32 protein-coding genes (1 of these 32 running past the window's edge) are annotated in these 57,671 nt (G+C 73.3%); 11 read left to right on the top strand and 21 right to left on the bottom strand.

Annotation, left to right across the window (positions count from 1 at the left end; translation table 11 throughout):
- The 6 genes from ACL03H_RS15600 to ACL03H_RS15575 form a co-directional block, all read left to right on the top strand.
- Nucleotides 1-4,346, top strand: partial view of an amino acid adenylation domain-containing protein gene (locus tag ACL03H_RS15600; RefSeq protein ID WP_412811955.1) — the 3' portion only. The gene continues 2,680 nt to the left of window position 1, outside the view; the window shows 4,346 of its 7,026 coding nt (coding positions 2,681-7,026); its start codon lies beyond the left edge, outside the window; the stop codon is at nt 4,344-4,346.
- Nucleotides 4,346-20,236, top strand: a complete 15,891-nt coding sequence (locus ACL03H_RS15595) for an amino acid adenylation domain-containing protein (RefSeq protein WP_412811954.1) — start codon at nt 4,346-4,348, stop codon at nt 20,234-20,236. The genes ACL03H_RS15600 and ACL03H_RS15595 overlap by 1 nt, the downstream gene beginning before the upstream one ends.
- Nucleotides 20,233-21,132, top strand: a complete 900-nt coding sequence (locus ACL03H_RS15590; RefSeq protein ID WP_412811953.1) for a proline iminopeptidase-family hydrolase — start codon at nt 20,233-20,235, stop codon at nt 21,130-21,132. Before ACL03H_RS15595 ends, ACL03H_RS15590 begins: the two co-directional genes overlap by 4 nt.
- 11 nt (nt 21,133-21,143) lie before the next feature.
- Complete coding sequence (locus ACL03H_RS15585; protein ID WP_412811952.1) at nt 21,144-22,355, top strand: MFS transporter; 1,212 nt, start codon at nt 21,144-21,146, stop codon at nt 22,353-22,355.
- A gap of 86 nt (nt 22,356-22,441) precedes the next feature.
- Entirely contained in the window at nt 22,442-23,413 is a 972-nt protein-coding gene (locus tag ACL03H_RS15580; protein WP_412811951.1) for a diiron oxygenase, read from the top strand.
- Nucleotides 23,413-24,339 (top strand): SAM-dependent methyltransferase, encoded by a 927-nt coding sequence (locus ACL03H_RS15575; RefSeq protein ID WP_412811950.1) that lies wholly within the window; start codon nt 23,413-23,415, stop codon nt 24,337-24,339. Before ACL03H_RS15580 ends, ACL03H_RS15575 begins: the two co-directional genes overlap by 1 nt.
- Before the next feature lie 72 nt (nt 24,340-24,411).
- Here ACL03H_RS15575 and ACL03H_RS15570 read toward each other — a convergent pair whose 3' ends face one another.
- From ACL03H_RS15570 to ACL03H_RS15520, 11 genes are all read right to left on the bottom strand, one after another.
- Entirely contained in the window at nt 24,412-24,897 is a 486-nt protein-coding gene (locus ACL03H_RS15570; RefSeq protein WP_412811949.1) for a hypothetical protein, read from the bottom strand.
- Between the two features lie 104 nt (nt 24,898-25,001).
- Nucleotides 25,002-25,676: an ATP-binding cassette domain-containing protein gene (locus ACL03H_RS15565; RefSeq protein WP_412811948.1), complete on the bottom strand. Its 675-nt coding sequence runs from the start codon at nt 25,674-25,676 to the stop codon at nt 25,002-25,004.
- Nucleotides 25,677-25,971: 295 nt separating this feature from the next.
- On the bottom strand, nt 25,972-27,078 hold the full coding sequence (locus ACL03H_RS15560) for a cytochrome P450 (protein ID WP_412811947.1): 1,107 nt from the start codon (nt 27,076-27,078) through the stop codon (nt 25,972-25,974).
- Nucleotides 27,075-32,186: an amino acid adenylation domain-containing protein gene (locus tag ACL03H_RS15555; protein ID WP_412811946.1), complete on the bottom strand. Its 5,112-nt coding sequence runs from the start codon at nt 32,184-32,186 to the stop codon at nt 27,075-27,077. The genes ACL03H_RS15560 and ACL03H_RS15555 overlap by 4 nt, the downstream gene beginning before the upstream one ends.
- Nucleotides 32,187-32,253: 67 nt before the next feature.
- The gene (locus ACL03H_RS15550; RefSeq protein ID WP_412811945.1) at nt 32,254-33,063 is read right to left on the bottom strand and encodes a hypothetical protein; all 810 of its coding nucleotides are present in this window, start codon (nt 33,061-33,063) and stop codon (nt 32,254-32,256) included.
- Nucleotides 33,063-34,298, bottom strand: a complete 1,236-nt coding sequence (locus ACL03H_RS15545; RefSeq protein WP_412811944.1) for a class I SAM-dependent methyltransferase — start codon at nt 34,296-34,298, stop codon at nt 33,063-33,065. Before ACL03H_RS15545 ends, ACL03H_RS15550 begins: the two co-directional genes overlap by 1 nt.
- The gene (locus ACL03H_RS15540; RefSeq protein WP_412811943.1) at nt 34,295-36,754 is read right to left on the bottom strand and encodes a non-ribosomal peptide synthetase; all 2,460 of its coding nucleotides are present in this window, start codon (nt 36,752-36,754) and stop codon (nt 34,295-34,297) included. The genes ACL03H_RS15545 and ACL03H_RS15540 overlap by 4 nt, the downstream gene beginning before the upstream one ends.
- Nucleotides 36,751-38,079, bottom strand: coding sequence for a serine hydroxymethyltransferase (locus tag ACL03H_RS15535; protein WP_412811942.1), 1,329 nt, complete (start codon nt 38,077-38,079; stop codon nt 36,751-36,753). The genes ACL03H_RS15540 and ACL03H_RS15535 overlap by 4 nt, the downstream gene beginning before the upstream one ends.
- Nucleotides 38,073-38,345 carry a phosphopantetheine-binding protein gene (locus ACL03H_RS15530; RefSeq protein WP_412811941.1) on the bottom strand — a complete coding sequence of 91 codons (273 nt, stop codon included), beginning with the start codon at nt 38,343-38,345 and terminating at the stop codon, nt 38,073-38,075. The genes ACL03H_RS15535 and ACL03H_RS15530 overlap by 7 nt, the downstream gene beginning before the upstream one ends.
- Complete coding sequence (locus ACL03H_RS15525; protein WP_412811940.1) at nt 38,342-39,154, bottom strand: hypothetical protein; 813 nt, start codon at nt 39,152-39,154, stop codon at nt 38,342-38,344. The genes ACL03H_RS15530 and ACL03H_RS15525 overlap by 4 nt, the downstream gene beginning before the upstream one ends.
- Nucleotides 39,151-39,678, bottom strand: coding sequence for an isochorismatase family protein (locus ACL03H_RS15520; RefSeq protein ID WP_412811939.1), 528 nt, complete (start codon nt 39,676-39,678; stop codon nt 39,151-39,153). The genes ACL03H_RS15525 and ACL03H_RS15520 overlap by 4 nt, the downstream gene beginning before the upstream one ends.
- A gap of 263 nt (nt 39,679-39,941) precedes the next feature.
- On the opposite strand from ACL03H_RS15520, the gene ACL03H_RS15515 reads away from it, so the two are divergent.
- Nucleotides 39,942-40,973, top strand: a complete 1,032-nt coding sequence (locus ACL03H_RS15515) for a 3-oxoacyl-ACP synthase III family protein (protein WP_412811938.1) — start codon at nt 39,942-39,944, stop codon at nt 40,971-40,973.
- Nucleotides 40,974-41,244: 271 nt separating this feature from the next.
- Here the strand turns inward: ACL03H_RS15515 and ACL03H_RS15510 are convergent, their stop codons facing one another.
- The 7 genes from ACL03H_RS15510 to ACL03H_RS15480 all read right to left on the bottom strand — a co-directional run bounded on the left by ACL03H_RS15510 (nt 41,245) and on the right by ACL03H_RS15480 (nt 47,842).
- Nucleotides 41,245-42,927, bottom strand: a complete 1,683-nt coding sequence (locus ACL03H_RS15510; RefSeq protein WP_412811937.1) for a CotH kinase family protein — start codon at nt 42,925-42,927, stop codon at nt 41,245-41,247.
- 1 nt (nt 42,928) lies between these two features.
- On the bottom strand, nt 42,929-43,615 hold the full coding sequence (locus ACL03H_RS15505; protein WP_412811936.1) for a DUF4956 domain-containing protein: 687 nt from the start codon (nt 43,613-43,615) through the stop codon (nt 42,929-42,931).
- The gene (locus ACL03H_RS15500; RefSeq protein WP_412811935.1) at nt 43,612-44,535 is read right to left on the bottom strand and encodes a polyphosphate polymerase domain-containing protein; all 924 of its coding nucleotides are present in this window, start codon (nt 44,533-44,535) and stop codon (nt 43,612-43,614) included. Before ACL03H_RS15500 ends, ACL03H_RS15505 begins: the two co-directional genes overlap by 4 nt.
- 242 nt (nt 44,536-44,777) lie before the next feature.
- Nucleotides 44,778-45,821: an NAD-dependent epimerase/dehydratase family protein gene (locus ACL03H_RS15495; protein WP_412811934.1), complete on the bottom strand. Its 1,044-nt coding sequence runs from the start codon at nt 45,819-45,821 to the stop codon at nt 44,778-44,780.
- A gap of 70 nt (nt 45,822-45,891) precedes the next feature.
- A complete protein-coding gene (locus tag ACL03H_RS15490) occupies nt 45,892-46,506 on the bottom strand; it encodes a class I SAM-dependent methyltransferase (RefSeq protein ID WP_412811933.1) in 615 nt (204 codons plus the stop codon).
- Nucleotides 46,503-47,183 (bottom strand): TIGR04282 family arsenosugar biosynthesis glycosyltransferase, encoded by a 681-nt coding sequence (locus ACL03H_RS15485; protein WP_412811932.1) that lies wholly within the window; start codon nt 47,181-47,183, stop codon nt 46,503-46,505. The genes ACL03H_RS15490 and ACL03H_RS15485 overlap by 4 nt, the downstream gene beginning before the upstream one ends.
- On the bottom strand, nt 47,180-47,842 hold the full coding sequence (locus ACL03H_RS15480) for a glycosyltransferase family 2 protein (RefSeq protein WP_412811931.1): 663 nt from the start codon (nt 47,840-47,842) through the stop codon (nt 47,180-47,182). Before ACL03H_RS15480 ends, ACL03H_RS15485 begins: the two co-directional genes overlap by 4 nt.
- A 199-nt stretch (nt 47,843-48,041) precedes the next feature.
- Between ACL03H_RS15480 and ACL03H_RS15475 the strand changes: the two genes are divergently transcribed.
- From ACL03H_RS15475 to ACL03H_RS15460, 4 genes are all read left to right on the top strand, one after another.
- Nucleotides 48,042-49,292: a molybdopterin-dependent oxidoreductase gene (locus ACL03H_RS15475; RefSeq protein WP_412811930.1), complete on the top strand. Its 1,251-nt coding sequence runs from the start codon at nt 48,042-48,044 to the stop codon at nt 49,290-49,292.
- A 3-nt stretch (nt 49,293-49,295) separates the two neighbouring features.
- Nucleotides 49,296-49,754 carry a hypothetical protein gene (locus tag ACL03H_RS15470; RefSeq protein WP_412811929.1) on the top strand — a complete coding sequence of 153 codons (459 nt, stop codon included), beginning with the start codon at nt 49,296-49,298 and terminating at the stop codon, nt 49,752-49,754.
- 64 nt (nt 49,755-49,818) lie between these two features.
- On the top strand, nt 49,819-53,043 hold the full coding sequence (locus ACL03H_RS15465) for an arabinosyltransferase domain-containing protein (RefSeq protein WP_412811928.1): 3,225 nt from the start codon (nt 49,819-49,821) through the stop codon (nt 53,041-53,043).
- On the top strand, nt 53,040-53,279 hold the full coding sequence (locus ACL03H_RS15460; protein ID WP_412811927.1) for a hypothetical protein: 240 nt from the start codon (nt 53,040-53,042) through the stop codon (nt 53,277-53,279). The genes ACL03H_RS15465 and ACL03H_RS15460 overlap by 4 nt, the downstream gene beginning before the upstream one ends.
- A gap of 103 nt (nt 53,280-53,382) precedes the next feature.
- On the opposite strand, the gene ACL03H_RS15455 is transcribed toward ACL03H_RS15460, so the two are convergent.
- From ACL03H_RS15455 to ilvD, 3 genes are all read right to left on the bottom strand, one after another.
- The gene (locus tag ACL03H_RS15455; protein WP_412811926.1) at nt 53,383-53,694 is read right to left on the bottom strand and encodes a helix-turn-helix domain-containing protein; all 312 of its coding nucleotides are present in this window, start codon (nt 53,692-53,694) and stop codon (nt 53,383-53,385) included.
- Nucleotides 53,695-54,257: 563 nt separating this feature from the next.
- The gene (locus ACL03H_RS15450; RefSeq protein ID WP_412811925.1) at nt 54,258-55,193 is read right to left on the bottom strand and encodes a DMT family transporter; all 936 of its coding nucleotides are present in this window, start codon (nt 55,191-55,193) and stop codon (nt 54,258-54,260) included.
- A 446-nt stretch (nt 55,194-55,639) separates the two neighbouring features.
- Nucleotides 55,640-57,508 carry a dihydroxy-acid dehydratase gene (gene ilvD, locus ACL03H_RS15445; RefSeq protein ID WP_412811924.1) on the bottom strand — a complete coding sequence of 623 codons (1,869 nt, stop codon included), beginning with the start codon at nt 57,506-57,508 and terminating at the stop codon, nt 55,640-55,642.
- Nucleotides 57,509-57,671: the final 163 nt, after the last annotated feature.

Genomic DNA, 57,671 nt, shown 5'->3' with positions numbered 1-57,671 from the left:
TCCTGCTGGTCAACCGGATCAACAGCGTGCTGGGGACCGATCTGAAGATCCGGGACCTGTTCCGGGAGAAGTCGGTGCGCGGACTGGTCCCGCTGGTCCGCTCGGGGGCGGGCGAGTTCGCCTACCGGGACTTCGTGATCGAGGGCGTGGACCGGGCGAACCTGCACGAACCGTTCCCGCTGACCAACGTGCAGCAGACCTACTACCTGGGCCGGTTCCACAACTTCGAGCTCAGCGACCTCTCCACGCACGTCTACACCGAGTTCAAGTACGCGGAGCTGGACGTGGCGCGGCTGGAGGAGGCGTTCAACGGCCTGCTGCTGCGCCACCACGCGCTGCGGACCGTCTTCGAGGACGGCGAGCAGCGGTTCCTGCCCGAGGTTCCCCGATACCGCGTGGAGCACCACGAGTTCCACGATCCGGAGCAGCTCGCGGAGCTGCGCGGCAGGTTGTCGCACAAGACCTACGACCCGCAGCGGTACCCGCTGTTCGACGTCGTGGTCAGCACGCTGCACGGCGTGCACCGGCTGCACGTCAGCTTCGACGCGATCGTCGTGGACATGACCAGCTTCGGCGTGCTGTTCGGCGAATGGGCGCGCCGTTACCGGGAGCCCGCCCTGGAGCTGCCCGAGCTGGGCGTCAGCTACCGCGACTACGTGCTGGGTTACGAGCGGGTGCGGGAGAGCGAGCTCCTCGGGGAGGCGCAGGAGTACTGGGAGGGCAAGCTCGCCGACTACCGGATCGACCTGAACCTGCCCGTCCGGATGCGCCCCTCCGAGGTGGGCAAGCCGCACTTCCGGCGGAAGAGCGCGGTGATCGCCGCGCCGGTGTGGCGGGAGTTGTCCGGCAAGTGCCGACGCTTCGGGATCAGCCCCACCGCCCTGGTCCTGGAGGTCTACGGGCGCGTCCTGGGCACGTGGAGCGGGCAGGACCGGCTGTGCGTGAACCTGACCCTGTTCAACCGGTTGCCGCTGCACCCGGAGGTGCCCGACCTGGTCGGGGACTTCACGGTGCTGGGCTTGTTCGACCACCGCACGAGCGCGGAGCTGAGCGTCGCGGCGAAGTTGCGGGGGGTGCACGACGAACTGCTCCGGGACATCGACCACAACCTGTTCGACGGCGTGGACGTGCAGCGGCTGCTGAAGACCACCCGGGGGCTGCCGGTCGACCAGGTCGTCGCGCCCGCGGTGCTCACCAGCACGCTCGGGACGGGTGATTCGGCGAACCTGTTCGAGCTGGTGCTCGACGACGGGTACCTGGGCGTGGACTACTCGATCTCGCAGACCTCGCAGGTGTGGCTGGACAACAAGGCCTACGAGACGGCCGAGGGGTTCGTCGCCGAGTGGGACTACGTCGAGCAGCTCTTCGACGAGCGGGTGGTCGAGGACATGCACGCGGCGTACTGCTGGTCGCTGGAGCGGCTGGCGGAGCTGGACTGGGAGGCGGATTCCTTCCCGGTGCCGCCGCTGCCCTCCGCCGACCTCGCGCTGATCGCGGGGGCCAACGACCAGGACCGCCCCCGCAGCGCGGAGACCCTGGTGTCGCTGTGCGAGCGCTGGAAGGACGATCCGGACCACGCCCGCCGGACCGCGGTGGTCGACGCGGCCCGCGGCGAGCGCTTCGGTCACGCCGAGCTGCACCGCGACTCGCACCTGGTGGCGGCCGGGCTGGCGGAGGGCGCCGAGGGGGCGCTGATCGGCTTGCTCGCCGAGAAGGGCTACGCGCAGGTGGTCGGCACCCTCGGCATCATGAGCGCGGGCGGGGCCTACGTGCCGATGAGCGCGGAGTGGCCCGCCGGCCGGATCGGGGAGGTGCTGGCGCAGGCCGGGGTGCGGACGTTGCTGGTCTCCCGCGAGCAGCGCCTGCGAGCGGACGTCGGCGCGCTGGACGACGTCGAGCTGGTGGTGATCGAGGACCTGCTGGCGGCCACCCCGGACCCGGCGGTGCGCCTGCCCGAGATCACCCCGGACGACACCGCGTACGTGATCTTCACGTCGGGTTCGACCGGTGCCCCCAAGGGCGTCACGATCAGCCATCGGGGCGCGGTGAACACGATCCTGGCGGTCAACGACCGCTTCGCCGTGGGGCCGGAGGACAGCGTGCTCGCGCTCTCCGAGCTGAGCTTCGACCTCTCGGTCTACGACCTCTTCGGGATGCTCGGTGCCGGTGGCACCGTCGTCTTCCCGGCTCAGGAGGACACCCGGGATCCGGCCCGGTGGGCCGAGCTGGTGCGGCGGCACGGGGTGACGGTGTGGAACAGCGTTCCGCAGCTCGCCGGCCTGCTCGCCGATCAGGTCGCGGAGAACCCGGAAGCCCTCGCGTCGCTGCGGTTGTTCCTGCTCAGCGGCGACTGGATCCCCACCTCGCTGCCCGACGAGCTCCGCCGCGTCGCACCCGGCTCGCTGGTGGTGAGTCTGGGGGGTGCGACGGAGGGCAGCATCTGGTCGGTGTGGTTCGAGGTCGGCGAGGTCGATCCGGGCTGGGTGAGCGTCCCCTACGGCGTGGCGATGCCCGGGCAGCGCATGTACGTCCTGGATCCGTGGGGCGGGCACTGCCCCGCGGGGGTCGCCGGTGAGATTCACATCGGTGGCGCTGGCGTGGCGCTGGGCTACTGGGGCGACCCGGGGTTGTCGGCGGAGCGGTTCGTGGAGCATCCGGTGCTGGGTCGGTTGTACCGGACCGGGGACGTGGGGCGGTGGTCGCGCTCGGGGTGGATGGAGTTCCTGGGGCGCACGGATTTCCAGGTGAAGCTCAACGGCTACCGCGTCGAGCTGGAGGAGATCACCGCGAAGCTGTCCCGCCTCCCCGGCGTGGACCGCGCGGTGGTCACCGTCCAGGACGACGCGGACGGCAAGCGGCTCGTCGGGCACCTGGTCGCCGCCGAACGGCGGCTCGGCGAGGGCGGGGACCCGGAGGTCGACCGCGCGGGCTTCCTGCTGGCCGGGCACGGGGTGCTGCACGACGCCGAACCGGTGCACCGGCTCGGCCACGCGCCCGATCCCGAGGTGCACGCCGCGGCCAAGAGCTACCGCCGCTTCCTGGACGAGGAGGTGGATCCCGGCCTGCTCCGCAAGTGGCACGACGAGGTCCGGGACTCGGTCCCGGCGATCCGCGAGCACGCCCGGCTCGACGCCCCGGGCTGGGGCGCGGTGCTGGGGAGCTGCACCGCGGTGGAGCTGCCCGGCCGGGCGACGCCGAAGTACCGCTACCCGTCCGCCGGTGGGACCTACGGGGTGCGCGTGTTCGCCGGCATCACGGAGCCGAGCTTGCGCGGTGCGCACTACCACCATCCGCTGACCGGGGAACTCCGCGCGCATCCGCTGGCCGGGCGGGTGCTCGGGGGCGGGGACGAGATCGCGCTGGTGGCGCACTGGCCGGCGATCGTCCCGCTGCAGGGGGAGCGGTCCCGCGAGTTCGCCGTGCTGGAGGCCGGGCACCTGCTGGGCCTGCTCACCGCCGAGCTCGAAGCTCGCGGAGTGCCCTGCGAGGTGGAGATCACCGACGAGCGGATCGGTGAGCAGGACACCGTGCTGTGCCGCGTGCGCCCCGGATCCGGGGCAGGCGGCTTCGCGCCCGAGCCGCTGCGGATGGCCGCGTTCGCGCGCACCGGTGCCGACGAGTACACCGAGCAGGACGGCACCCGCCGCCTGGACCTCGCCGAGTTCGGCGTGTTCGACCGCGTCACCGACGCGCACGCGGTCCTGCGCGCCGGGCGGTCCGTGGTCACCTGGGAAGGCGAGGACACCGACGCGGCCCGGCTGTCCGCGGGGTTCCTGTTCCAGCGGTTGCGCGACCGGCTGCACGCCGAGGGCATCGGAACCTGCGCGCTGGGGTTCCACCCGACCGAGCGCGGGGTGCACACGATGGTCGCCGGCCGGGTCCCGGCCGAGGATCTCTCCGCGCCGAGCAGCCGGGCGGACCTCCACGAGCTCGTCGACGTCGTCACCGCCGAGCTCGCCGACGCCCTGCCCGCCTACATGCTGCCCGGTGGCTACGCGGTGCTCGGCGAACTCCCGTTGAGCGCCAACGGGAAGGTCGCCATCGACCGCTTGCCCGCGGTGCGGGTCACGTCGGCTCACGTCGAGCCCGACGGCCCGGCGCAGTGGGCGCTCGCGCGGGCCTGGGCGCGCGTCCTGCACCGCGCGCCGGAGGAGCTGAGCGCGGCGGAGAGCTTCTTCGCGCTCGGCGGCACTTCGCTGGCGGCGATGCGTCTGGTCCGGGTTCTCCAGCAGGAGCTGGGCTACGAGATGTCGCTGCGCGATCTGTACGAGGTGAACACCATCGCCGGTCTGGCCACGCGGTTCGGGGCCGACACCGAGGCGGACCGGGAAGAGGGAGAGCTGTGATGCGTGAGCTGGAGCTGCTGCACGAACTCCGCGCGGCGCGCGTGCTGGTCTGGCGCAAGGACAACGGCCGGCTCGGGTTCTCCCACGACAAGGACGGGGGTTTCCCGCCGGAACTGCGGGACCGGGTGGTCGAGGCCAAGGACGAACTGCTGGAGCTGCTGCGCGTCAACCGGATCGATTCGGCGGAGCGAGCGCGAACGACCGCGGTGTGCAAGGTCCCGGAACACCGCCGCGATCGGCGGTTGACCTCCGTCCAGCGCGGAATGTACCTGCAGAGCCGGATCGACGCGCTCGGCTGCACCTACACGATTCCGCTGTTCGTGGACCTCCCGCGAGCCGAACCGGAGTTCGCGCGGCAGGCGGTGCGGGCGCTGCTGGAGCGCGAACCGATCCTGCGGACCCGGGTGCGCGACGACCTCGGCTGGGACCCGCTGCCCGTCGAATCGTTCGAGATCGGCACCGCCCGCGTTCCGTCGGCGGAGCTGGCGGCGTTGCGCGACGACCGCGCGCGCACCGAGTTCCCGCTCGACGGCGGAGCGCTGGTGCTGCCGGAGGTGGTGGAGCTGACCGATCGCGGTGGTGTCGTCGTCGGGCTCACCCACCACCACATGCTCTCCGACGCCCCCTCCGCAGAGGTCTTGGCGGGGAAGCTGGCCGAGCTGCACGACGTCTTCGCCCGCGGTGACACCCCGGCCCCGCGCACCGATCTGGACCGGGAACCGGACTTCGCCGACCACGCGGCGCACCAGGAGGTCGAGGCCCGCACCCCGGAGCATCGCGCCGCCCGCGCGGAGCTCGCCCGGCGGCTGGCCGGTGCCGAGGAACTGGCCCTCGGCGACGTCGCGGACCCGGCGGCCGACAACAGCGCGGTCACCACGACCAGGAGCCTCGGGCCCCGGTTGCACCGCTCGGTGCTGGACTTCGCCCACGAGCACCGGATCAGCACCTTCGCGGTCCTGTTCACCGCCCTGCACCACGTGCTGACCGCCTTCGCCGGCGGCCGCTCGGGATTCCCGGTGGCCACCGCGATCGGCAACCGCCCCGCGGGCTTCGAATCGGCGGTCGGGCCGTTCATCGCGACCGCGCCGGTGCTCGCCGAGCACCGCTCGGGCGAGTCGTTCGCGGCGAACGCGCGCCGGGTGCACGAGGAGGTGCTGTGGCTCAACGAGCACCAGCAGCTCAACCTGGAGGAGCTCACCGACGAGCTTCCCGGCGGCGGCGCCGATCTCGCCGAGCTGGTCCGGGTGCTGTTCACCTACCACAACTTCCGGGCGGTGCCGGGGGGATCCGGAACCGAGCACCGCGTGCTGCCTTACGCGGACGTGGCGGAGAAGTTCGGCATCTCGGTCATCGCCAAGGACGAGGGCGACGACACCTCGCTGACCGCCACCTGCGCCGCGGCGCGCTACGAGCCGGAACTCGTGGCGGAGCTGCTGGACTCCTACCTGGTGTGCCTGGCCTCGGCGATGAATTCCGATGTGGACGCCCCGCTGTCCTCGCTGCGGCTGGTCGCCGCGGAGCGGTTGCGAGCGCTGGAGGCGGGCAACGCGACCGCGGTGGACCACGGGGGCCCGGACGACGCGGTCGGCGTGTTCGAGCAGCAGGTGCGCCGCACGCCGGACGGGATCGCCGTGGTGTTCGGGGATCGCGTCCTGACCTACCGCGAGCTGGACGAGCGGGCGAACCGCCTCGCGCGGGTGCTGCGGGACCAGCACGCGGTCGAGCGGCAGAGCCTGGTGTGCCTGCTGCTCGACCGCAGCGAGCACCTGCTGGTCGCCGTGCTCGGCGTGCTCAAGGCGGGATGCGCCTACGTCCCGATGGATCCCGAGTGGCCGGCGGAGCGGGTGCGGTTCGTCCTCGACGACACCGCGACCCCGGTGGTGCTCACCGATCAGGAGCGAGCCGGGTCGTGGGCCGGAGAGGTGGCGGCGCTGGCCGTCGACGATCCCGAGCTGGGACGAGGACTTCCCTCCGACCCGACCGGAATTCCCGTGCGCGGTCGCGATCTGGCGTACGCCATCTACACCTCGGGAACCACCGGCCGGCCGAAGGGCGTGCTCTGCGAGCACCGGGGGCTGGTGAACCGGATCCGGTGGATGAACCGGCGCTTCCCGCTCGGTCCCGCCGACCGGGTGGTGCAGAAGACGCCCTACACCTTCGACGTGTCGGTGTGGGAGTTGTTGTGGGCCAACTGGTTCGGCGCGGCCGTCGTGCTCGCCGAACCGGGCGCGCACAAGGACCCGGAGCGGCTCGTCCGGTTGATCGAGCGCGAGCGGGTCACGGTGGTGCACTTCGTGCCGTCCATGCTCGCCGCCTTCACCGACTCGTTGCGGTCGCCCGGCGGACCCGATCCGGCGGCGCTGCGCGGCCTGCGGCTGTTGTTCTGCAGCGGTGAGGAGCTCAAGCTCGGGCAGGTGCGCGCGGTGCACGAGCTGCTGCCGGGCGTGCGGGTGAACAACCTGTACGGGCCGACCGAAGCGTCCATCGACGTGCTGCACCACGATTGCAGCGATCACCGGCTGGAGCGGGTGCGGCTCGGCGCGCCGATCGACAACATGCGCGTCCACGTGCTCGCGGAGGCGGGGATCCCGCTGCCGGCGCACGCGATCGGGGAGCTCCACCTGGGCGGGGTGGGCCTCGCGCGGGGGTACCTGAACCTGCCGGAGCTGACCGACGAGCGGTTCGTCCCCGATCCGGCGGTGCCGGGGGAGCGGTTGTACCGCACCGGCGACCTGGTGCGGCGGTTGACCGATGGCGACGTCGTGTTCGTCGGGCGCGCCGATTCCCAGGTGAAGGTGCGGGGTTTCCGCATCGAGCTCGGTGAGATCGAGGCCGCGCTCGAACGCCACCCCGAGGTGCGCCGCGGTGCCGCCGTCGTCCGCGATGAGCGGCTGGTGGGGTACTACGTGTCCGGCCGGGAACTCGACGACGAGCTGGACTCCCTGCTGCGCGCGGTGCTGCCGGAACACGCGGTGCCCGCCGCGCTGGTGCGGCTGGACGACGTTCCGGTGACCGCCAACGGCAAGCTCGACCGGGCCGCGCTGCCCGAGCCGACGGTGCTGCGCTCGGCGGAGTTCACCGAGCCGCGCGACGAGCGGGAGGCGCGGATCCGCGAGCTGTGCGCGGCCGCGCTCGGCCTCCGGCCGCAGGACCTCAGCACGCGCGCCGACCTGTCGCGGCTGGGGCTGGACAGCCTCGTCGCGATCCGGCTCACCGGCTGGCTCCGCCAGCACCTCGACTCCGCGATCACCGTCCGCGAGGTCTTCTCCCACCGCACCGTCGAGCGGATGCGCGAGCGCGTCGACGGCCCCGCCGAACGGCCCGCCGCCGAGACACCGGTGCTCCGCGAGCAGGGCCTTCCGGTGGGGCCAGCGGACCTGCTGCCCGTCCAGTCCTGGTTCCTCGGCCTGCCGCTGTCCCGCCCGCACCACTGGAACCAGGCGTTCCAGGTGCGCACCCCCGAGCTGGAGCCGTCCCGGCTCGACGCCGCGCTGCGGGAGCTGACCGCCCACCACGACGCGTTCCGGCTCCGCATCGGACCCGACGGCGCGCAGCACTACGTCCAGAACCCGGTGCACCCGGGGCTGCACGTCCTCGACGTGCGCGCACTGCCGGGAGCGGAGGACGGGGAGGAGTTCACCACCGCGCTGCGCGCCACGCTCACCGCGTGGCAGCGCGGTTTCGACCTCGACTCGGGGCCGCTGCACGCGTTCGGCTACCTGCACGGTTTCGCCGATGGCAGCGCCAGGGTCTTCCTCGCCCTGCACCACCTGATCGTGGACGGCGTCAGCCAACGGGTCCTGGCCGAGGACCTGCGTTCGCTCTACGAGGGGCGTTCGCCGGGCGCCAAGGGCACCAGCTACCGGCAGTGGGCGCGCGCCCTCGCCGAGCACGACTTCGGAGCGGACCGGGCGTTCTGGCTCGACAGGCGGGGTGCCGGCGGTGCCTTCCCGCTCGACAGCGCGCATCCCGCGCTCAGCGCGGACGTGGTGCTCGGCGAGCCGGAGACCGCGCTGCTGGTCGGGGACTGCCACCGCGCCTACCGGACCAGCACCGAGGACCTGCTGCTGACCGCGCTGGCCCGCGCGCTGCGCGAGACCACCGGGCAGGAGGCGCACGAGGTGCTGGTGGAGGGGCACGGCCGCGAGGAGTTCGCGACCGGGCTCGACGTCACCCGCACCCTGGGCTGGTTCACCACGTTCTTCCCGGTGCGGCTGCGCGGCGAGCCCGATGCGGGCGCCGCGGTGCGGGCCGTGAAGGAGGAGCTGCGCGCGATCCCCGGGCGCGGGTTGTCCTACGGGCCGCTGTTCGGGTACCGGGACCTGCCGGCCGTGTGGTTCAACTTCCTCGGCCACCTCGACGGTGGCACCGGTGACTGGGAGATCGTGCGCGGCGAGACCGGCGAGACGATGCCCGACGGCGTCGCACCGGGCGCCGCGGTGTCCGTGCTCGCCGAGATCTCGGGCGGCCGGCTGCGGATGCGACTGGACAGCGGGATCGGCCCGGCGGCCACCGAGGCGCTGCGCGACGCCCTGGAGCGGGCGCTGACCGACGTGGTCGAGCACTGCCGAACCCGGGAGTCGGTCCGCTACACCCCGAGCGACTTCGCGGCCGTGGGCGGCGAAGCCGATCTGCGCGAGCTGCCCGCGGCGATCGGCGCGGATCCGCACGGCTGGTTCGCCATGACCGACCTCCAGCAGGCGTACCTGGTGGGCCGCCTCGGCGGTTACGAGATCGGCAACGTCGCCAACCACGTCTACACCGAGCACGTCTACCCGCACCTCGACGTCGAGCGGCTCGAAACCGCGATCAACCGGCTCGTCGCCGAGTGCGACGTGCTGCGCACGGTGTTCTCGACGGAGCGGCTGGCCCAGCGGGTGCTGCCCGCCTCGGAGGTGCCGCACTACGCGGTGCGGGTGCACGAGTTCGCCGACGGGGACGAGGACCTGCTGCTCGACGTGCGCGATCGCATGTCGCACGAGGTGCACGACCCCGAGTCGTTCCCGCTGTTCGCCTTCGAGGTCAGCAGGTTCCCCGACCGGTGCGTGCTGCACGCGGGCTTCGACCTGATCACCGTGGACGTGCGCAGCAGGCTGGCGCTGCTGCGCCGGCTCGACGCGCTGTACCGGGGTGAGCAGGCACCGCCCGCGCTTCCCGCCGCGACCTTCAAGGACTACCAGGACCACGTCGAGCTGCTGCGCTCCTCGAAGTGGTACGCCGACGACCGCGCGCACTGGCAGCGGCGGCTGGCCGAGATGCCCGCCCGCTGCGCGCTGCCGTTCCGGACACCGCCGGAAGCGGTGGTGCACCCGCGCTTCGCCGAGCACAGCGAACACGTCGCGGCCGAGGTCTGGGACCGGTTCGCCGAGCAGGCCGCGGCGCGGGGCCTGTCGCCGTCCTCGGTGCTGCTCGCCCTGTTCGGCAGCGTCCTCGCGCACCACTCCGGGACGACCGAGTTCCCGATCACGGTCACCGTCGCGCGACGCCTGCCGGTGCTGCCCGAGGTCGGGGAGGTGCTGGGCAACTTCACCTCCACGGTGCTGCACCACTTCATCGACGAGTCGCGCGATGCCGAACTGCTCGCGCGTCGCACGCACGACGTGCTGTGGGAGGACGTGTCGCACGCCCTGTACTCGGGGGTGCAGGTGCAGCGCGACGCCGCCCGGACGAACGGGCTGGACACGGCGAAGGCGGTCTCGCCGATCGTGTTCACCGGTGCCGTGGGCGGGGACACCCGCGACTTCGAGGGCGCCGCGCACCTCAGCGACGACGAGGACCGGTCCGGCAGGTACTGGGAGGCGCAGACGTCGCAGGCGTGGATCGACCTGCAGGCGGTGCGGACTCCGGACGGCTTCACCGCGAAGTGGCTCTACGTGGAGCAGCTGTTCCACCGGGCCGACATCGAGCACTTCAACCTGCTGCTGCGCGGGCTGATCGAGCGGCTCGCCGACGGGGACTGGACGTTGCCGAAGGACCGCTACACCCCGGAGGCCGACCGCGCGCTGATCGCGGCGGCGAACGACGCCGAACGGGAAGCGGCCGAGGAGACCCTGTTCGGCGCGCACCGCGCCCGCTGCGCGACGGACGACCGCTGGGACGCGGTGGCGGTCGTCGACGTCGGCACGGGGCGCGCTCACACGCACCGCGAACTGGTCGCGGACGGCGACCACGTCGCACGGCTGCTGACCGGGCGGTCCGAGGCGCTGATCGCGGTGCTCGCGGAGAAGGGGTACGGGCAGGTCCTGGCCACGACCGCGATCATGCGGGCCGGGGCGGGGTACCTGCCGCTGCACGTGGAATGGCCGGTCGCGCGACTGGCCGACGTGCTGGAGCAGGCGGGGGCGAGCTCGGTGCTGGTCTCCCGCGCCCAGTGGGAGCGCGCCGAGGTCCGCGACGGCCTCGCCGCGTTCGAGCTGATCGTGATCGAGGAGGCGCTGGCGGCCGATCCGGTGGACGTCCCGCTGCCGGCCGTCGCACCGGACGACGTCGCGTACGTGATCTTCACGTCGGGTTCCACCGGGCGGCCGAAGGGAGTCACGATCTCCCACCGCGGTGCGCTCAACACGGTGCTGGCGGTCAACGAGCGGTTCGGGATCGGGCCCGCCGACCGGGTGCTCGCGGTCTCGGAGCTGAGCTTCGACCTGTCGGTCTACGACCTGTTCGGACCGCTCGCCGCGGGCGGTGCCGTCGTGTTCCCCGAGCAGCGGCGCGCCAAGGATCCGGCGCACTGGGCCGAGCTGGTGCGACGGCACGAGGTGACGGTGTGGAACACCGTGCCGCAGCTGGCGGGCCTGCTGGTCGACGAGGAAGAACCGCTCCCACCGCTGCGGCTGGTGCTGATGAGCGGCGACTGGATCCCCACGAACCTCCCGGACCGCATCCGCGACCTCGTGCCCGGTGCGCTGGTGGTGAGCCTGGGCGGTGCGACGGAGGGCAGCATCTGGTCGGTGTGGTTCGAGGTCGGCGAGGTCGATCCGGGCTGGGTGAGCGTTCCGTACGGCGTGGCGATGCCGGGGCAGCGCATGTACGTCCTCACCGCGGACGGGACGCACGCACCGGTCGGCGTGCCCGGTGAGATCCACATCGGCGGCGCGGGGGTCGCGCTGGGCTACTGGCGAGCCCCCGAGCTGTCGGCGGAGCGGTTCGTGGAGCATCCGGTGCTGGGTCGGTTGTACCGGACCGGGGACGTGGGGCGGTGGTCGCGTTCGGGGTGGATGGAGTTCCTGGGGCGCACGGATTTCCAGGTGAAGCTCAACGGCTACCGCGTCGAGCTGGGCGAGGTCGAGAGCGCCCTCGCCCGGCATCCGCGCGTGGAGCAGGCCGTCGCGGACGTCCGCGACGTCGGCGGCGTCCAGTCCCTCGTCGGCTACTACGTGGCGCGCGAGCGGGTCGACGCCGCGGAACTGCGGGCGCTGCTCGCCGAACGGCTGCCCGCGTACATGGTTCCGGAACGGCTGCTGCACCTGGCCGAACCTCCGCTGAGCCCGAACGGCAAGCTCGACCGGTCCGCGCTGCCCGAGGTGGACGCGCCCGCCGCTCCCGCGCACGTCGCTCCGCGCACCGCCGACCAGCTGCGGTTGCGGGACCTGTGGGCCGAAGTCCTGGGCGTGCCGGGCGAGCGGCTCGGGATCCGCGACGACCTGCTGCGCGCCGGCGTGGACAGCATCGTCGCGATCCGCATGACGAGCCGGCTGCGCCGCGAACTCGGCCTCGCCGTGGCGGTGCGCGACGTGTTCGCGCACCGCACGATCGAGAGCTTCTGCGCGGAGGTCCTGCCGCACGCGACCTCGCGCCGCGAGGTGCGAGCCGAACAGGGCGTCCTCGACGGTGAAGCACCACCGCTGCCGATCCACTCGTGGTTCGCCGCGCAGCGGTTCCCCCGCCCGCAGCACTGGAACCAGGCGTTCCTGATCGAGACGCCGGAGCTGGGAACCGACGTGCTGCGCGGCGCGGTGACCGCCGTGCTCGCCCGGCACGACGCGTTGCGGCTGCGGGAATCGGCGGACGGCTACCGCTACGACCCGGACGTGGTGTGCCCCGAGATCCGCGAACTGGACGTGCGCACCCTGCCCGCCGCCGAGGGCACCCCCGGGTTCAGCAGCGCGCTGGACGAGGTGCTCACCAGCTGGCAGTCCGACTTCGACCTGCGCACCGGCCCGCTGCTGGCCGTCGGACGGCTGCACGGGTACGACGACGGCGGGCACCGGTTGTTCCTGGCGGTGCACCACGTCGCCGTGGACGCGGTGAGCTGGCGCATCCTCGTCGACGATCTCCGTTCCGCCTGCGCGGGGGAGCGGCTCGGTCCGAAGTCCACCAGCACCCGGCAGTGGGCCCGGGCGGCGGCCGACCGGGCGCGCGCCCAAACCGGTCAACTGCCCCACTGGGACGCCGTCACCGTTCCGGTTCCCGCGGCGCTCCGGCCGCACCGCGAGCCGGTCGAGACGGAGCTGGAGTTCGACGCGGAGCTGACCCGCCGAGTCCTGCACGACTGCCCCCGGTTCCTCCGCACCGGAGTGCACGAACTGCTGCTCGCCGCCCTGGCGGCGGCGTTGACGGAACTGACCGGGGCGACCGAGCACGGCGTGGTGCTGGAAGGCCACGGGCGCGAGGACCTCGGCGACGACCTCGACATCACCCGCACCGTCGGCTGGTTCACCTCCCTGTACCCGTTCGCGCTGCGCACCTCGGAGACCCCGGTGGCGACGCTGATCGACGTCAAGGAGTCGCTGCGCGCCGTGCCCGGCAACGGCGCCGACTACGGGACGCTGATCGGCTACGACCGGCCGCTGCCGCCCGTGTGCTTCAACTACCTCGGCCAGCTGGACGGCGGAACGGGCGAGAACTGGCGGATCACCGCCGAGCCCGCCGGGCGGGCGATTCACCCGGACAACGCGCTGCCCCACGCGGTGAACCTGGCCGGGCTGGTCGTCGGCGGGCGGCTGCGGTTCCGGCTCGGCACCCGACTGCCCGACGCCGGGGCCGCGCTGCTGGCGGACGCCTTCCGCCGCCAGCTCACGGATCTGGTCGCCGCGACCGCCGACCAGCCGCGCGGCTACCTCACCGCCAGCGACATCGGCGGCGTCCTGCCGCAGGAGCAGCTCGACCGGGTGCAGGCCGATCGGGAGCTGGAGGACGTGCTGCCCGCGACCTCGCTCCAGCGAGGGCTGCTGGCGCACGCGATGCGGAACGGGGACGTCGACGACGCCTACCGGGTGCAGGTGGTGTGGGACTACCACGCCGAGCTGGAACCGGACTCGCTGCGGCAGGCGTGGGAGGCCGCGCAGCACTCGTTCAGCGCGCTGCGCACGCTGTTCGACTGGAGCCGGGAACCGGTGCAGGTCATCGCTCGGCGGGCGGAGCTGAACTGGCGCTACCTCGACCTCGCCGAACATCCCGATCCGCGGCGAGCGTTCGACGAACTGCTCGCCGAAGACCGCGCCACGCCGTACGACACCGGCACGCCGGGGTTGTTCCGGGTGCGGCTGTGCCGGCTCGCCGAGGGGCGGTACGCCTGCCTGCTCAACACCCACCACGCGATCCTCGACGGGTGGAGCAGCCCGATCCTGGTGGACGCCGTGCACGACGCGTACCGAGCGCTGCGCGACGGCCGCCCGGTCCCGCGACCGGCCGACCACGCGCCGGCCGTGCACCGGCGGCTGCGGCCGCTGGTGGACGAGCACGCCGCCTACTGGCGGGAGCGGGTGCGCGGGCTGGACGGCTCGTGCGACCTCGGCGGGCTGCTGCGTCCCGAGCGGCGGCACGTCGACCTGGGCACCCGGTCGCAGGTCGAGGACCAGCGCCAGGAGGTCGGCGCGCTGGACGCCGACCTGCTCCAGCGCGTTCGCGGCGCCGCCGCGCGCGGTGGGGTGACCTTCAACGCCGTCCTGCAGTACGCCTGGCACCGGTTGCTGGCCGCCTACGGCCACAGCACCACCACCGTCGTCGGCACCGTGCTGGCCGGCCGCGACCTGCCCGCCGACGGCATCGACGAGGCCGTCGGGCTGTTCCTGAGCACCGTGCCGCTGGTGGTGCGGCACGACGGGTCGGGGACGCTCCTCGACGAGGTCCGCGAGCTCCAGGACGCGGTGCAGGAGGCCAACGCCCGCAGCGCCGTGGACCTCGCGGCGCTGCAACCGCCGGACAGGCGACTGTTCGACACGCTGTTCATCTACGAGAACTACCCGGGCTCCCGAGGTGATCGGTCCGAACCGCACCCCGTCTTCCGCTTCCGGCACCAGAAGCGCGACTACCCGCTCGTGCTGTCCGCCGTGGAGGACGCCGAGGCCGTGGCCCTGGTGCTGGACTTCGCGGCCGAGCTGATCGCACCGGAAACCGCGCGCAGGCTGCTGCGCGGCGTGGAGTCGGTGCTGGCGCGGTTCGCCGAGGCCCCGGAGTCGGCCGCCGACGGACTGGTCCTCGCGGACGACACCGACCTGGCGCGGCAGGCGGACTGGAACGACACCGGCTCCGCCGAACCCGAACAGCCCCTGGTGCACCGCGCGTTCGAGCAGCAGGCGGCCCGGAACCCGCACGCCCCGGCGGTGCAGCACGCGGGGCAGGTGCTGAGCTACGCGCGCCTGAACGAGGACGCGAACCGGCTCGCCCGCCACCTGGTGAGCGCGTCGGGCGAGGGCGAGCGGTTCCTGCTGCTGCTCGACCGCGGGCCGCGGCTGCTGACGGCGCTGCTGGCCGTGCTCAAGTCCGGAGGGGCCTACATCCCGGTCGACGCGGACTACCCCGACGAGCGGATCCGCCGCATGATCCGCGGCAGCGGAGCGCGGGGCGTGATCACCGAACGGCGCCACGCCGAACGGGTCGCGCGGCGCTGGCCCGAGCTCGTGAGCGTCGTGCTGGACGACCCGGACACCGCCGCCCGCATCGACCGGGAGGACCCGGCGAACCGGGACGTGGCGATGCGCGGCGACGAACCGGCCTACGTCCTGCACACCTCCGGGAGCACCGGCGACCCGAAGGGCGTGGTGGTGGGGCACCGGTCGGTGACCGGCGTGGTGGAAGCCGTCCGCGGCAAGCACTTCGCCGGTGCCGGACCGCTGCGCACGTGCAGCATGACCAACCACGTCTTCGACATCTTCGGGCTGGAGTACGGGCTGACCCTGCTCACCGGTGGCAGCGTCGTGCTGGCCGACCCGATGGTCCCCGAGCTGGACTGCGCCGGGCTGGACTTCGTGCAGATGACCCCCAGCCTGCTGGAGATGAAGCGGGACGTGCTGCGCAACACCGGGTCCACGCGCCTGCTGGTGGGCGGCGAGAAGCTGGAACGCCACCTGCTGACGGCCGCGGTGGGCCTGTTCGCGGAGGTCGTCAACGTCTACGGGCCGACCGAGACGACGATCTGGTCGACCTCGCGGACCTACCGGAGCGCGCCCGCCGACTCGGAGCCGGTGAGCATCGGCCGGGCCTTGCCCGGTGAACGTGCGCACGTGCTCGGCAGGGGCGGCGAGCCGCTGCCCGTCGGGGCCGTCGGCGAACTGCACATCGGCGGCGCCGGACTCGCGCACGGCTACGCCGGCGATCCCGAGCTGACCGCGCTGCGGTTCGTCGACGAGCACCGCCTCTACCGCACCGGGGACCTGGTGCGGTGGTTCGGGGACGGGGAGCTGGAGTTCCTCGGCCGCGGCGACGGCCAGGTGAAGCTGCGCGGGCATCGCATCGACCTCGGCGAAGTGGACGCGGCGCTGGTCGCGCACCCGGACGTGCGGCACGGCCTGGCTCGCGTGCACACCCCGGACGGAGCACCGGCGGCGGCGCGGCTGCTGGCCTACTACGTACCCGCCGCGCCGGACGTCGACGAGGAGGCGTTGCGGCGGCACCTGGCCGAGCTGCTGCCCGCGCACGCGATGCCGTCCGCGCTGGTCGGCCTCGACGAGATCCCGCTGACCCACAGCGGGAAGCTCGACGCCGGTGCGCTGCCGGTGCCCGGCGCGGAGGCCGCGTCCCGTCAGGTGGAGCCGCGGGACGAGATCGAGGCCGAGCTGGCGCGCGCGTGGCGCGAGGTGCTGGGGCTGGAGCGGATCGGCGTGCACGACCGCTTCTTCGACCTGGGCGGCAACTCCGTGCTGCTGACCCAGGTGCACGGCAGGCTCGCGGAGCCGCTGCGCCACCGGCTCCGGCTCAACGACCTGTTCACCCGTCCGACGATCGCCGAGCTCGCCGCTCACCTGACCGGCGGATCGGCGGCGGACGCCGAAGTGGTCGTCCGGGGCCCGGTGGCGGAGCGCGACATCGCCGTGATCGGCATGGCCTGCCGGTTCCCCGACGCCGACGACGTCACCGAGTTCTGGCGGAACCTCACCGCCGGGCACGAGTCGATCGTCCGGCTCGACCGCGAGGAGCTGCGCGCCGCCGGAGTCGACCCCGAGCTGCTCGACCGGCCCGACTACGTCCCCGCGCAGAGCAGGCTGCGGGACATCGCCGGGTTCGACGCCGGGTTCTTCGGCTTCTCCCGACACGAGGCCGAGATCATGGATCCGCAGCACCGGGTGTTCCTGGAGTGCGCGTGGCACGCCCTGGAGGACGCCTTCCACGACCCGCACGAGCACCCGGGCAGCATCGGGTTGTTCGCCGGTGTCGGGCGCAACGGCTACCTCGACGAGCACGTCCGCCCCGCGCTGGCGCCGCTCGACCCCGCCGCCGAGTACCAGGCGATGATCCACAACCGGCCCGACTTCCTGCCCACCAAGACGGCGTACCGGCTCGACCTGACCGGTCCGGCCGTCACCGTCCAGACGGCGTGCTCGTCGTCGCTGGTCGCCGTGCACCAGGCCGCGGTGGCGCTGCTCGCCGGGGACTGCGACGTGGCGCTCGCGGGCGGGGTCTCGATCGGCAAGCTCGGCACCGAGGGGTACCTGCACCAGGAGGGCATGGTGTTCTCCCCGGACGGGCGCTGCCGCGCGTTCGACGCCGACGCGCGGGGCACCGTCGAAGGCCAGGGCGTCGGGCTGGTCGTGCTGAAGCCGCTGGAGCGGGCGCTGGCCGACGGCGACCCGGTGCGCGCGGTGCTCAAGGGCTCGGCGATCAACAACGACGGGCACGACAAGGTGGGCTACACCGCCCCGAGCGCCCGCAGGCAGGCCGCCGTGATCAAGGCCGCGCACCGCCGTGCCGGGGTCGTCGCGGACACGATCGGCTACGTCGAAGCGCACGGCACCGGAACCGCGCTGGGGGACCCGATCGAGTTCGCCGGGCTGCGCGCGGCGTTCGACGGCGGTGCGAGCGGACCGGACCGCGTGCTCGGCGCGGTGAAGACCAACATCGGGCACCTCGACGCCGCTTCCGGCATCGCCGGCTTCATCAAAGCCGTGCTCTGCCTGGAGAACCGCCAGCTGGTGCCCACGCTGCACCACCGCGCGCCGAACCCCGCGCTGGAGATCGAGGGCAGCGGCTTCCGCATCGGCACCGAGCACCGGGAGTGGCCCGGCGACGTGCTGCGCGCCGGGGTCAGCTCGTTCGGCATCGGCGGGACCAACGCCCACGCCGTGCTGGAACAGGCGCCCGCCGCCGCTGCCCGCAGCGCGGCGAGCGTCTCCCGGAAGCTCCTGGTGGTGTCCGGGCCGACGCCGGAGGCCGTGCGCAGGCAGTCCGACGCGCTCGCCGCGCACCTGGCCGACCACCCGGACGCGGACCTGAGCCGGGTGGGCTACACGCTGCTCTCCGCCAGGCACCGGTTCGACTTCGGCCGGGTGGTCGTCGGCGAGGACCCGGTGGCGCTGCGGGAATCGCTGCACCGCGAGGTGGACGACCACGTCCCGGCCAGGGCGGGGCGGCCGGTGGTCTTCCTGTTCCCCGGCCAAGGAGCACAGCACAGCGGCATGGGCGCGGGGCTCTACGCCGCCGAACCGGCGTTCAGGTCCGCTGTGGACGAGTGCGCCGCGGTGCTGCGCGAGGTCTTCCCGGACGTGGCCGAGGAGGACCTGCTGGGCCGCACCGATCGCGTGCACGAGCCGCTGCTGACCCAACCCGCGCTGTTCGTCACCGAGTACGCGCTGGCGAGGTTGCTGCTGGCTCGCGGCCTGCGTCCCGCCGCGATGCTCGGGCACAGCCTGGGCGAGTACGTGGCGGCCTGCCTGGCGGGGGTGTTCTCGACGCGGGACGCGCTGCGGCTGGTGTGCGCCCGAGCGCGGGCGACGGCGGCCAGCGAGGCAGGGGCGATGCTCGCGGTCCCGCTCCCCGCGGAGGACGCGCGTGCCGACGAGCACGGCCTGGACCTCGCGGCCGTCAACGACGCCGACAGCTGCGTGCTGTCCGGTCCGGTCGACGCCGTCGAGCGCTGCGCCGCGCGGCTCGCCGAGCGGGGCGTCGTCGCCAGGCGGCTTCCGGTGCGACGGGCCTTCCACTCCAGGTTGCTGGACCCGGTGCTCGACGAGTTCGAGCGCGCCTTCGACGGCATCAGCGCGCACCGCCCGGTCCTCCCGTTCGTCTCCGGGCTCACCGGCGACTGGGCGGATCCCGACGAGGTGACCCGCCCGCGGTACTGGGTCCGCCACCTGCGGGAGCAGGTCGCCTTCGCCGCCGGCCTGGACCGCCTGCACCACTCGGCGGAGACGGCGGACGCGCTGCTGGTGGAGGTCGGACCGGGACGGGCGCTGACCCGTTTCGCGCGCAAGAACCCGCGCCGCGCGGAGGCGCTCGCCGTCGCGGCCATGCCGGACCCGGAACGGGAGCACGCCACCGCGCTGGCCGCGCTCGGGACCGCGCACGCGGCCGGGGCGCGCGTCGATGCCGACGCGCTGTTCGAGCTCACCCCGGCCGATCGGGTCCGGTTGCCGGGATACGCCTTCGACCGCGCGGAGCACTGGGTCGGGCGGGCACCGGACCGGTCCGCACCGGTGGCGAACCCGGCCCCGGCGAGCGCCATCGACTCGGTGGTGGTCGAGGCGTGGCGGGCCGTGCTGGGCGTCGACCAGGTGCGCCCGGAGGACGACTTCTTCGAGCACGGCGGCGATTCGCTCGCGGTGGTGCAGCTGGCGGCGCGCATCGAACGGGGGACCGGACGCCGCGTCGAGTTCATGTCGTTGCCGCGGCACACCCCGGCCGCACTGCTGGAGCACCTCCGGCAGCCGTCCCGGGGACCGGCTTCCGGGAGTCCGGTCGTCCGCGTCCGGCAGGGCGAACCGGACCTCGTCGCCCCGCTGGTGCTGGTGCACCCGATCGGCGGGGACGTGTACTTCTACCGGGAACTCGCGCAGCACCTGCCCGAGGACCAGCCGGTGTTCGCGCTCCGCTCGCCGATGCTCGACGGGGCGGCCGAGTTCGACACCGTCGAGGCGATCGCCGAGTCCTACCTGAACACCCTCGACGAACTGGGCCTGAAGCCGCCCTACCGGCTCGGTGGTTCCTCCTTCGGCGGGATCGTCGCCTACGAGATGGCCCAGCTGGTGTTCCAGCGCACCGGCTGCGCGCCCGAGGTGGTCCTCATCGACAGCCCCGCGCACGGCAACCTGCCGGAGCGCCTGTCGGAGGTCGAGATCCTGCACTACCTGGTGCGCTACGGGCTGCCGGCGGAGATGTTCCCGCTCGCCGAGGTCGAACGGGTGGACGGCCTGCGGGCCAAGATCGACCACCTCGCCCGATCGGCCCGGGGGACGCCGTTCGAGGAGATGCTGAGCAGCGATTTCCTGCCCAGGTACCTGGACACGTGGCGCAGGCACGACGAGGCCATGCACCGCTACGTCCCCCGGCCGTACGAGGGCGATCTGGTGTTCTTCGCGCACGAGGAGGAGATCGCCGACTTCCCCGCCGGCCAGGACCGGTGGTGGCGGGCGCTGGCCCGCGGCGGCTGGCGGCAGGTCGCCGTACCGGGGAACCACTTGAGCATGAACGCGATGCCGCACGTGGCGCGCATCGCCGAGGACCTGGGGAGGACGCGATGACCGAGCACGGCGGGACGCCGCGCGCGGGACGGCGGATCGAGGTGCCCGGTGGCCGGGTGTGGAGCGAGCTGCTCAACCCGGGGGCACCGGGGATTCCGGTGGTGGCGGTGCACGGGGGGCCGGGCACTCCGCACGACTACCTGCGGCCGTTGGCCGGGCTGCTGCCCGGGCATCCGGTGCTGGTCTACGACCAGCTCGGCTGCGGGCGGTCGGATCGCCCGCCCGACCCGGAGCTGTGGCGGCTGCCCAGGTTCGTCGACGAGCTGGCGGAGGTCGTCTGCGCCAGCGGGCTCGACCGCTTCCACCTGTACGCGCACTCCTTCGGAACGATGATCGCCTGCGATCTGCTGCTGCGCGGTGCGCCGGGCGCGGAGTCGGTGGTGCTGCACTCCCCGGTGCTCAGCGTCCGGCAGCACGAGCGCGAGATGCAGAACCTGCTGATGGGATTGCCGCCCCGGGTGGCCTCGGCGATCAGCTCCGCGGTGCGGGGAGTTCCGGGTGGTGCCGAACAGGCGGAGGCGATGCTGCACTTCGCCGAGCGGCACCTGTGCAGGCGCCTCCCGTGGCCGGACGCGCTGGTGGGCGGTTCGGCCGCGACGAGTCCGGTCGTGCGCGACGCGATGTGGGGTCCGACCGAATTCCACGTATCCGGGAATCTGCGTTCGTACCACCGCTGCGACCGGTTGTCCGAGTTGCGCATTCCGGCTCTGCTAACGTGCGGCGAACACGATTTCACCTCGCCCAAGGTGTGTCGCGCGTATTCGCGGTCCCTGCCGGGTTCTCGCGTTACGGTAATCCCAAATTCGTCACACATGGCGCACTTGGAAGAGCCCGCCGAATGCGCGCGGCAGTGGGGTGAATTCTTGGAGAACGCCACGAAAGCCGTCCCATCGTGAGAAGCGGAACAATGACTCAAGAAGCCCGGCCCGCACCCGGGAAGTACCTCCCGGCTCTGCTGGTCATCACCCTCATCGGCACCATCATCGAGATCGACATGTCCGTGCCGAGCTTCCCGGACATCGCCCGCGAGTTCGGCGTCGCGGGGTCGGTCGTGCAGCTCACCATCACCCTCAACTTCCTCGGCTACTGCCTCGGCGCGCTCGTGTACGGCCCGATCTCGGACCGGTTCGGCAGGCGGGCCGTGATGCTCGTCGGCAACTCGGTCATGCTGGTCGGCGCGCTGGGCTGCGCGATCGCCCCGAACATCGAGTTCCTGCTGGCCGCGCGGTTCGTGCAGGGCATCGGGGCCAGCACCTCGGTGGTCCTGGTGTTCGTCATCATCAGCGACCTCTACCGCGGTGAGCGCGCGATGGCGATGTTCGGCATGACCAACGCCGCGATGTCCATCCTCATGACGTGCGCTCCTCCGCTGGGCGGCCTGGTGAACCGGACGATCGGCTGGCGGGGCAACTACCTGGTCGTGCTCGCCGTCACCGCGCTGGGACTGCTGCTGGTGGCGCTGTTCCTGCCGGAGACGAAGGGGCAGCTCGACCGGGGCGGTGCCCGCAAGGTCGTCGGCGACTACCGGAGGCTGCTCGGGAGCGGGCTGTTCGTGGCGACGTCGCTGGTGCCGAGCCTGCTGTTCGCCTCGTACATGGTGTTCATCGCCTCCAGCTCGTTCCTCTACGTCGAGGCCTTCGGGCTCACCACGCTCCAGTTCGCCGCGCACCTGCTGGTGATCGTGGCCTCGTTCGCGATCCCGAGCATGGTGGCCACGAAGGTGATCCCGCTGCTGGGCGGGCCGGAGTCCACCGTCCGCATCAGCTTCGGCGCGGCGCTGGCCGGGGTCGTGCTGTTCCTGCTGCTCGGCGGCGGCGCGGTGGCGACCACGGCGTCGATCGCGCTGTTCTGCGTCGGTTTCGCCATCTGCTACCCGGTGGTGTTCGGCCGGTCGATGGAGGTCGTCCCCGAACTCGGCGGTGCCGCTTCATCGCTGACCATGAGCTCCCGCGCCCTGCTGGTGACCGTGCTGACCGGCGTCTCCAGCGGGCTGTTCACCGGCACCGCCCTGGTGCCCGCCGCCGTGATGCTCGTCGCCGTCCTCATCGCGGCGCCGTTGGCGCTGTCCGGGCGGCGGCTGCTGGACGCGCGCGCCGAGAAGGTCCCCGAACCCAGCTGAGCCCTCCGTCCGCGCCGGGGCCCGCGAACCCGGGCCCCGGCGCGAGCGCGGGCCGGCCGGATCGCATCCCGCGAGAAAGGTTGATCATGACCACTACCGACGACACCGCAGTGGCCGGTTCCCGGCTGCGGAGCCTGGGGCCGGACTACGCGGCCCGCTGGGAGGCGCGGGGTTCGGTGCGAACCCGGCCCCGCAAGACGATCGACTTCAGCCAGCGCGGGTACTTCTTCCCGGAGGACCGCCAGCCGCTGCTGCTGGACGAGACCGTCGCCGCGCTGGGGGAGCCGGCGAAGGAGCGGATCCTCATCCAGTCCTTCTTCAAGTACTTGCACGACATCGTGAACCTGGAGATCGAGGAGATCGTGTCGGCGTGCACGAAGGTCCTCCACGCGGACCTCCCGGTCGAATTCGGGCCCGAGATCAAGCTGAATACCTACTCGATCGTGATCGACGAGTACTACCACGTCTACATCGCCCAGGACCTCATCATGCAGCTGCGGGAGCGGTACCCGGACCTGGGTGAGTTCGACTTCCCCACCTCGGATTCGCAGCGCGCCGTCACCGAGATCAAGAAGCGGCTCGACCCGCGGTACCACGACGTGTTCGAGATCCTGGCGAACTGCTGCTTCGAGACGACGCTGGTGCGCGAACTCGTCGAATTCTTCGACAGCAAGGGCGTGCACCCGTCCATCCGCTACTACGTCAACGACCACATGAACGACGAGTCGCGGCACTACGCGTTCTTCCTCGACCTGATGACGTACTTGTGGGCGGAGATCCCGGAGGACCACCGCGAGGCCATCGGATCGCTGATGGGGGAGTTCGTGAAGCTCTACCTGTCCGTCGAATCGGAGAAGCGGTTCAACGCTCAGCTGCTGGAGGAGGTGCTCGGCGACCGCGACGCGGCCGAGCGCTCGATCGGTCAGCTGTACGCGGGTTTCGACGTCACGACGGACATGCCGATCGTGCAGAACGTGCTGCGCGCCTTCGGCAAGGCGGGGATGCTCGAACACCCCGCCGTGCGCTCCAGTTTCCGCAAGATCGGCTGGGAGATCTGATGAGTTCGACCATTTCGCACCTTCCCGGGTCCGGTTCGCACGACGATGCCGAGCTGACCGGCATCGCCGCGGCCGTGGAGCAGCGGTTGCGCGCGGCGGACCGGCTGATCATGGACCTCGACGAGGAGCTGTCGCTGCTCGCCGGGCTGCAGGAGTTCCCGCTGGGGCGGTTCCTGCTGCGCAACCGCGGGCTGAACGGGTACTGGACGTCGTACATCTTCCGCTACGAGCCGGGCACCCCCACCGAGTCGGACACCGAGTTCTGGTTGCTGAACCGATCGTTGCTGTCCGGTGCGCGCGAGCGCTACCAGCGCTTCCGTACCGAGATCAGCCGGTCGATCACCGACGGCGCGGTGCTGGCCTCCCTGCCGTGCGGGGTGATGGACGACCTGGTGCGCCAGGACTACGGCGACGCCCCGGGAGCGCGGCTCGTCGGCATCGACATCGACGAGGAATCCCTGCGCCTGGCGAAGGAGAACGCGGCGAGCCGGGGGTGGGGCGACCGGACCGACGTGGTTCTCTCCGACGCATGGGAGCTCGGCATCGACTCGGAGTTCGACCTGCTGGTGAGCAACGGGCTCAACATGTACGAGCCCGATCCCGGTCGGCTGGTCGCGCTGTACCGCAACTTCGCGAGGGCGCTGCGACCAGGAGGCCGGCTGCTGCTGAGCTTCCTCACCCCGCCGCCTCCGCCGCCGTGGGAGGCGCCGGAGCGGGCCGGGGAGTGGCAGCGCTACGGCATCGCCGAGCACGACCTGCGCCGCGAGCTCGCGTTGTTCGGCGACATCATCCAGGCGAAGTACCTCAACTTCGTCTCGGAGGCCGACACGCGGGCGCAGCTGGCCGAGGCGGGGCTGGAAGTGGAGAGCGTCGGCTACAGCGACGGCGGCGTGCTGCCCATCGTCTCCGCGGTGCGGCCGCGCTGAGGACCCGCGGCGCGGGGAACCGGGGTGCCGGTTCCCCGCGCGCGTTCCGGGGCGGGACGGGCGGCCCGCCGCTCAGCTCGCCGCGTCCTGGCGGTCCGAGGTGCGGAACCGGGTGAGGTTCTCCGCGGTGCGCGGTCCGTAGCGGCGGCGCGCGGTGGCGAACGTGACTCCCAGCGCGGTGCTGATGTCCGCCCAGGAGATCCCGGCCGCGCGATCGCGGGCCACCGCGGCGTCGGTGACGCGCTGGGCGCGGGCCACGAGTTCGGCCACGGCGCCCGTTTTCGGCTGCGCCGGGTCGGCCAGTTCACCGTGACCGCGCAGCACGGTGTCGAGCAGGGCGCGCAGCGCTTCGGCGACCTCCTCGTCGAGCGCCTGGACCGCCACCTCGGTGTCGATCCGCTCGTCGCGGTGCCGGGCCCGGTAGGAGGCCTGCCTGCACGCGGTGGAGCAGAACCGCCAGCGCGCGGTGGCGTCCTCCGGCCGCGGCGCCGTGCAGCGCGGCGCGGCGCAGGTCGCCGCGCCCGAGGTGTCGCGGTCGAGAAACCGGTAGTGGGACATCGGTCCTCCGGGGAGAGGGGAACGGGGGCGTTCCGGTGGAATCCGACGGGTGTCCGGGCGCGCGGCAGCGATCGGATCTCCGCGTCGGGTTGGGATCGATGAGGTCAGGCGAGCGGGACGAGGTCGAGGTGCTCGTCCTCGCGCAGGCCTTCGGTGCCGTCCGGGAGCAGCGGCGCCCGACCCGGCCGCGGCGCTCCGACGGTCTCGTCGTCGCCGGTGCCGAGCGCGATCGACCTCCGGCAGGTCGCGCCGGCGCGCGGGATCTCGTCCCCGGGGCCGGGATCGAGGTCGTTCGCCGGCACGTCCAGCAGCAGCGCGTCGTGCCCGGCGAGCAGCAGCCCGACCAGGTCGACGCGGCCGCCCCGCCCGTCGGAGACCGCGTCCGGGCGTTGTCCGGGAACGCCCCGGCTCAGCCCGAGGTGCGCCACCGGCTGAGCGGAGCCGCCGTCCCGCGCGCGGGCCTCGGCGCGCGTCGCCGTCGCCGGTTCGGCGCCGACCGCCTCGGCAGCTCGGATCTCGCCCACCGGCCCGGCCACGCCGCGGGGCGACCGGAGGCGGTCGGTTGCCGCGCCTTCGCGGCCTTCGGCGCGGGGTGACGGCGCCGGGTGTCCGGCGGAGCCGATGCGTTCGACCGCGCCCGAGCTGGGGGCGGTCGCACCGGACAGGACGGCGACGAGCGCGGTCCTGTCCGCTCGGTCGCGTTCCACCAGGTCGATCTCGTCGCCGGGGGAGACGTGGGAGTCCGCGTGGTCGAACAGCGGACGTGCGCTGACGCGCACGGAAAAATCACCAGAAGTGATCACAGAACTACTCTCCGGATCTAGCTCAGGGCGCACTGCTACCGCGGTGGTGTGCCCGTGAGCTAGTAGATCCGGGAGTTGGACATGTCGGCACTGTAACGCGAGGCCGCCCGCGCCCGCATCAACTTTTCCCACTCCGGCGGACGTCGGCCGCGCCCGCCGCTTCGATCGGCCGATCAGCGCGGCGAATCCGCTCGACGGCGGCCGGGGGAGCGGGTCGCGCCGGTTCGCCGGAGATCTCGGCCGGCGCGGCTCCGGACGCGCGCTCAGCCCGTCATCGGCGGTCGGGCTCCGAGGTTTCCGGGCTCAGCACCAGCGACGCCGGACCGCGGAAGGTCGGGCTGTCCCGCCAGCGCAGCTCCCGCACCGTCGCGCTCGGCAGGGCCCGGGCGAACGCGGTCACCGCCGCTCCGGCGATCGCCCGCGCCAGCGGTGCGCCGATGCAGAAGTGCGGTCCGCCGCCGAAGGCGAGGTGGTCGCGGCGGGCCGGGGCGTGCGCCGGGCAGCGGGCGGGCATCTCGGGCTGGTCGAGGACGTCCTCGCCGTGCAGGGCGAGCAGCACCAGCGCACCGGGCGGGACCTCGGCATCGCCGATGCGGACCGGCCGCAGCGCGAGGCGTGCGACGTGCCCGATCGGGGAGAGCAGTTCCAGCGCCCGCTCCACGACGGTCTCCGCCTCCGCGCCCGAGGGATCGGCGGCGACCCGGTCGGACAACTGGTTGGCGACCAGGTACCACAGCGCGAAACCGACGAGCCCGGACGTCGTCTCCATCCCGCCGAACAGCAGCATCGACACCGTCGCCAGGCGTTCGGCGGGATCGTCCGGCGCCACGCCGGGCAGGGCTCCCGGCCGCTCCAGGACCGAGGCCGCCATCTCGTCGAGCGCGGCCTGCGCCGCTCGCGCCCGATCCGCCCGGTAGGACGTCGCGAGGAACTCCGACACCGACCGGGCCCAGGCGGTGAGCCGCTCGTGCGGCACTCCGCCGAGGTCGAGCAGCGCCGCGATCCCCTGCGCGGCGACGACGTCGGCTATCGCGGGCACGGCGTCCCCGCCGCGGGCGGCGTACCGGCCGACGGCCGCCTCGGCGATCTCGGTGAGCGCGCCGTCGAACGCGCGGACGTGGCGGGGCGAGAACAGGTGGGCGACGGCCTGGCGGCGCCGCCGGTGCGGTTCTCCGTCGAGGGTGACGAACCAGCGGCGCAAGGTGTCGAGCAGCGGAGCGCACTCGTCGCGCACCTCGGACGGCAGGAACGCGACGGTGGCCGCCTCCAGGGTCTGCGCCGAGAGCGCGGGCTCGCGCAGCGCGCGCCGGACCAGTTCGGGATCGGTCACCACCCAGCAGTCGAACGTCGCGTCGTAGCGGACTCCCGGCGCGCTCACCAGCCTCCCCCTCCCAGGATCTCCCCGATCCGCGGGCCGACCTCGAGCATCGAGTGCGGCCGCATCATCTCGTTGTGCCCCACGTCGAACAGGTGGCCGCGCACCTCCCCGTCGACCAGCGGCTGCCACAGCGCCCGCCCGTCCGGTACCGGTCCGTACTGCGGGCGATCGGCCTGGAGGTGCTCGACGACGCCGCGGAAGACGGGATCGCCGAAGGTGGCGGCGATGGGCGCGGCGTCCTCCATGCAGCGGCGCAGCCCCGCCACGACCTCGTCGTCGAGCCGGACGTCGGTGAGCGGGGCGGCATCGAGGGTGGTGAGGTTGCCGATCGCGTTGCGCTGGAACTCCGCGACCTCGTCGTCGGTGAACTCGTCGACCGGGCGCTCGTACCCGGCGGCGTGCGAGGGCGGGTAGGAGTCCACGAGCACCACGCTCTCGACCTCGTCGCCGTCCTCCTGCAACGCGCAGGCCACGGCGAACGCGATCAGCCCGCCCAAGGAGTAGCCGAGCACGCGGTACGGGCCCGAGGGCTGGATCTCGCGGATCAACCTGGTGTAGTCGGCCACCAGGGCGGGCATCGTCAGCGGCGCGGCGGTGGGGTTGCCGAGGCGCGGGGACTGGATGCCGTGCACCGGGACCGCCGGATCCAGGTACGGCAGCAGGTGCGCGTAGGACCAGCAGAGGCCGCCACCCGGGTGCATGCAGAACAGCGGGCGTCCGCCGTCACCGGGGCGCAGCGTCAGCAGCTGGCGCGTCGCTCCGTCCTCGCCGTGGCGCTGGGCCCCGGTGACCAACCGGGCCAGCCCGGTCGCGGTGGGCGCGCCGAACAGCGCTCGGACGCCCAGGTCGACGCCGAGCTCGTCGCGGACGCGCCCCGCCAGCCGCGCCGCCATCAGCGAGTGCCCGCCGAGGTCGAAGAAGCTCTGGTCCGGGCCGACTTCGGCACGGCCGAGCACTTCGGCGAACAGGCGGCACAACGCGTGCTCGACGCTGCCGGACGCCGCCTGCCCCCTGACCGGTGCCTGCTGTTCCGGTTCCGGCTCGGGAAGCCGGTCCCGGTCGAGCTTCCCGTTCTCGGTGCGCGGGAGCTCGGCCACGGTGACGACCTGAGCCGGGATCATGTACCCGGGAAGCCGGCCGCGCAGGTGGTCGCGGAGCCCCGCGCCCAGCTCCGCCGAGTGCGGGTCCAGCGGGGTGTTCGTCAGCGCCCCGCCCGCCCGGGCGGCCGCCGCGGCGGCCGCGGGCCGTCCCTCGCGGTGGACCAGGACGTCGACCGCGCAGCTGTCCTCCGCCGAGAAGTCCACCCGGCCCCCGTACCCGCACTCCCGCGCCGCGTCGAGCAGTTCCACGGGTTCGACCGGCTCGCCCTCCGGCACGACGGGACCCGCCGTCCACCCGCGGGCCGCGCGCAGCCCGGCGGTGCGGGCGAGATCGGCGGCCAGGCGCCCGTTGGGCACTCCGCGCAGCACCACCGCCGGGGCGTCGGATTCGCGCAGCGCCGCCCGGAAGGACGCGGGACCGTCCACATCGGACCCCCACCGCAGCCGCAGCGGATCCGGGTCGCGGAGCGCTTCTCCGGTGGCGAGCACCACGTCGTAGCGGTAGCGGCCCATCTCGGTGCCGCCGTCGCGCTGCAACGCGCTCTCCGCGCTGGTGAGCACGGGACTGGCCGACACGAGTTCGTCGAACCAAGCCGGTTCGACCAGCAGCTCCGATTCGGCGGTGCGGGCGCGATCGGCGGTCGCGGCCAGCTCGGCGTCCGGCGGTGCCGGGCCGTCGCCATCGCCGGCCCGGCGGACCGCGAGCGCGTCGTGGAACAACGCGGCCAGGCCGAGCCGGCGCACGTCGCCCACCACGATGCGGCCCCCCGGGGAGAGCAGCGCGGCCAGTCCGTGCAGCACCCCGGCGAGGTGTTCGGCGTCAGGCAGGTACTGCACCACCGAGTTGACGACGATCGTGTCGAACGCGCCCTCCGGCAGCCCGGACAGGTCGTGCGCGGGCTGGCAGCGCAGCACCAGCCGTTCGGCGAGCTCCGGCCGGTCGGCGCAACGCCGGGCGACCAGGTCCAGCGCCGAGGCGGAGATGTCGGTGGCCCAGTAGGTCTCGCAGCCCGGCGCCAGCTCGGTCAGCAGCAGTCCTTCCCCGACCCCGATCTCGAGCAGGCGGCGGGGGCGGAACTCGCGGATGCGGGCCACGATCCCGTCGCGCCAGCGCCGCATGTCCCGCACCGGGATCGCACTCCGGTCGACGCTGTCGGACCAGCCGTGGAACGCCTCGTCGCGCCCGGGGGCCGAGCTGTCGTAGAGGCCGTCGAACATGCGGTGCCAGCCCCCGATGCGGGCCTCCGGATCAGCGGGCGTGCGGTGTTCGACGACGTAGCCGACCAGCCGGGCATCGGCGCCCCGGCCGCCGCGCACCGCCACCGCCGCCCGGGAGACCCGGGGATGGGTGGCCAGCGCCGCCTCGATCTCACCGAGCTCGACCCGGTGCCCGCGCAGCTGGACCTGGTCGTCGTCGCGGCCGAGGTGCTCCAGTTCGCCGGTGGCACGCCGGCGCACCACGTCCCCGCTGCGGTACATCCGGCTGCCGTCGGCGGCGAACGGGTCGGGCACGAACCGGGAGCCGGTCAGCTCCGGGCGGTTCAGGTAGCCCGCGGCGACACCGGTACCGGCCACGTGCAGCTCACCCGCCACGCCCGGCGGAACGGGACGGCCACCGCCGTCGAGGACGTGGCCGTGCAGGTGCGGCAGCACGGTCCCGATCGGCAGCGGCCCGGATCCGGCGGCCTCGGCGCCGGTGATCTCCTGCCCGCTGACGAACACGGTGGTCTCGGTGATGCCGTACACGTTCCACAGCCGCGCGCCGGAGCCGAGCGGCCGGGCGAACCAGCGCGACACCAGTTCGCGGTCGAGGGTTTCACCCCCGACCAGGACCCAGGCGAGGTCCGCCGCTCCCGGGCCCCGCTCCGCCGCGTCCAGCAGCGCGGCGAGCGCCGTCGGGGTCTGGCTGAGCACCTGCACGCCTTCCCGGCCGAGGAGACCGAGCAGCAGCAGCGGGTCGCGCCGCTCGGCGTGGGTGGCCAGCACCACCCGCCCGCCCGTGAGCAGGGCGCCCCAGACCTCCCAGACGGCGAAGTCGAAGGCGAACGAATGGGTGGACGCCCACACCGTTCCCGGTCCGACCGGGAACCAGCCGGTCGCGGCGTCGAGCAGGTCGACGGCGTTCCGGTGCGTGGTGACCACGCCCTTCGGCGCCCCGGTGGAACCCGAGGTGTAGACGACGTACGCCGCGTCGTCCACGTCCGGGGCCGCGAGCACCGGTGCGGGGCCGGCGGGAGCCGGGTCGACCGGGTGCCCGAGCTGATCGATGCGCACCACCGGCAGTTCCGGGTCGCGGAGCTCCGGGTCGGTGGTCACCACGGCGACGGGGGCGGCGTCGGAGCGGAGGAACTCCCATCGCTGCCTCGGTCCGTCCGGTTCGACAGGCAGGTACGCGGCGCCGCAGCGCAGCGCGGCCAGGGCCGCCACCACCATGCCCGCCGAGCGGTGGGCCGAGACGGCGACCCGCTCCCCGGGCCCGGCGCCGAGCCGGGCCAGGCGCTCGGCGAGCACGCGCGCGGCCTGGTCGAGCTGGCGGTAGGAGGTCGTGACGCCGTCGCACACCACCGCGACCTCATCGGGGCGCGCGGTCGCGGCCTCGTCGAAGGCGGCGGTCAGCGTGCGGGCCGGGCCGGTCGGCCGGGGGGACGGCGGGGCGGTGAGGCGCGCCTCCTCCTCCGGCGCGGTGAGGCCGATCGTCGCCAGCGGCCGCGCCTGGGAGGCCTGGTCCCCGACGACGTCGAGGACCCGTTCGAGCAGCGCGCCGAGGTCGGCGGTGGTGCGGGTGCGGTCGGTCCCCGGGCCGGTGAGCGTCTCCAGCAGCATCTCGTCCGACGACACCATCCGGCCCCAGAACGAGGGAACGTCGACCGCGCTCATCACGCCGCGGTCCTCGCGGGCCAGGCAGCTCCCGAACGCCACGTCGACGACGGGGGGCAGCACGTTGAGCTGGGCGTCGACCCGGCCGGACAACCGGCCGCGCCCACCACCGTCGCGCACCACCTGCTCACCGCGGTAGCGCTGATGCCGCAACGTCGCCTCCAGCTCGGACTGGGCGAGCGCGACGAGTTCCGCGACGTCGTGGACGTCCGCCAGATCGAGCGCGACCGGGACGATGTTCGAGACCATGCCCGGGATCTCGTGCTGCTCCGGGGCGCGGGCGGCCACCGCCAACCCCACCCCGACGACGTCGCGACCGGTCAGCCGGTGCATCAGCAGGCCCACCGCCGCGAGCAGCACCGCCGTGCGGCGGACCCGCACCGCCGAGGTGAGCGCCCGCAGCCTCCCGATGACCTCGGGCCCGAACACGCGACGCGAGTAGGAGACTCCGACGGCGGGATCCGGCTCGGGCAGGGACGGCAGCACCGCGAGCCGGTCGAGCCAGTACTGGCGGTCCCGCTCGTGCTGTTCCGACGTCCGGTACGCGAGATCGGCGGCGACGAGCTCGGCCAGCGATCCACCCCGCCCGGCGCGCACGGCCCGGCCGTCGGCGAGATCGGTGTAGACCTCCGCGAGCCGCCGGAGCACCAGCGACATCCCGGTGGCGTCCGAGGCGACGTGGTGGAAGTCGAGGTAGAGGTGGTGGTGGTTCGGCCCGAGCCGGAACACGACGGCGAAGAAGACCTCACCTCGGGTCGGGTCCATCGGGACCGCGAGCCGGGCGTCGATTCCCCGGTGCGCGTCCTCGGTGGTGGCGTCCGGGCCGAGGTCCACCACCTCCAGCACCGCGCCGGAGCGGTCGACGACGGTCTGGACGACGGAATCGCCCTCCTCGACGAGGCGGACGCGCAGCGCCTCCGTCTCGTCGACGACCCGGTGCAGGCTCCGCTCGAGCGAGGAGAGGTCGAGCGGGCCCTCGATGCGGGTGCTGGCACCGGTGCGGCAGCGCGCCCCGGAGCCGTCGAGCCTGTGCAGCAGCCACAGCTCGTGCTGTCCGGCGGTCAGGGGGAGCGAGCCCGGCGTGGGCCGCGAGTCCTCGCGAGGGGCGTCCAGCGGTGACGTGACGTCCATGCGGCTCCTTCGGTTGGCGGCTGTCCGATCGGTGCCCGGTCGCCGGGCGGAGGGCTTGCCCGGGCGGTCAGCGAGGCAGCAGTTCGTCGACCAGGCGAGCGGTGTCCGGTGCGCGCAGCAGGTCTTCGTAGGGGGCTTCGCACTGCACGACGCGGTGCACCAGGCCGGGGCGTTCGGCGGCGGGGAACGCGTCGAGGCCGTAGCCGTCGGTGGCCGAGTTGAACGCCGTCGCCGACGACCACAGCGGGCGCACCTCGAAATCGGCGGCGGCGGCGAGCCAGCGCAGGTAGGAGGTGAGCACCTCGGCGAGCTCGGTGCTGCGCCGCCCGGTGAGCCCGGCCCTGCGGCAGGCGGGGGGCAGGATCCGCGAGCACAGCGCGCCGAGCGCGTCGGCCAGCTCGCTCGTCCCGGCCGCGTCGAGGTCGGCGGCTCGCCCGGCCCGCACCGCCTCCTCGACCTCGTCCGCGGTCAGCAAGGACGAGAACCGGGTCCTGGCGAGCTCGACGAAGTAGTCGACGACCATGCGGCGGTGCGACCGGTCCGGGTCGAACAGCACCAGCGCGGGCGGATCCTGGAAGCGGGTGATCTCGCGATGCATCGCACCGGCGTAGACGCTGCCGCTGCAGAACCCGAGCACCGCGCGCACCGGGCGCCCGTCGGCCCGGACGTCCTCGACCCAGGTCGCGACGTGGTCCCGCCCGCCAGCTCCCGCCTCGGGACCTCCCGGCAGCGGCGAGGTCTCCCACACGGTGTGCGCGGTGCTCAGGCCCGCGACGAGCTCGGCGAAACCCGCCGCCGGCCGTCCCGCCAGGGCGAAGTCGGCCGCGATGACGAGTCCGCCCCCGCCCTCGCGCAGCACGTGGTGCGCGGCCGGCATCACCGCTCACCCGCCGGCGTCAGCGGCGACGGGCCGGTGGTCAGCGCCTGCTCCGCGTCGGCGGGTGGCGGCAGGCTCAGGCCCCGGGTCTCCGCGCTCCCCGCGAACACGGCGTCGTAGGCCGCCGGATCGATCGGCGAGGGCGTGACGAAGCAGGTCCGTCCCAGCTCGGCGGCGGCCGCCACCACGTCGGCCGGGTGCGCTCCCGGTCCGCGGACGTCGGTGCCCGATCCGGTCGGCAGCGACTCGGGTTCGACGGGACTCGCCGCGTCGAGCGCGCGCAGGCGGTGCAGCGCCGCGGCGATCGGGGTCAGTTCCGGCCTCGGGATTCCGGTGATCGCGATCGGTCCCGGCGCGGCGGCGGCTCGCTCGGCCACCGTCGCGGCCGGGCCGCCGTCCCACGGCGCGCGCTCGATCGTGCTCGGGTCGAGCAGGTCGTCCCCGCGGTGGTGCAGCCGCACGTCGTAGCGGAACAGGTTCATCTCGATCGGGTGCCTGCCCGGCTTGAGCCGGATGTCGGCGAACAGGCCGTGCTCGGCCGCGAACGCGGTGAAGAAGCCGGGGTGCACGACGAGCTCCCGGTCGTGCGCGGCGGCCGAGGAGAGCTGCTCGCGCGCCTCCCCGGCGCTCGTGCCGGTGTTCGGCGCGCGCAGCCGGTTGGCGACCACGCACAGGTGGTGCAGGTCGCGGACGTGCAGTCCGGGCACGTCCCCGACGAACACCGCTCCTGCCGGGGCGCTCACCTCGGCCATCCGGGTCAGCGCGGACCGCAGGTACCGGGCGTTGGGGAAGTGCTGGATCACCGAGTTGGTCATCGCCACGTCGAACGACCCGAGGTCGCCGATCCCGTCGGCGTCGCGCACCAGGAACTCGGTGCCCGGCGTCCCGCCCAGCCCGGCTTCCAGCCGGGCCACGCCGCGCGGGGAGATGTCGGTGCCCACATAGCGGTCCACGTGCCGCAGCAGCCCCCGGGTGATCAGGCCGGTCCCGGCGCCGATGTCGAGAACGCTGCGCGGGCGCAGCGCCAGCACCTGCGCGACGGTGCCCTCGATCCACTCGATCACCTCCTCGTCGGTGTAGTTCTCACCGTTGAGGCCGCTGCGGAATCCCGTGAAGTCCCGCTCCGGGCGATCAGCGGCGTGCCGGTACACCGCGTCGTAGATGCTGGTCCACTGGGCCAGGATCTCGGCTTCCGCCGCGGAATCGGGGCCGTGGGAACCGATGTCGTGGGTCATGCGTCGGGCCCTCCGGAGGTGTTCGGGGTGGAGCGATCGCGGAGCAACCGCGCCAGCTCGCGGATGGTGGGGGCGGAGTGGAGTTCCGCGGTGGGCAGGTCGGGATCGAGGCGTTGCGCGATGATCATCGCCGCGAGCGAGTCCCCGCCGACCGCGTGGAACTCGCTGTCGCGGTCGAGCGGCCCGGTGCCGAGCACCTGCTGCCACACCCGCGCGACCCGGCGTTCCCACTCGTCGCGCGGCGGATCGCCGGTCCCGGCCGGTCCCGGGTCGGGCGCGGTCGAGACCAGCGCCCGCCGGTCGACCTTGCCGTTCGGGCTCAGCGGCAGCTCCGCGGGCCAGGCCCACGCGGTCGGCAGGAACGCCGCGGGCAGGCTTCGCGCGGCGTGCGCCCGCAGCTCCTCGGCAGCCGGGACCGGCTCGTCCGGGCGCGGCACCACCCAGGCGGTCAGCCGACCGCCCGGTGCCGCCACCGCGCAGGCGGCGACCGCGGGATGCGCGAGCAGGACGGACTCCACCTCGGCCGGCTCGATCCGCACCCCGCCGATCTTTACCTGGGCGTCGATCCGGCCGAGCAGCTCCAGCTCCCCGTCCGGGTGCAGCCGCGCCCGGTCTCCGGTGCGGTACAGCCGCTCGTGCCGGATCGGGCCGAAGGACCAGTCGGTGAAGCGCTCAGCGGTGCGCTCGTCGTCCGCGACGTAGCCGATGGCCAGCCCCGCCCCAGCCAGGTGCAGCTCGCCCGGCACTCCGGCGGGCACCGGACGGCGGTGCTCGTCGAGCAGGTAGGCGCGCTGGTTCGCCATCGGAACGCCGTAGGGGATGCTCGCCCGACCCGGATCCGGGCCGGAAGCGGGGACCTCGTGCACCGTGGAGTGGATCGACGCCTCGGTCGCGCCACCGAGCGCGACGAACCGCAGACCGGGAGCCAGGGCGCGCAGCCGGTCTGGCAGGTCCGTGCCGACCCAGTCGCCGCCGAGCAGGGCCAGCCGCAGCGATTCGAGGCCGGTCCCGGTCCGCTCGGCCTGCTCCACCAGCCGTTCGAGCAGCGCCGGCGCGGAGTTCCACACCGTGATCCGGTGCCGTCGCACGAGCTCGACCCAGTGCGCGGGATCACCACCGCGTTCGGGGTCGGGCAGCACGACCGCGCCACCGGCCACCGGCAGCCCGAGGAACTCGAACACCGACATGTCGAAGCCCGGCGCGGACAGCGCCAGCACGGTGTCGCCCGGGCCGATGCCGAAGCGGGTACCGAGGTCGACCAGGTTGTTGAGCACCCCCGAGTGCCGCAGCTCGATGCCCTTGGGCCGGCCGGTGGTGCCGGAGGTGCTGATGACGTAGCAGGGGTCGTCCGGTCCCGCTCCGCCCGCGCCGACCGGGGCGTGCTCGGAACCGTCGTCGAGCTGGATCTCCGGGACCACGTCGGAGCCGGGGAGCCCCGCCGTCGCGGTCCCGGTGACGACGAAGGCGCAGTCCGCGCCTTCCAGGGCCGAGCGCATCCGGCTCGACGGGTGGGCCGGGTCGAGCGGCACGTAGGCGCCCCCGGCGCGCAGCACCCCGAGCACCGCGACCAGCAAGTCCAGCGAGCGGTGCAGGCACACCCCGACGCGCACCCCGCGTCGCACGCCGGCCGCGCGGAACCGCGCGGCCGCGCGGCCCGCCGCGGCGTCGAGCTCGGCGCGGGTCACCCGCCGGTCGCCGTCGACGGCGACGACGCCCTCCGGATCCCGGCGGGCCCGGGCGCTCACGGCCTCGTGCAGCGTCGGACCCGGCAGCGGCAGGTCGGTGCGGGTGTCGTTCCAGGCGACGAGCATCGCGTGCAGCTCGGCAGGGGAGGACAGCGGCAGCGTCGACACCGGTGCCTCCGGAGCGGCGGCCGCGCCGTCGAACAGCGTCGCCAGCTGCTCCACCAGCCGTCGCGCGGTCGCGGCGGCGAACACCGCCGCGTCGTAGTCCACCGCGACTCGCGGTGCCGCGTCGTCGATCAACCGCAAGCACAGCTCGTCGCCGGTCCCCGGCCGCGGTGCGTCGGAGGCCAGCAGTGCCACCCCGGTGCCCGGCGAGTCCACGGCCTCCTCCGGCCCCTCGGCCAGCCGCGCCGCGAGAGCGCGGAACGACAGGCTCTCGTCGACGTCGACCGCGACGGCCCGCGACGGGATCCCCGCGCGGTGCAGGGCGAACGAGCGACGGCCGAGACCGGTGCAGCGAGCCAGCAGCGCCGCCGCACCCGCGAGGAGCACGGCGTCGGTACCGGTCCCGGTGGCCCGGGCCAGGTTCCGGATCGCCTCGGCGGGCAGCGGGTGCGCCGGTTCGCGACCGTCGACCCGGGGGCGATCCGGGTCCCGGCGCCGGTCGGACGGCAAGCGGACGGCGGTGGTCCCCGCAGCGGAACCGGTCGCATCGCCGCACCCGGCGCGACTCACCGGTCCGGCGGACTCCGCGGGTCGCTCTCCGGTCATCGGACCCCCTCGTGCACGGGTTGGTCTGGCATCGGGAAGGAACGGGTCAGCGCCCTGACCTCGGCGCGGATCTCGTCGCGGTGCACCGGGTCCAGCCGGTGCCGCGTCGAGTCCGCCCGCGCCGCGTGCCGCAGCACCCGGTCGATGAGCTCGGCGCAGCGCGCCATCTCCGGCGGTCCCATACCGCGCCGGGCCGGCACGTTGGTGCCCAGGCGCAGGCCCGCCGCGACGGCGGGCGAGGTGGTGTCGCCGGGCACCGAGTTGCGGTTGGCGAGGATTCCGCACTCCTCCAGCGCTCGCTCGGCCATCAGCCCGGACAGTCCGGTGGAACGCAGGTCGACCATCACCATGTGGGTGTCGGTGCCCCCGGTGAGGAGCCGGTGCCCGCGCTCGCTCAGGGCCGCGGCGAGCGCGGCGGCGTCGTCGAGCACGAGCCGCGCCGTGCGCCGGAACCCGGGTTCGCGGACGCGGGCGAGGGCGCGGGCCTTGGCCGCGATCGCCGCCGGGGACGGCGTGCCCTGGGACCCGGGGAAGACCGCCCGGTCGATCGTGCGGGACAGCGGTGCGCCGTCCGGGCCGGGGCGGTCGTGGTCCCGGCCCAGGAGGATCAGGCCGCCCCGCGGACCGTCGAGCTGCTTGTAGGTGCTCGTCGTGGTGACGTGGGCGACGTCGACCGGGTTCGGGTGCAGCCCGGCGGCCACCAGCCCGGCGACGTGCGAGATGTCGACGAGCAGGTAGGCGCCGACCTCGTCGGCGATCTCCCGGAACCGCACGTGGTCGAACTGGCGCGGGTACGCGCTGGCCCCGGCCACGATCACCCCCGGGCGGTGCTCCCGGGCGAGCCGGAGGATCTGGTCGTGGTCGACGAGGCCGTCGTCCCCGACTCCGTAGGAGACCGGCTCGAACCAGCGCCCGGTGACCGATGCCGGGGCGCCGTGGGTGAGATGGCCTCCCGCGTCGAGCCGCAGCCCGAGCAGGACGCCGCCGACCGGCAGCAGCGCGGTCAGCACGGCCAGGTTGGCCGCGGAGCCGGAGTGCGGTTGAACGTTGGCGTGGCCGGCGCCGAACGCTTCCCGGGCCCGCGTCCTGGCCAGGGCCTCGACCCCGTCGAACGGGCCGGCCCCCGGGTGGAAGCGGGCGCCGGGATAGCCCTCGGCGGTCACGTCCGACAGCGCCGCCGCCCCGGCGGCCAGCACCGAGGCGTCCGCGACCCCGGCCGAGGCGACCAGGGACAGGGTTTCGTCCCGGCGGATCATCTCGCCGTCGAGCAGCTCGGTCAGCTCCGGGTCCTCGTCGCGCAACCGGGCTTCGCCCGTGCTCAGCACGGTGCGTCCCGGGCGGGGGAGGCGCCTGCCTGCTCGTTGGTGGCCGCCCGCACGCGCGCACCGAGCCGAGCGGGAGTGGGGCACTGGAACAGATCGGTGATGCGCAGGTCGACGCCGGTGCGCTCCTCGACGCGCTCCAGCAGGACCAGTCCGAGCAGCGAGTGCCCGCCGTGCACGAAGAAGTTGGAGTCGGCGTCGAGGTCCTCGCGGGCGAGCGTCTCCCGCCACAGCGCCAGCAGCAGGTCCACGGGGTCGTCCTCGGTCATGTCGGCTCCTTCTCGCTCATCCATCGTGCGGTGATGCGAGCCGCTTCCGGCGTGCGCATCAGGTCCTCGTGGGGGACGTCGAGGTGCACTTCTTCGGCCACCAGCCCGGCGCGCTCCGCGGGCGGGACGCCGAGCAGACCCGCGCCCGGCGTCGAGGAGTTCAGCGCCGCCGCCGAGGTCCAGGACGGTGGCGGTTCCAGCGACCCGGCAGCGGCGAGCCAGTGGAGGTAGCGCGTGGCCACGTCGAGGTACTCGGCGCTGCGGGCGGGGCCGAGCCCGGCGTTCGCGCAGGCCGGAGTCACCACCGCGGAGCACAGCGCGATGAGCCGGTCGGCCAGGGCCATCAGGTCCGTTCCGGCCTCCTCTGCCGCTGCCCCGGCCGCGCCGAGGACGTCATCGGCCCCCGGTGGCGCGAGCGCGCCGAACCGGGCGACGACCTCGCGGAGGAACCCCAGCATCGGGCGCGCGTCCCCGGACTCGGGGTCGAGCAGGATCAACCGGGTCGGCTGTCGCCGGGAGATCTCCGCGGCCAGCGCGGCGGCGTACACCGCTCCGGTGCAGAACCCCAGCACCGCTCGAACCGGGCGGCCGCTCGCGCGGACCGCGTCCGCCCAGCGGCGCACCTGCGCCGCACCGTCCAGGGCGGTGTCCGGCGGGGTGGGCGCGCTCTCCCAGACGGCCGGTCCGTCACCGGTCAGCGCGACCAGGTCGGCGAACGTCGCGATCCGTCTCCCCGCGGTGGAGAAGTCGCAGGCCAGGACGATCTCGGCTCCCGGCCCGTCGCGGAGCGCGTTCCAGGCCGGCCTCATCGGTGCTGCCCGGCACGAGCGGCCGAACCGGTGCCGAAGGAGATCCGCGCCGCCGGGACCACGCGGCAGCGGGCTCGCGCGGAGAGGCCGGCGAACACGTGGTTGTGATGAGCGATGATGTCCTCCGGGGGCAGCACGCCGCCGGTCGTGGCCGTGGTGTGACCGTCGTCCGGGACGAGGACGTCGAAGGGTTCGCTCAACGCGGAGCGAACCGTGGAATCCACGCAGTACTCGGTGCTGAATCCGCCGATGACCAGCGTTCGCACCCCTTCCGCGCGCAGCAGCTCGGCGAGGCCGGTGCCGAGGAACGAGTCCGGTGCCTCCTTGACCAGGACCCGCTCGGATCCGGTGGGAGGGATCGCGAGCGCCCACCCCGCTCGTTCTGGGCCGAAGCCCGGCTCGCGGTGCTGGATCTGCACCACCGGAACTCCTGAAGCGAGCGCCCGATCACGGAGAGCGGTCAGCGTCCGAACGGTTCCGGTCCCACCGGCCGCGGTGGCCATGTACTCGATTTGGACGTCCACGATCACCAGCGCGTTTCCGATTTCCAAGAGGCGCCTCTCGTCGTCTTCAGTCCGCGAGCTACCCGGGAGGATTCAGCGAAATTCAATTCTCGCGCAAACCTGTTTTTGCTGGCGGAGTAAAGCGCGGGGGAATCCCTCGCCAGCGAGTATCGGCAGGTCGCTGGCATAGTGAATGGTCAATCAAAAGTCAACCTGATGCAGTGTGGTATATACCGAAATGCTCTGCTATTATCCGGCGCGGGTTCTTTCTGGAATGCCCGAAGTTGTTGCGCGAGTTAATTACCACGTGTGTTTTTCGCGACAAAACTAGGAGATTTCCATTGGGTGTTGGAATACTGGGAACGGGTTCTCACGTACCGTCACGAGTTGTCGGCAACACCGAAGTGGGAACGCTCGCCGGCGTCGATGACGAGTGGATCCGGCGCAAGACCGGCATCCGGGAGCGGCGCTACGCCGCCGAGGACGAGGCCACCTCCGACCTCGCGGTCGCCGCGGCCCGGCGCGCGCTGGAGGACGCGGGTGCCGACGTCGCGGAGTTGTCCCTCGTGGTCGTCGCGACCTCGACGCCGGACTCCCCGCAGCCGCCGACCGCCGCGGTCGTCGCGCACCGCCTCGGCGCACCGGCTCGGGCGGCGGCGTTCGATCTCAACGCGGTCTGCAGCGGGTTCGTCTTCGCCCTGGACCTCGCTCGGCGCCACGTCGCCGAGGGCGGCCTCGCCCTGGTGATCGCCGCCGAGGTCTACTCCCGCGTCATCGACCCCGCCGACCGGCGGACGGCGGTGCTGCTCGGGGACGGCGCCGGTGCGGCGGTGCTCGGACCTGTTCCCGGCGATCGCGGCGTCCTCGGGGCGCGGCTGTCCTCCTACGGCGAGCTCGCCGGGGTCGTGCGAGTCGAGGCGGGGGGCAGCAGGGTGCCGACCAGCGCCGCGACGATCGCGGCGGGGATGCACCACTTCCGCATGGAGGGTCGCGCGGTGGTGGAGTTCGTGCGCGGCCGAGTGCCGCCCGAGGTGGAGCGGCTGCTCGCCGACGCGGAACTGGCTCCGGCCGATGTCGACCACGTGATCACGCACCAGGCCAACGGCCACCTGATCCGGGCCCTGGTCGAGGACCTCGGCCTCCCCGCGGCCCGGCTGCACACCACCGTCGAGCGCTACGGGAACACCGGGGCGGCCTCGTCGGCGATCACCCTGGACCAGGCGCGCCGCTGCTCGGATGCCCAGGCGGGGGCGATCGCGTTGCTGGTGACCTTCGGGGGCGGGATGTCGGTGGCGGTAGCCCTGCTGCGCCTCTGAGCGGCCCGCGCAGCGCGTGCTCGTCGCTCGTCGCGCACGCAGCCGCACTGGCCTCGCTGGCCGCGGCGCCACCGGGTCGGGGTCGGCACCATCCCGCCGCGGCCGATCCGGACCCGTGGTGGCTGCCCGAGCTGCGCAAGCACGTCACCGGGCCCCTCGTTCCGACTTGGTGGAGCTGGACACCGCCGCCCCCGCCCCCCTCGGCGGGCACGCCGCAGGGCGGGCCCGGCCGGGGACGCGGGTGTCGCGGTCCCCGGCCGGGCGCGTGCGGCTACCGCCCCGGTCCGCCGATGCCGACGTCCTCGCGCGGGGTCGGGCTGGTGCTGGCGATCTGCTGGGCGAGGCCGTCGCGGGCGGAGCGGGCGGCTTCGTCTCCGGCGCCCTCCGCTCGGGCGGCGACCCGGTCCACCAGGCCGGCCGCGGTGCCGCTGGTGATCAGGTCGCGGTAGAGGTCCGCGTAGGCCTGCTCGTAGGCGGCGCGGAAGTGCTCGTCGGCCAGGAAGCGTTCCTTGAGGGCGCTGCTGCCGCGAGATCCGCCACCGGAACCGTCCGGGCGGCCGCCGGGCATCCCGCCGCCCGGTGGTTCGGGCCGATCACCGCCGGTGTCGCCGGGTGCCCCACCAGCGGAATCCGGGCCCGGCGCGCCTCGGCCGGGGCCCATCCCCATGCCGGTGAACGACAGGTTGAGGTCCCAGGACAGCACGGTGAAACGACCCCGCGCGGTGTCGTACCACAGGTAGTAGTTGTTCCCGGGGCCGTCCATGGCGTCGCCGTTGGCGATCAGGTTCTGCAGAGCGAGGTACCGGGCGAACGACTCGGTGTCCACGTGCTCGTCCAACTCCGCGGCGAACTCCTCGTCGTCCGCCTCGGCGACGAACGCCAGCAGATCCAGCACCGGCTGGAGGTCGTAGCCGCCTTCGCTGTTGATCTGCTTGAACGCCTCCTCGTAGTCGGTGGGGTCGTCGCCCAGGTACTCGAAGGACCCGCCTGCCCGCGCCTTGTACAGCACGCCGTCGCCGTGCTGCTCGGCCCAGGCCGCGTCGGGCGGGTCGAGCAGCAGCCGTGGCACCGCATCGCCGCCGTTGACGCGGAACGAGGTGAGCGTGTGCGCCTGCGTCGTCTCCCCGGCGGCGGCGGTCAGCTCCAGCCCGAGGGCCTCGTTGACCGCGGTCGCGGTGCCACCCGCCTCCGGACGCAGCGTGATCTCGCTGTGGCCCTGGTAGGCGCGCCCTTCGGCGAACTCCTCGAAGCTGATGAGCCACGGGAGCGTCTCGGGCTCGTCCTCGGACAGCGACGCCATCGGACCACCGCCCCGGGGATTCTGCTGCTCGGGCGCTGCCGGATCCTCTTGTCCTGCCGCGGTGTCCTGGGCGGAGCCCTCGGGATCGCCCGCGCCGTCGGCGGGAGCTCCGGCGTCCTCCGCCGCGGTGTTCTCGCCACCAGGAGCATCGGCACCGGGAACCGCACCGCCACCGGCGAGACCTCCGGCACCCGGACCTCCACCGGGCATGGCACCCGGACCCATCCGTTCCTGCCCGCGCAGGCTCATCAGGGTGGAGTTTCCCTTGAGGCGCAGCCCCACGTCCCGCACGGCAGTTCCATCGATCGTCATGTCGGCCCGGACGAACTGCTTCTCGCCCTCCTCGCGGAAGGTGCGCATCATGTCCGCGTACTCGGCCGGATCGAACCGCACCTCGATGCTGTGCTCCCCGCCGTCGAACAGGTTCCCGGTACCGGCGATGTCCTGGGAGATGCTCTCGTGCACGACGGGCTCCGCGACGAACAGCGGGCGGACTCGGGCGTCACCGAAGACGAGCACCAGCGCGGCCACGACCGCGAGCAGAGCCGCGGGAATCTTCCAGTAGTGGCGCAGGCGAACCGGGACGCGCTGCTTCAGCCGGCGCCGGACCGTCGGGGACGCCTCGGGGACGTGCCCGTCCTGAGTGCTGGTCATGTCACATGTCCGTCTGGTCGTACCCGGTCAGCACGGTCGCCTTCTGCCCGGAGGTGACCTCGCGCAGGGCCTCGATCACCGTGCCGGGCTTGACCTTCTTCTTCAGCCGGGCGGTGTAGGCCATCTCCAGCAGGGCGCCGCCGCGCACGGTCTCGGTGCTGATCAGCTCGTACTCGTCGGTGTAGCGGATGAGGACGTCGTCGATCGCCGGGCCGCGGTCCTCGCCATCCGCCGGGACCTGCACCTTGACCACCTGGCGCTGCACGTCCAGCGCGAACCAGTTGAGGCGGTGCATCAGCAGGATCACCCCGCACACCAGCACCGTGGCGATGATCGCCAGCGTGTAGAAGCGCGTGCCGCAGGCCATGCCGATGCCCATGACGAGGAAGATGAACCCGACGTCGCGGGTCTCCTTGATGGCGTTGCGGAACCGCACCACGGACAGGGCGCCGACCAGCGCGAAGGCGCGGGCGATGTTGGACCCCACCACCAGCATGATCAACGAAATGATCATGCCCAGGATGATCAGGGTGTGCACGTAGCTCTGGCTGTAGGAGATGTTGCGGTGGCTGGCGCGGTAGGTCCAGGCGACCACGAGGCTGCACGCGAACGCCAGCAGGAGCGCGATCGCCACGTCCAGGACGCTGAACGTGCCGGACAGGTCGGTGAATCCGAAGTCGAGGTTCATGAGAGCGAATCACGTTCTTTCTGCGGGGATTCCGGCCGGCGGGACGATTCGGCGACGACGTCCTCGCCGGGCACGTGGAAGATCGAGCGCGGCGCCAGTCCGTGCGCCTCCACGGACTGGCAGTACTTGGAGATCCGCTGGATCTGCAGGCCGTGGCGGGCGGCCAGGTCGGTGATCCAGTACGGGGCGCGTTCGTTGGCCTTGACCTCCAGCACCGCGTGGTGCGGGCTGATGATGTAGCGGTTCTCGGCCTCGGCGTTCAGGTCGAAGTCGCGGTCGCGCCCGCGGACGCGGTGGTCCATCGTCACCCGCAGCCCCAGGTCGGCACCGACACCCGTGTAGGCCTCGCGCCGGTACCCGGTCATCGCGATCGGCCGCAGGTCCAGCCGGATGATCAGATCCAGGACCTCGTCCACGAAGACCTGGTCGGCGCCCGGGTGCTCGACCCGCTCCCGGTGATCGCACAGTTGGCGCGCCACGTAGTAGGGCAGCATGACGCGGCGCTTCTGCGTCACCCGGTTCACCCGCTGCTTGATCTCCACCGAGACGGGCGCGTGCTCGGAAACCTCGCCGTAGCGGCGAATCCGCAGCTTCCGGCGGAACTTCAAACCTTCGATCTTCTCGTAGTAGAAGCGCAGCCGACCGGTGTCGTAGTACAGGCTCCACACGTCGTATCCGCGCGGACCCGAGTGGTGGTCCGCCTCCATGCGAGCGGTGATCTCGGCTCGGATCTCGGCCACCTGCGCCGCCGGGACCAGGTACTTCAGCTCGTAGCGGTTGAACGCGTGCAGCTTGCCCGGTGCGCGAAGCCGGCTCCCCGCCTCGCGGATTTCGGGAACCGGCTCCGGGGGTGGTTCGTCGGGTCTGGTGCGGGCTCGGCGCCGAGGGAACAGCGCGTTGCCTCGCCTGGAAAGAAGCATGATCGGAAAACTAGTCGAACAATTCGTGAATTCCTGGGAAGTCTCCTGGGAGAAGCCTGGGAGTCCGGCGGGCGACCGGGCGCCTCCGCCCCGACGCTCACGCTCGCCCGCCGAACAGTCCACTTCGGACGACGATCATCGCGAGAAGGCCCGGCGGGCTCGTTCGCGACGTCCGCCTGCTCACCGCTCTCGGGCGCGGACGGCCGAAGTCGCGTGGCGGAGCTCGCCCGGCGCGGTGGGCATCACGCCCGGAGCGGGGCGGTGGCGAACTCCTTCATGCCGACGCCGAACGCGATCTCGGCGGTGAACCCGAGCTCGTTCGCGGCGCGTGCCGGGTCGGCGACGATGTGCCGCACGTCGCCGAGCCGGTAGCGGCCGCTGACCCGGGGTTCCGGCCCGCCGTGGGCCGCGGCCAGCGCGGTGGCCATCTCGCCGATCGTGTGCGGAACCCCGGAGCACACGTTGTAAGCCCGGAACCCGGTCCGGTCCTGCTCGGCGGCCAGCGCGTTCGCCGCGGCGACGTCCGCGACGTGCACGAAGTCGCGGGTCTGCGCGCCGTCCTCGAACACCACCGGCGCTTCGCCGCGGGCGAGGCTGGAGCGGAACAGCGAGGCGACCCCCGCGTAAGGCGTGTTCCGCGGCATCCGCGGCCCGTAGACGTTGTGATAGCGCAACGCGACCGCGGACGCGCCGGTGTCCCGCGCCCACAGCGCGGCGAGGTTCTCCTGCGCGAGCTTGGTGGCCGCGTAGGTGCTGCGCGGATTCATCGGCGCGTCCTCGGGCACGGTTCCGCGCACCAGCGCTTCGTCGCACCGCGGGCAACGCGGCTCGAACATCCCGGCCTCCAGGTCCTCCGGCCGCCGCGGCTCGGGCCGCACCACGTCGTGCCGCTCGCAGTGGTAGCGGCCCTCGCCGTAGACGACCATCGAGCTCGCCAGCACCAGCTGGTGCACGCCGTGCTCGGCCATCGCCGCCAGCAGGTTCGCGGTGGCGAGTTCGTTGTGCGCCACGTAATCGGGCATGTCGGACATCCCCGTCTCCAGTCCCACCATCGCGGCGTGGTGGAACACCGCGTCCACCCCGCGCACCACGTGGTCCGCGATGTCGGGATCGCGGAGGTCCGCGACGGTCAAGCCGTGCCCGCGCAGGTGTTCGGGGATGGTGCGCGTCGGGTGCGCTTGCGGGAGCAGCGCGTCGACCAGCAGCACTTCGTGTCCGTCGTTGCTGAGCCGGTCGGCGACGTGCGAGCCGATGAAGCCCGCACCGCCCGTGACCAGTACCCGCATGTTCGATCCTCTCGACGACGATTCGGTTCCCGGGCGGTCCTGAAGTCCGCCCGCGGCCACGGCACCGCGCTCAGGCCGCGCCGGCCAGCACGAGCTCGGCAACCCTGCGCCGCCCGTGCTGGGCGTGCCACCGCACCCGCAGCCGCGCCGCCGCCGCGAGCTCGTGCAACACGTCGGTGCCGACCCGTGCCCACGGGAACCACGTTCCGCCCGGGAGCCGGGCGCGCCCCGCGCACAGCCCCACGCCCGGCGGGTGCGCCTCGACCAGGACGCTCCCGGTGTCGGTGATCAGCTCCGTCGCGCGGCGCAGCAGCGCACGCGGATCCCCGCCGATGCCGAGGTTCCCGTCGAGCAGCAGCACGTGCTGCCAGCCGCCCTCACCGGGCAGCGGGTCGAACACATCACCGTGGAAGGCGTGCCCGCCGCGCAGCATGGTCCGGCACACCGCCGCAGCGGAGACGTCCACCCCCAGCGCGGTGCGGCCGCGCCGCACCAGCCCGCGCGTCATCCGTCCCGGTCCGCATCCGACGTCCAGCGTCGCGCCGCGACATCGGCTCAGGACCAGCTCGTCGGCCGGTTCCAGCTCGTTCGACCACCGTCGCGGGTGCAGCAGTTCGGGCGGGCCGTGGTCCATCTCCAGCCAGCAGATCTCGGTGTCGTACACCGCGTCGAACGCCGCCGTCATCGCCCGCGCTCCACCGGGACGGCGGCGACGGCCGCGGCGAACCGCGAAGCGGGGACGGTGGCGGCCACCGACGCGGCATCGGCCATGGTGTCCACATCGGACAACGTGGGGAGAGGTTCGACGCGCAGTCCGCGGGAGCGCAGTGCCTCCACCGTGCGCGCACCGGTCTCGGCGGTGGACATCGGGACCTCCAGCAGCGCCTCCGCGTGCCGCGCCCGGAGAACCCCGAGGGCCCACCAGCCGCCGTCCTCGGCCGCGCCGAGCACGGCGTCCGGAGGCGCGGCCCCGCCGAGCCTGTCCAGGGACCGGGCGAGGATCCGAGGGGTGAGCTGCGGCGTGTCCATCCCGATCTGCAGGATCGGCTCGCCCGGATGCAGCGCGCCGGTGTCCGCGTGCGCGGCGACGAGGCGCTCGGCGAACCCGTCTCCTCGCTGCTCGACGACCTGCACCCGAGCCAGCGCGGCCCGGACCTCCTCCACCCGGGCCGCGGCCGCGGTCTCACCGGTCCAGGCGACCACCGTGGGCAGGCCGGTTCCAGCGGCCGCGTCCAGGGTGTCCAGCAACCCGGCCGCCGCGATCGACGCGGCCTGCTCCGCCGAGGCCGGCGGCGTGAGCCGGGTCTTCGCCCGCCGCGGCACCGGCGCCTTCGCGACGACGAGCAGCACACCGCGGCTCATCGCAGCACCCGCGCCATGTCGCGCACCGCCCGCGCGGTGCCGCGCACCGAGCCGGTCACCTTGGAGCGCGTTCCGGCGGCGCGCGGATAGTAGTCGACCGGAACCTCCTGCACCCGCCAGCCGGACCGGGCTGCGCGCACCAACAACTCCAGCGGGTAGCCGAAACCGCGATCGGTGACACCCAGGTCCAGCAACCGTTGACGCCAGGCCACTCGCAGCGGTGCGAGGTCGCGCACCGGCAGCCCCTGCCTGCGCAGCATCCCGGCGAGCGCGGCGTTGCCCAGCCGCGCGTGCCACGGGAAGGCTCCCCGCTCGGCCGCGACCCGGCGGCCCACCACGAGATCCGCGTCGCCACCCACCAGCAGGTCCACCAGCCGCGGCAGCTGTTCCAAGCGCATCGAACCGTCGGCGTCCACGAAGACGACCACGTCGGCACCGGAGTGCTCCAGACCGGCGTGCACGGCGGCGCCGTAACCGGGGCGCGCTTCGGAAATCACGGTCGCACCGTGCGCGGCGGCCACCTCGGCGGTGCCGTCGGTGGAACCGTTGTCCACCACGAGCGCTCGGTAGCCGTGCGCGACCGGCAGGCCGGCGAGCACTCCGGGGAGCGCGGCCTCCTCGTCCCGGCACGGCAGGATCACATCGACGCTGGTGGTCATCGCACCGTCCTCAACTGCGGTCCTCCTCGGGGGGACGTGTTACGTTCGGAGCTCCGGGCTCCTCGTTGCGCATACTGCCTCTCCGCGCGGGATTCGGTGCTACCCGGTCGGCGGATTGGTCTCGGTTCCACCTTTTTCGGTGGACCGGACGAGAGCTCCGCTCGCGGGGCACCGCGGGCGACGTGGTGGGGGGTTCGCAGTGCACTTCGGACGGCGGCCCGACGAGGGGGCGAGCAGCTGGGACCGGTTCCGGCCGCCCGGTTTCGGGCGCTCCCGGGTGTGGCGCAGCCCGCTGCGCGGCACCCGGCTGACGTCCGTGCTCGGGATGGTGCTGCTCGTCGCGCTGCCGATCGTCGTCGGCACCGGACTGCTGTCCTACGTCGCCTACGGGCCCCGGTTCGGGCAAGCGATGCCCGCGGAGGTCGGATGGCTGCGGCCGCCGCTGTTCGACTGGCCCACCCGGCCGTCCTGGCTGTACCGGCTGAACCAGGGCACGCACGTCCTGCTCGGACTGATGCTGGTGCCGGTGGTGCTGGCGAAGTTGTGGTCGGTGATCCCGAAGCTGTTCGCCTGGCCACCGGTGACCTCTCCGGCCCGCGCACTGGAGCGGCTGTCGTTGCTGCTGCTCGTGGGCAGCGTGGTGTTCGAGATGGTGACCGGCGTGCTGAACGTGCAGTACTACTACGCCTTCCCGTTCAGCTTCTACACCGCGCACTACTGGGGAGCGTGGGTGTTCATCGGATCCTTCGCCGCGCACGTGGCGCTCAAGCTGCCCGCGGCGGTGCGGGCGCTGCGCCGCCGGGGCGGGGACGATGACCTCGCACCGCGCCGGCCCGCGCCTGCCACGATGAGCAGGCGCGGCCTCCTGGCCACCATCGCCGGGGGTTCGGCGCTGATCGGTCTGGTCACGGTGGGCCAGACCATCGACGGTCCTGCCCGGCGGACCGCGCTGCTGTCCCCGCGCTACCGGGACGGGCCCGGGCCGAACGGTTTCCAGGTCAACCGCACGGCCGCCGCCGCGGGCGTCGCCGCCGCGAGCACCGGACCGGACTGGCGGCTGCGGCTGCTGGGCGGTGCCGATCCGGTCGAGCTCGACCGCGGCCAGCTGCTCGCCCTGCCGCAGCGCACCGCGGACCTGCCGATCGCCTGCGTCGAGGGCTGGTCGACCACCCAGCGCTGGACCGGGGTGCCGCTGGCCGAGCTCGCCCGGCTCGCCGGCGTGCCCGAGCCCGATTCGGCCCACGTGCGCTCCCTGGAAACCGGGGGCGCGTTCGCGGCGGCGACCCTGCACGCCGGCCAGGTGCTCGACCCGGACGCGCTGCTCGCGCTGCGGGTCAACGGAGTGGACCTGAGCGCGGATCACGGCTTCCCGGCCCGGGTGATCGTGCCCGCGTTGCCCGGGGTGCACAACACCAAGTGGGTCGCTTCGATCGCGTTCCGCAGGAGGTGAACCGTGCGTCGCTCGGCCCGCCTGCTCGGCACCGACCCGTTCCGGTTCCTGGTGCTGCTGGGCAGCTTCGCGCTCGCCTGGTACGTCTTCCTGCGCGTGCGGGACCAGCCGGAGCTCCCGGCGCTGCTGCTGTGGTTCTTCGGCGCCGTCGTGGCGCACGACGCGGTGCTGCTGCCGCTGTACTCGCTCGGCGACCGGGCGCTGACCGGGATCTTCCGCCACCGGTCCCCGGCCGCGGTGAACCACGTGCGGCTCCCCGCGCTGGGCAGCGGACTGCTGTTCCTGATGTTCTTCCCCGGGATCCTCGGGCTCGGCGCCGCCGACCACGCGGCCGCGACCGGCCAGGACCAGCAGCCGTACCTGGGCAACTGGTTGCTGGTGACGGCGGTCCTGTTCGGCCTCAGCGTCGGCTGGTGGGTGGTGCGGGTGTTGCTGTCGCGGGCGCGGTGTCCGGGAAGATGAGGGCCGTCGGGGCCCGCGGCGGCTCCGAACCACCGAACGCACAGGACCTCGCAGGAAGGACGCCGTGATCGCCACCGGGGGAGAGGAGCGTCGGGTCCCCGCGCTCACGAAGATCGCCCTGCTCGTCGGGGGCCTCGGCGTGCTCGCCGCGCTCGCGCTCCCGTTCGCGCCGGTCGACGCCGAGCGCACCACCGTGACCTGGCCGCGCGCCGGGCGTCCCGTCGAGTCCACCACCGCGCTGTTCGTGCCCTACCGGCCGGAGCACGTGCGGGTCGAGGTCCCGTGCGAGGCCGTGCGGGCCGGGTTGGCGCGGGACGGCGCCACCACGCTGGTCAGCAGTGCGCTGCCCGGCAAGCCCGCGGAGGGCTTCGCGATGTCCGCGGTGGACGGCTCGGTGGCGGTGCTCGTCGGTGGTGCGCAGGTCTACCGTGGACCGGTCGCCGCGAGCGGCTGCGGGTTGTCCCTCGACGCCGGTGCGCGCGGCAGCACGCTGCGGGTCGGTGCGGAGACGATCGATCTCCCCGACGCGCAGGTCCGCGAGGTGTTCGCCTTCACCACCGACCTGAACCCGGCGGAGGCCGAGGGGATGGGCGTGACCGCGCGGACCGCGAACTGGTTCGAGAGCACGCCGAGCACCGGGAAGATCGCGCTGATCGGGGTGGCGGTCGCCGCGATGCTCTCGTCGCTGGTGCTGCTCGTGATCGGCGACCGGCGCCGGCGGTGCGCGGTGGAGCGTTCCGGTGGCGGCTCCGCCGATGCGAGGCGGGGCGGAGCCGACGAGCCCGGCGATGAGTGCTCCACTTCGGGCAGGACCACCGCGCGGCACCTCGACGCCGACCGGGACGGGCCCGAGCGCCCGGATTCCGGTCCGGATCCCGCCCGCGCCGGGAACGCCCGCCGCGCGGCCCGCTCGACCCTGCTCGTCGACCTCGGCGTTCTCGTGATCTTCGCGGCCTGGCTCGTGCTCGGCCCGCTGAGCCCGGACGACTCGTTCACCGAGGGCATCGTCCGCAACGCGCTGCGCACCGGCGACTTCACCAACTACTACCGCTGGGAGAACTCCTCGGAAGCGCCGTTCACCCTGGTGCTGAACCTGCTCAGCCCGCTGGTGGCGCTGCACGCCTCGCCGCTGCTGCTGCGGGTGCCGAGCGTGGTCGCCGGACTGCTCACCTGGCTGCTGCTCAGCCGCGGTGTCCTCCCCGTGGTGCTGCCCGAGCACGCGCGCCGTCTCGGCACCAGGGCGCTGCTGGCCGGGGCGCTGCTCGTGTGGTGGCTGCCGTTCGACCTCGGCGTGCGCCCGGAACCGTTCATCGCGCTCGGCACCACCGCGGTGCTCACCTGCGTGCTGCGCGCCACCTCGGGGCCAGGCGGGGCGAGCGTCCTGCTGCTCGGGATCGGTGCGCTGGCCGGGGGGCTCACCGTGGCCGTCAACCCGGTGGGCGTGACCGCGGCGGCGCCGGTGCTGCTGCTGGCGCCGCGCGTCCTGCGCGGACTGCGGGCGCGGGACGAGCCGCCGTGGGGCTGGTGCGCGTTGGGCGCCTGCCTGGCCTCCGCGGCGCTGGTGGCCATGTTCGCGGACCAGTCGTGGTTCGGTGCGCAGCAGGCCACCGCGCTGCATCGGTTCTACGGGCCGAACGTCGGTTGGTTCCAGGAGATCCGCCGCTACCAGTACCTCCTGGGTTTCGGCGACTACCAGGGCGGTCTGGCGCGACGTCTTCCGGTGCTGCTCACGTTCGCGGTGGCGGCGTGCGCCACGTTGCTGGTGGTGCGCGGAGCCCGTCGGCTGCCCGGGATGCGGCTGGTGCCGCTGCCGCTGGGCTGCCTGGGAATCGGGCTTGCGCTGCTGTGGTTGACGCCGTCGAAGTGGACGCACTACTTCGGCGCCCTCGCCGGGTTCGGCGCGGTGGCGCTCACCGCCGCGATCGTGCTGCTCGGCACGTGCGCGCGGGAGTGGGCCGCGCGCCGGGAGGTGCTGCTCGTCGGTGGTATCGGCACCGTCGCCGCGATCGCGGCCGCGTGCCTGGCGTTCTCCGGCACGAACACCTACTTCCTGCACTCGCACTTCGGGGTCCCGCGCGACGAGCTGCCGCTGTGGCCGTTGAACGGCCCCCTCCCGTGGGTGCTGCTCGTCGCCGCGCTGCTCGGCGGCGCGCTGCTGCCGCGCTTCGGCGGCCGGGCCGGGGCCCGGCGGATGCTCGCCCGGATGCCCGCGGTGGTGGCCACCGCGGCCGTCGGGGCCGGCGTGCTGGTCCTGCTGGTCTCGTTCGCGGCGGCCCCGATCGCGCGGGCGGGCGGTTACTCGGTCGGTGGGCAGCTGGTGGACGAGTTGTCCGGGACTGGCTGCGGCATCATCGACGACGTCGTGATCAACGCCGACGCCCCGGACGGGGTGCTGGCGCGCGCGGAGGGCGTCGACGAGCTCACCGGCTTCACCGACGGGGGCGGCGCGAGCCCCGCGCCCGCGGGTTCCGGGCCGCAGCGGTGGGGGAGCCTGGCCGGTGGTCCGATCGCCACCGGCTCGCTGCGCAGCGGGTGGTTCGCCGCCCCGCGGATCGGGCCGGACCAGCGGATCGCCGTGTCGGCCGCCGGACGCACCGGGGACGGCAACCGGCTGGCGCTCGAGTTCGCCCGGTCCACCGCGGACGGGCCGCCCAGGCCGCTCGGCACCCGAGTGCTCGACGATTCCGGCGATGAGCGGGACAAGCGCCCGATCTACCCGGCCGACCGGCAGATCGAGCAGCGCCCGCAGGTGCGTCCCGGCTGGCGGACGCTCATCGCCGACCAGGTCCCGCCCGACGCCGACCGCGTCCGCGTCGTCGCCGAGGACGCGACGGGCGACGAGGCCGGCTGGCTCGCGGTGACCGGGCCGCGGCTGCTGGACGTGGTTCCGCTGCGAGCCTTCCTCGACGGGCGGCAGGACGTCTACGTGGACTGGTCGATGACCTGGGTGGCGCCGTGCCTGCGCGACGTGCCGCGGGTCGGTGGCGGGCTCGCCGAGGCGCCGACCGCGCTGCTGAACCCCCCGGCGTCGCTCGGCTTCGACGGGACGGCGGCCTACAACCGGGACATCGGTGGCAGCTTCGCCGGAGTGGACGAGGTCGGCCGCCGGACCCCGATCCCGACCGAGCTGCGCGGGGAACGCGATCCGCGCTACGCGGACTGGGGGCAGGTCAGCACGATCACCTACCCGATCGCCCGCGACGCCTACGACACCCGCACCACCCGGGAGACCCGCTGGGGCTGGCAGGGCGAGGGATTCACCATCACCGGACCGCTCAGCACCAGATGACCGACCGCGGGGGGATCCTCAACGCGGAGGCCTCGCGCTCCGTCACCGACGTCTCCGGGCCGATGATCATCGCGATCGGCGCGCGCGTCAGCGGCGTGTCCCTGCTCGACATCGTCCGCAACGCCGTGGCCGCCTCGACCCTCGTCGCCACCGCCCGCGAGGCCCGCCCGGCTCTCCGCCCGCGGCGGCAGCGAGTCCGCACACCGCGAGCGATCCGCCCGCCTCGTCGCACCTGAAGGGAATCGACGTCCGGTGGTGCGTCCGCACGCGGCGGGGGCGGGGCGGTCCCGCGACCCGGCCCGCTCCGTGCCGCGCGGTCGCTGTCGCTCCGGCGGGCGCTCAGTCCCGATCGTCGGCGGACTCGGCGGTCACTTCCGCCAGCTCGTCCTCCAGGGCGATGATGCGGCAGGCTCCCCACACCGGCATCCCCTGGTCGACCAGCTCCCGGACCCGCGCGGCCCGCCGCAGCTGAGCTCGCGAGTACCTGCGGTGGCCGCCACCGGAGCGTGCGGGCACCAGCGATCCCGACTCCTCCAGCGACCGCAGGAACGGCTGGGTGACTCCCAGCATCTCCGCGGCTCGGCCCATGGTGTAAGCCGGGTAGTCGGCGTCGTCGAACTTCTCCTCGATCTCGGTCCGACCTTCGTCCACTCGTTCTCCCGTCCCCTCCCGAACGAGGCCCCCGGCGCACGCGCGGTGCACCGGGGGCCGGAGGGAGATAGTTCTGTCAGTTACCACTGCCGCTCATCCACCACGAACCAGAGGATGACGCGACGCCGGGTCCTGCGATACGACGCCTCCCTTCACGCTCGCCTGCGGATGCTCTTTCCTTGCTCCCCGGGGGGCCACCCTGCTTGCCCGGCCCGGGGCTGATCGTTGCGCTCACTTCGCCGATTCTTCGATGATGGCGCTGCGGTGACGTCCCGTGCTGTTGCAGCAATCCTAACGTCGACCGGACGACATGTCTACATTCGCCGGTGCAGGTTTTTCGTCGCGGAGCGGACCCGGGTGGCGTTCGGGGCCGACGCCGAAGAGCTGACGCCGGTGTCGGCGTCGGCCCAGGAGGTGCGGGCTCACGGCCCGGGCCGGTTCGGCGACTTCGCCGCGGTCGCCCGCGCCCACTCCCGCTCGCCGAGGTCCACCCGGGGGTGCGCGGGGCCGCGAGATCGTGATCTCCGGGGGAGACCGCGACGTCGGACCCGCGCACGCGGGGATCAGGATTCGCGGGGCTTCAGCGAGACCCGGTTGGCCACCGCGACCGACGCGAGCACGAGCCCCATGCCGCAGACCTCCGGGGCGGAGGGCACCTCGGCGAGGACGACAAGGCTCAGGAGCACGGCCACGACCGGCTGGGTCAGCAGCAGCGCCGCGGTCTGGTTCGCGGGCAGGTGCGGGGAGCCGGAGTTGATGAGCAGCCAGGAGAGCACCTGGCCCAGCAGGGCGAGGCCGATCAGCGCCAGCCACGAGGTGAGCGGGATGGACCCGAGGTGGATTCCGCCGCTGAGCGGGGAGAGCGCGGCCGAGGTGACCGCCGCGCTCGCCGTGGCGAAGGCCAGCGGGACCACGGCCGGGCCGGGTTCAGCGCGGCCCTGTCGTCGTGTCAGGTACAGGTAGAGCGCGTACGCGACACCGGCCAGGACGCCGAACGCGGTTCCGCGCAGCGCGTTCGGGGAAGCGGTTCCGCTTTCGAGCACGCCGCTGATGAGCACGATCCCGGCGAGCATCACGGGGCAGGCCAGCACGAACCGCCTGCTCGGTCGTTCCCGGTCGATGAGCAGGACCAAGGTCGGGAGCACCACGACCTGCACGTTGATCAGCACCGTGGAGATCCCAGCGCCCACGTCGAAGATGCTGCGCGTCCACATCATGTAGTCGATCCCCAGCGCCGCACCGGCGACGAGCGCGACCACGACCCCGCGCTGGGACAGGGCACCGCGCCTCCGGTGTTCCCGCCACGCCAGGGGCGTCAGCACCAGGACCGCGATGGCGCAGCGCAGGAACGCCGACGTCGCCGGATCAACCGCCGCCACCTTCACCAGCACGGCCGATGCGGACAGGCATCCGGCCCCGGCGAGCACGAGCAGCACTGCCTCTCGGCGCCCGCGTCCCGGAACGGGCAGCATCGTGCCGGAGGTCGTGTCGGTCGCCATCCGCCCAGCATGAACGCCGGGATTCCGGCGGGTCCAGGTGGTCTTCGCGGCGAGTGCTGTCGCTGACCGCGAGCCGACCTGCTGGGCGCCACCAGCTCGCGGGCGGAATCTCAGCGAGCGGCGACGTCGGGGAGGGCGCCCGCTGCCGCGCGGGAGCGGGCGGCGCAGGCGGGGTCGTCGCGGACCGTCGTCCGGTGGGCGGCGCCGTCGACGAGCACCACCGGCGGTGTCGAGCACGTCCGGCCCGGCGGCGCCGATCTCGCGCGGCAGGTCAGCGACGTCGGCTGCGGCGCTTCTTCCGCGGCCGGGCGCGGGCGGGCACCGGGCTGTCCGGGGGAACTCGGCGACGTCGTCGAGGGACTGCCGGTCGCGGAGCACCCGCCACCGGCCGGTGCGGTGACCAGCTCACCGCACCGCCGGGTTCGGGCGGCCCGGGGGAGCGGACCTCACGGGCGGTCGGTGAACGCCGCGTCCAGGTCCCGCATCGCACCGGTTGAGGCCGAGGTCGCGAGCGCGGCGTACACGCGCAGCGCTTCGCTGACGGGGCGGACCCGCTCGGCCGGGCGGAAACCTCCGAGTCGCTCGCGCACTTCAGCGCGCCGGCGGAGGAGCTCGGCGTCGGGCACGTCGACCGAGACCGAGCGGCCCGGGATGTCGATGGTGATCAGGTCACCGTCGCGAACCAGGCCGATCGTCCCGCCCGCGGCCGCTTCCGGGGACACGTGGCCGATCGAGAGCCCGGCGGAGCCTCCGGAGAACCGGCCGTCGGTGATCAAGGCGCAGGCGGTGTCCAGGCCGCGGCCCTTGAGGAACGACGTGGGCTGCAACATCTCCTGCATCCCGGGGCCGCCTCGTGGTCCCTCGTAGCGGACCACGATGACGTCACCGGGCGCGACCTCGTCGCCGAGGATGCCCGCGGCGCACTCCTCCTGGCTCTCGAACACCTTCGCCGGGCCGGTGAACCGCATCATCGAGGCCGCGACGCCAGCGGTCTTGACCACGCAGCCGTCGAGAGCCAGGTTCCCGAACAGCACCGCCAGCCCGCCATCGGCCGAGTAGGCGTGCTCTCGCGAGCGGATGCAGCCCGCTTCCCGGTCGGTGTCGAGCTCCGCGTACCGCTTCGTCGAGCTGAACGGGGCGATGGTGCGCACTCCGCCCGGCGCGGCGCGGAAGAACTGGAGCTTCTCCGGCGCGACCGCGGGCGAGCGGATGTTCCAGGCGTCGAGCTGCTCACCCGTGGTGGCGCCGCTGATGGTCGGGAGCGACCGGTCGATCAGCCCGGCCGCGTCCAGCTCGGCGAGGAGGGCCTGGATTCCTCCCGCCCGGTGCACGTCCTCCACGTGGTAGCGACTGCTCGGCGCGACCTTGCAGAGGTTGGGCACCGAGCGCGACAGCTCGTCGATGTCCCGCAGCGCGAAGTCGACCCCGCCTTCGCGGGCAGCGGCCAGGATGTGCAGGATCGTGTTGGTGGATCCGCCCATCGCGAGGTCGAGGGCCATCGCGTTGCGGAAGCCCGCTTCGGACGCGATCGCGCGAGGCAGCGCGGTCTCGTCGTCGTGGTCGTAGAAGCGGCGGACCAGTTCCATCGCGGTGCGGCCGGCATCGGCGTAGAGGGCGCGCCGGTCGGCGTGCGTGGCCAGGAGCGTCCCGTTGCCCGGCAGGCCCAGGCCCATCGCCTCGACCAGGCAGTTCATCGAGTTCGCCGTGAACATGCCCGAGCACGAACCGCAGGTGGGGCACGCGCTGTCCTCAACGGCGGCGAGCTCGTCGTCGGAGAGCTGCTGGTCGGCTGATGCGGAGAACGCGCTGACCAGGTCCAGGTCCTGGGTGCGCAACCGCTCCGGGATCGCGGCCGGGGGGCGACCGGCTTCCATCGGCCCGCCGGAGACGAACGCGGTGGGGATGTTGAGCCGCAGGGCCGCCATCAACATGCCCGGCGTGATCTTGTCGCAGTTGGAGATGCACACCAGCGCGTCGGCGCAGTGGGCGTTCGTCATGTACTCGACGGAGTCCGCGATCAGCTCGCGGCTCGGCAGGGAGTACAGCATCCCCAGATGGCCGTTGGCGATGCCGTCGTCGACGGCGATCGTGCTGAACTCCCGCGGCACGCCGCCGTGGGCGACCACCGCCTCGGCGACGATCTCGGCCACCTGGTTCAGGTGCACGTGCCCCGGCACGAACTGCGTGTAGCTGTTGGCGACAGCCACGATCGGCTTGCCGAGATCACGCCGCTTCACCCCGGCCGCCATCAGCAGGGATCGCGCTCCGGACATGGATCGGACACCGGTGATCGTCGCTGATCGAAGTGTTCCCATCTCGGCAGCGTATCAGTCAAACGACCGTTTCAGGAGCGCGACAATGAACGATTGACTCTCAAGCTGTTATTGAAATGAACATGTGTCCAGCGTTCAGGGGAGTGGCGCGCGGGTCCGCCGGCTCAGCTGATCGGCCGGCCAGGGGCTTCCAGCTGCCGGTGCA

Source organism: Saccharopolyspora antibiotica (genome assembly GCF_047200635.1).
In the GTDB taxonomy this organism is placed as follows: Bacteria; Actinomycetota; Actinomycetes; order Mycobacteriales; family Pseudonocardiaceae; genus Saccharopolyspora_C.
The sequence above is the reverse complement of the archived record's forward strand: the minus strand, read 5'-3'. Positions and strand labels throughout refer to the sequence as shown.

Excerpts from the sequence above, each read along its gene's own strand:
- ACL03H_RS15595 (WP_412811954.1), top strand. The coding sequence starts at position 4,346 with ATGCGTGAGCTGGAGCTGCTGCACGAACTCCGCGCGGCGCGCGTGCTG.
- ACL03H_RS15590 (WP_412811953.1), top strand. The coding sequence starts at position 20,233 with ATGACCGAGCACGGCGGGACGCCGCGCGCGGGACGGCGGATCGAGGTG.
- ACL03H_RS15585 (WP_412811952.1), top strand. The coding sequence starts at position 21,144 with ATGACTCAAGAAGCCCGGCCCGCACCCGGGAAGTACCTCCCGGCTCTG.
- ACL03H_RS15580 (WP_412811951.1), top strand. The coding sequence starts at position 22,442 with ATGACCACTACCGACGACACCGCAGTGGCCGGTTCCCGGCTGCGGAGC.
- ACL03H_RS15575 (WP_412811950.1), top strand. The coding sequence starts at position 23,413 with ATGAGTTCGACCATTTCGCACCTTCCCGGGTCCGGTTCGCACGACGAT.
- ACL03H_RS15570 (WP_412811949.1), bottom strand. The coding sequence starts at position 24,897 with ATGTCCCACTACCGGTTTCTCGACCGCGACACCTCGGGCGCGGCGACC.
- ACL03H_RS15555 (WP_412811946.1), bottom strand. The coding sequence starts at position 32,186 with ATGGACGTCACGTCACCGCTGGACGCCCCTCGCGAGGACTCGCGGCCC.
- ACL03H_RS15550 (WP_412811945.1), bottom strand. The coding sequence starts at position 33,063 with ATGCCGGCCGCGCACCACGTGCTGCGCGAGGGCGGGGGCGGACTCGTC.
- ACL03H_RS15545 (WP_412811944.1), bottom strand. The coding sequence starts at position 34,298 with ATGACCCACGACATCGGTTCCCACGGCCCCGATTCCGCGGCGGAAGCC.
- ACL03H_RS15540 (WP_412811943.1), bottom strand. The coding sequence starts at position 36,754 with ATGACCGGAGAGCGACCCGCGGAGTCCGCCGGACCGGTGAGTCGCGCC.
- ACL03H_RS15530 (WP_412811941.1), bottom strand. The coding sequence starts at position 38,345 with ATGACCGAGGACGACCCCGTGGACCTGCTGCTGGCGCTGTGGCGGGAG.
- ACL03H_RS15525 (WP_412811940.1), bottom strand. The coding sequence starts at position 39,154 with ATGAGGCCGGCCTGGAACGCGCTCCGCGACGGGCCGGGAGCCGAGATC.
- ACL03H_RS15510 (WP_412811937.1), bottom strand. The coding sequence starts at position 42,927 with ATGACCAGCACTCAGGACGGGCACGTCCCCGAGGCGTCCCCGACGGTC.
- ACL03H_RS15505 (WP_412811936.1), bottom strand. The coding sequence starts at position 43,615 with ATGAACCTCGACTTCGGATTCACCGACCTGTCCGGCACGTTCAGCGTC.
- ACL03H_RS15500 (WP_412811935.1), bottom strand. The coding sequence starts at position 44,535 with ATGCTTCTTTCCAGGCGAGGCAACGCGCTGTTCCCTCGGCGCCGAGCC.
- ACL03H_RS15495 (WP_412811934.1), bottom strand. The coding sequence starts at position 45,821 with ATGCGGGTACTGGTCACGGGCGGTGCGGGCTTCATCGGCTCGCACGTC.
- ACL03H_RS15490 (WP_412811933.1), bottom strand. The coding sequence starts at position 46,506 with ATGACGGCGGCGTTCGACGCGGTGTACGACACCGAGATCTGCTGGCTG.
- ACL03H_RS15485 (WP_412811932.1), bottom strand. The coding sequence starts at position 47,183 with ATGAGCCGCGGTGTGCTGCTCGTCGTCGCGAAGGCGCCGGTGCCGCGG.
- ACL03H_RS15480 (WP_412811931.1), bottom strand. The coding sequence starts at position 47,842 with ATGACCACCAGCGTCGATGTGATCCTGCCGTGCCGGGACGAGGAGGCC.
- ACL03H_RS15460 (WP_412811927.1), top strand. The coding sequence starts at position 53,040 with ATGACCGACCGCGGGGGGATCCTCAACGCGGAGGCCTCGCGCTCCGTC.
- ACL03H_RS15450 (WP_412811925.1), bottom strand. The coding sequence starts at position 55,193 with ATGGCGACCGACACGACCTCCGGCACGATGCTGCCCGTTCCGGGACGC.
- ilvD (WP_412811924.1), bottom strand. The coding sequence starts at position 57,508 with ATGGGAACACTTCGATCAGCGACGATCACCGGTGTCCGATCCATGTCC.